59 protein-coding genes and 3 pseudogenes are annotated in these 54,363 nt (G+C 67.2%); 13 read left to right on the top strand and 49 right to left on the bottom strand.

Annotated elements, in window-relative coordinates:
- From CJ022_RS07185 to CJ022_RS07205, 5 genes are all read right to left on the bottom strand, one after another.
- The coding region (locus CJ022_RS07185; protein WP_199171442.1) for an SPOR domain-containing protein at positions 1 to 673 on the bottom strand (673 nt) is incomplete at its 3' end.
- A gap of 57 nt (positions 674 to 730) precedes the next feature.
- Positions 731 to 2,023 (bottom strand): bifunctional tetrahydrofolate synthase/dihydrofolate synthase, encoded by a 1,293-nt coding sequence (folC, locus tag CJ022_RS07190; protein WP_101925989.1) that lies wholly within the window; start codon positions 2,021 to 2,023, stop codon positions 731 to 733.
- Entirely contained in the window at positions 2,013 to 2,468 is a 456-nt protein-coding gene (locus CJ022_RS07195; RefSeq protein ID WP_101925990.1) for an energy transducer TonB, read from the bottom strand. The genes folC and CJ022_RS07195 overlap by 11 nt, the downstream gene beginning before the upstream one ends.
- Positions 2,465 to 3,109 (bottom strand): histidine phosphatase family protein, encoded by a 645-nt coding sequence (locus CJ022_RS07200; protein ID WP_101925991.1) that lies wholly within the window; start codon positions 3,107 to 3,109, stop codon positions 2,465 to 2,467. Before CJ022_RS07200 ends, CJ022_RS07195 begins: the two co-directional genes overlap by 4 nt.
- Positions 3,110 to 3,260: 151 nt before the next feature.
- The gene (locus tag CJ022_RS07205; RefSeq protein ID WP_101926041.1) at positions 3,261 to 5,351 is read right to left on the bottom strand and encodes a S46 family peptidase; all 2,091 of its coding nucleotides are present in this window, start codon (positions 5,349 to 5,351) and stop codon (positions 3,261 to 3,263) included.
- 247 nt (positions 5,352 to 5,598) lie between these two features.
- Here CJ022_RS07205 and tdh point away from each other — a divergent pair, with 247 nt between their 5' ends.
- From tdh to CJ022_RS07220, 3 genes are read left to right on the top strand one after another with little or no spacing between them, the layout of a single operon-like run.
- A complete protein-coding gene (tdh, locus tag CJ022_RS07210) occupies positions 5,599 to 6,633 on the top strand; it encodes an L-threonine 3-dehydrogenase (RefSeq protein WP_199171444.1) in 1,035 nt (344 codons plus the stop codon).
- Positions 6,624 to 7,817, top strand: coding sequence for a glycine C-acetyltransferase (gene kbl / locus CJ022_RS07215; protein ID WP_101925993.1), 1,194 nt, complete (start codon positions 6,624 to 6,626; stop codon positions 7,815 to 7,817). Before tdh ends, kbl begins: the two co-directional genes overlap by 10 nt.
- 3 nt (positions 7,818 to 7,820) lie before the next feature.
- Entirely contained in the window at positions 7,821 to 8,216 is a 396-nt protein-coding gene (locus tag CJ022_RS07220; protein WP_101925994.1) for an HNH endonuclease, read from the top strand.
- On the opposite strand, the gene CJ022_RS07225 is transcribed toward CJ022_RS07220, so the two are convergent.
- The 4 genes and pseudogenes from CJ022_RS07225 to CJ022_RS07240 form a co-directional block, all read right to left on the bottom strand.
- A complete protein-coding gene (locus CJ022_RS07225; protein ID WP_101925995.1) occupies positions 8,176 to 8,925 on the bottom strand; it encodes a pseudouridine synthase in 750 nt (249 codons plus the stop codon). The genes CJ022_RS07220 and CJ022_RS07225 overlap by 41 nt on opposite strands.
- Positions 8,926 to 9,042: 117 nt before the next feature.
- A complete protein-coding gene (locus CJ022_RS07230) occupies positions 9,043 to 9,522 on the bottom strand; it encodes a hypothetical protein (protein WP_143703905.1) in 480 nt (159 codons plus the stop codon).
- A 215-nt stretch (positions 9,523 to 9,737) separates the two neighbouring features.
- Positions 9,738 to 10,811, bottom strand: coding sequence for an OmpA family protein (locus tag CJ022_RS07235; protein ID WP_101925997.1), 1,074 nt, complete (start codon positions 10,809 to 10,811; stop codon positions 9,738 to 9,740).
- A 301-nt stretch (positions 10,812 to 11,112) separates the two neighbouring features.
- Positions 11,113 to 12,058: pseudogene (locus CJ022_RS07240) on the bottom strand (LysR family transcriptional regulator).
- 100 nt (positions 12,059 to 12,158) lie between these two features.
- Between CJ022_RS07240 and CJ022_RS07245 the strand changes: the two are divergent.
- The 5 genes from CJ022_RS07245 to CJ022_RS07265 all read left to right on the top strand — a co-directional run bounded on the left by CJ022_RS07245 (position 12,159) and on the right by CJ022_RS07265 (position 18,218).
- Positions 12,159 to 13,247, top strand: coding sequence for an MFS transporter (locus CJ022_RS07245; protein ID WP_101925998.1), 1,089 nt, complete (start codon positions 12,159 to 12,161; stop codon positions 13,245 to 13,247).
- A gap of 166 nt (positions 13,248 to 13,413) precedes the next feature.
- Positions 13,414 to 14,430, top strand: a complete 1,017-nt coding sequence (locus tag CJ022_RS07250; protein ID WP_101925999.1) for a zinc-binding alcohol dehydrogenase family protein — start codon at positions 13,414 to 13,416, stop codon at positions 14,428 to 14,430.
- A 169-nt stretch (positions 14,431 to 14,599) separates the two neighbouring features.
- Entirely contained in the window at positions 14,600 to 16,654 is a 2,055-nt protein-coding gene (locus tag CJ022_RS07255) for an NADPH-dependent 2,4-dienoyl-CoA reductase (protein WP_101926000.1), read from the top strand.
- 370 nt (positions 16,655 to 17,024) lie between these two features.
- Positions 17,025 to 17,504 carry a cell wall hydrolase gene (locus CJ022_RS07260; RefSeq protein WP_101926001.1) on the top strand — a complete coding sequence of 160 codons (480 nt, stop codon included), beginning with the start codon at positions 17,025 to 17,027 and terminating at the stop codon, positions 17,502 to 17,504.
- A gap of 102 nt (positions 17,505 to 17,606) precedes the next feature.
- A complete protein-coding gene (locus CJ022_RS07265) occupies positions 17,607 to 18,218 on the top strand; it encodes a glutathione S-transferase family protein (protein ID WP_101926002.1) in 612 nt (203 codons plus the stop codon).
- An 81-nt stretch (positions 18,219 to 18,299) separates the two neighbouring features.
- Here the strand turns inward: CJ022_RS07265 and prpF are convergent, their stop codons facing one another.
- From prpF to prpB, 5 genes are all read right to left on the bottom strand, one after another.
- Entirely contained in the window at positions 18,300 to 19,487 is a 1,188-nt protein-coding gene (gene prpF / locus CJ022_RS07270) for a 2-methylaconitate cis-trans isomerase PrpF (RefSeq protein WP_101926003.1), read from the bottom strand.
- Positions 19,488 to 19,501: 14 nt separating this feature from the next.
- A complete protein-coding gene (locus CJ022_RS07275; protein WP_101926004.1) occupies positions 19,502 to 20,077 on the bottom strand; it encodes a 2'-5' RNA ligase family protein in 576 nt (191 codons plus the stop codon).
- 1 nt (position 20,078) lies between these two features.
- Positions 20,079 to 22,676, bottom strand: coding sequence for a Fe/S-dependent 2-methylisocitrate dehydratase AcnD (gene acnD, locus CJ022_RS07280; protein WP_101926005.1), 2,598 nt, complete (start codon positions 22,674 to 22,676; stop codon positions 20,079 to 20,081).
- Between the two features lie 71 nt (positions 22,677 to 22,747).
- Positions 22,748 to 23,908, bottom strand: coding sequence for a bifunctional 2-methylcitrate synthase/citrate synthase (gene prpC, locus CJ022_RS07285; protein WP_101926006.1), 1,161 nt, complete (start codon positions 23,906 to 23,908; stop codon positions 22,748 to 22,750).
- Between the two features lie 52 nt (positions 23,909 to 23,960).
- Complete coding sequence (prpB, locus tag CJ022_RS07290; RefSeq protein WP_101926007.1) at positions 23,961 to 24,845, bottom strand: methylisocitrate lyase; 885 nt, start codon at positions 24,843 to 24,845, stop codon at positions 23,961 to 23,963.
- Between the two features lie 104 nt (positions 24,846 to 24,949).
- Between prpB and CJ022_RS07295 the strand changes: the two genes are divergently transcribed.
- Positions 24,950 to 26,167, top strand: coding sequence for a citrate synthase family protein (locus CJ022_RS07295; RefSeq protein WP_233198641.1), 1,218 nt, complete (start codon positions 24,950 to 24,952; stop codon positions 26,165 to 26,167).
- 133 nt (positions 26,168 to 26,300) lie between these two features.
- Here CJ022_RS07295 and prpE read toward each other — a convergent pair.
- Positions 26,301 to 28,174: pseudogene (gene prpE / locus CJ022_RS07300) on the bottom strand (propionate--CoA ligase).
- A gap of 137 nt (positions 28,175 to 28,311) precedes the next feature.
- On the opposite strand from prpE, the gene CJ022_RS07305 reads away from it, so the two are divergent.
- Positions 28,312 to 29,751, top strand: a complete 1,440-nt coding sequence (locus CJ022_RS07305) for a glycosyltransferase family 39 protein (protein WP_143703906.1) — start codon at positions 28,312 to 28,314, stop codon at positions 29,749 to 29,751.
- Here CJ022_RS07305 and CJ022_RS07310 read toward each other — a convergent pair.
- The 5 genes and pseudogenes from CJ022_RS07310 to CJ022_RS07330 all read right to left on the bottom strand — a co-directional run bounded on the left by CJ022_RS07310 (position 29,681) and on the right by CJ022_RS07330 (position 34,313).
- The gene (locus CJ022_RS07310) at positions 29,681 to 30,523 is read right to left on the bottom strand and encodes a glycosyltransferase (RefSeq protein WP_158238371.1); all 843 of its coding nucleotides are present in this window, start codon (positions 30,521 to 30,523) and stop codon (positions 29,681 to 29,683) included. The two genes, CJ022_RS07305 and CJ022_RS07310, sit on opposite strands and share 71 nt — an antisense overlap.
- A gap of 118 nt (positions 30,524 to 30,641) precedes the next feature.
- Positions 30,642 to 31,600 (bottom strand): annotated as a pseudogene (locus tag CJ022_RS07315) (malate dehydrogenase).
- Between the two features lie 68 nt (positions 31,601 to 31,668).
- A complete protein-coding gene (locus CJ022_RS07320) occupies positions 31,669 to 32,868 on the bottom strand; it encodes an aminotransferase class I/II-fold pyridoxal phosphate-dependent enzyme (protein WP_101926010.1) in 1,200 nt (399 codons plus the stop codon).
- Positions 32,869 to 32,983: 115 nt separating this feature from the next.
- Entirely contained in the window at positions 32,984 to 33,766 is a 783-nt protein-coding gene (locus CJ022_RS07325; RefSeq protein WP_101926011.1) for a hypothetical protein, read from the bottom strand.
- A gap of 52 nt (positions 33,767 to 33,818) precedes the next feature.
- The gene (locus CJ022_RS07330; RefSeq protein WP_101926012.1) at positions 33,819 to 34,313 is read right to left on the bottom strand and encodes a peptidylprolyl isomerase; all 495 of its coding nucleotides are present in this window, start codon (positions 34,311 to 34,313) and stop codon (positions 33,819 to 33,821) included.
- A 184-nt stretch (positions 34,314 to 34,497) separates the two neighbouring features.
- Here CJ022_RS07330 and typA point away from each other — a divergent pair, with 184 nt between their 5' ends.
- The 3 genes from typA to CJ022_RS07345 are packed head-to-tail and all read left to right on the top strand — an operon-like array spanning position 34,498 to position 37,375.
- Positions 34,498 to 36,327 carry a translational GTPase TypA gene (gene typA, locus CJ022_RS07335; RefSeq protein WP_101926013.1) on the top strand — a complete coding sequence of 610 codons (1,830 nt, stop codon included), beginning with the start codon at positions 34,498 to 34,500 and terminating at the stop codon, positions 36,325 to 36,327.
- Entirely contained in the window at positions 36,324 to 36,911 is a 588-nt protein-coding gene (locus CJ022_RS07340) for a 2'-5' RNA ligase family protein (protein WP_101926014.1), read from the top strand. The genes typA and CJ022_RS07340 overlap by 4 nt, the downstream gene beginning before the upstream one ends.
- Positions 36,908 to 37,375 (top strand): DUF2127 domain-containing protein, encoded by a 468-nt coding sequence (locus tag CJ022_RS07345; RefSeq protein ID WP_101926015.1) that lies wholly within the window; start codon positions 36,908 to 36,910, stop codon positions 37,373 to 37,375. The genes CJ022_RS07340 and CJ022_RS07345 overlap by 4 nt, the downstream gene beginning before the upstream one ends.
- A 198-nt stretch (positions 37,376 to 37,573) precedes the next feature.
- Here the strand turns inward: CJ022_RS07345 and CJ022_RS07350 are convergent, their stop codons facing one another.
- The 29 genes from CJ022_RS07350 to rpsJ all read right to left on the bottom strand — a co-directional run bounded on the left by CJ022_RS07350 (position 37,574) and on the right by rpsJ (position 53,858).
- Positions 37,574 to 38,962 (bottom strand): class II 3-deoxy-7-phosphoheptulonate synthase, encoded by a 1,389-nt coding sequence (locus tag CJ022_RS07350; protein ID WP_101926016.1) that lies wholly within the window; start codon positions 38,960 to 38,962, stop codon positions 37,574 to 37,576.
- Positions 38,963 to 39,017: 55 nt separating this feature from the next.
- On the bottom strand, positions 39,018 to 39,533 hold the full coding sequence (locus CJ022_RS07355; RefSeq protein WP_101926017.1) for a disulfide bond formation protein B: 516 nt from the start codon (positions 39,531 to 39,533) through the stop codon (positions 39,018 to 39,020).
- 124 nt (positions 39,534 to 39,657) lie between these two features.
- On the bottom strand, positions 39,658 to 40,044 hold the full coding sequence (gene rplQ / locus CJ022_RS07360; RefSeq protein ID WP_101926018.1) for a 50S ribosomal protein L17: 387 nt from the start codon (positions 40,042 to 40,044) through the stop codon (positions 39,658 to 39,660).
- Positions 40,045 to 40,224: 180 nt separating this feature from the next.
- The gene (locus CJ022_RS07365; protein WP_101926019.1) at positions 40,225 to 41,223 is read right to left on the bottom strand and encodes a DNA-directed RNA polymerase subunit alpha; all 999 of its coding nucleotides are present in this window, start codon (positions 41,221 to 41,223) and stop codon (positions 40,225 to 40,227) included.
- 53 nt (positions 41,224 to 41,276) lie between these two features.
- Complete coding sequence (rpsD, locus tag CJ022_RS07370) at positions 41,277 to 41,909, bottom strand: 30S ribosomal protein S4 (protein WP_101926020.1); 633 nt, start codon at positions 41,907 to 41,909, stop codon at positions 41,277 to 41,279.
- A 27-nt stretch (positions 41,910 to 41,936) separates the two neighbouring features.
- Complete coding sequence (rpsK, locus tag CJ022_RS07375) at positions 41,937 to 42,329, bottom strand: 30S ribosomal protein S11 (protein WP_101926021.1); 393 nt, start codon at positions 42,327 to 42,329, stop codon at positions 41,937 to 41,939.
- 12 nt (positions 42,330 to 42,341) lie between these two features.
- Positions 42,342 to 42,698 (bottom strand): 30S ribosomal protein S13, encoded by a 357-nt coding sequence (gene rpsM / locus CJ022_RS07380; protein ID WP_101926022.1) that lies wholly within the window; start codon positions 42,696 to 42,698, stop codon positions 42,342 to 42,344.
- A 379-nt stretch (positions 42,699 to 43,077) separates the two neighbouring features.
- A complete protein-coding gene (gene secY, locus CJ022_RS07385) occupies positions 43,078 to 44,436 on the bottom strand; it encodes a preprotein translocase subunit SecY (RefSeq protein WP_101926023.1) in 1,359 nt (452 codons plus the stop codon).
- A 5-nt stretch (positions 44,437 to 44,441) separates the two neighbouring features.
- Positions 44,442 to 44,876: a 50S ribosomal protein L15 gene (gene rplO, locus CJ022_RS07390; RefSeq protein ID WP_101926024.1), complete on the bottom strand. Its 435-nt coding sequence runs from the start codon at positions 44,874 to 44,876 to the stop codon at positions 44,442 to 44,444.
- Between the two features lie 4 nt (positions 44,877 to 44,880).
- Positions 44,881 to 45,078: a 50S ribosomal protein L30 gene (rpmD, locus tag CJ022_RS07395; protein ID WP_101926025.1), complete on the bottom strand. Its 198-nt coding sequence runs from the start codon at positions 45,076 to 45,078 to the stop codon at positions 44,881 to 44,883.
- Complete coding sequence (gene rpsE / locus CJ022_RS07400; protein WP_101926026.1) at positions 45,071 to 45,604, bottom strand: 30S ribosomal protein S5; 534 nt, start codon at positions 45,602 to 45,604, stop codon at positions 45,071 to 45,073. Before rpsE ends, rpmD begins: the two co-directional genes overlap by 8 nt.
- Positions 45,605 to 45,768: 164 nt before the next feature.
- Positions 45,769 to 46,128 carry a 50S ribosomal protein L18 gene (gene rplR, locus CJ022_RS07405; protein WP_101926027.1) on the bottom strand — a complete coding sequence of 120 codons (360 nt, stop codon included), beginning with the start codon at positions 46,126 to 46,128 and terminating at the stop codon, positions 45,769 to 45,771.
- A 21-nt stretch (positions 46,129 to 46,149) separates the two neighbouring features.
- A complete protein-coding gene (gene rplF / locus CJ022_RS07410) occupies positions 46,150 to 46,677 on the bottom strand; it encodes a 50S ribosomal protein L6 (RefSeq protein WP_101926028.1) in 528 nt (175 codons plus the stop codon).
- A gap of 15 nt (positions 46,678 to 46,692) precedes the next feature.
- Positions 46,693 to 47,088, bottom strand: coding sequence for a 30S ribosomal protein S8 (rpsH, locus tag CJ022_RS07415; protein WP_101926029.1), 396 nt, complete (start codon positions 47,086 to 47,088; stop codon positions 46,693 to 46,695).
- 145 nt (positions 47,089 to 47,233) lie between these two features.
- Complete coding sequence (gene rpsN / locus CJ022_RS07420) at positions 47,234 to 47,539, bottom strand: 30S ribosomal protein S14 (RefSeq protein WP_101926030.1); 306 nt, start codon at positions 47,537 to 47,539, stop codon at positions 47,234 to 47,236.
- Between the two features lie 18 nt (positions 47,540 to 47,557).
- The gene (rplE, locus tag CJ022_RS07425; RefSeq protein ID WP_101926031.1) at positions 47,558 to 48,100 is read right to left on the bottom strand and encodes a 50S ribosomal protein L5; all 543 of its coding nucleotides are present in this window, start codon (positions 48,098 to 48,100) and stop codon (positions 47,558 to 47,560) included.
- Between the two features lie 10 nt (positions 48,101 to 48,110).
- A complete protein-coding gene (gene rplX, locus CJ022_RS07430) occupies positions 48,111 to 48,428 on the bottom strand; it encodes a 50S ribosomal protein L24 (RefSeq protein ID WP_101926032.1) in 318 nt (105 codons plus the stop codon).
- 15 nt (positions 48,429 to 48,443) lie between these two features.
- Positions 48,444 to 48,812: a 50S ribosomal protein L14 gene (gene rplN / locus CJ022_RS07435; RefSeq protein WP_055246849.1), complete on the bottom strand. Its 369-nt coding sequence runs from the start codon at positions 48,810 to 48,812 to the stop codon at positions 48,444 to 48,446.
- Positions 48,813 to 48,827: 15 nt separating this feature from the next.
- Positions 48,828 to 49,091 (bottom strand): 30S ribosomal protein S17, encoded by a 264-nt coding sequence (rpsQ, locus tag CJ022_RS07440; RefSeq protein ID WP_101926033.1) that lies wholly within the window; start codon positions 49,089 to 49,091, stop codon positions 48,828 to 48,830.
- 10 nt (positions 49,092 to 49,101) lie between these two features.
- Positions 49,102 to 49,290 carry a 50S ribosomal protein L29 gene (gene rpmC / locus CJ022_RS07445; protein ID WP_101926034.1) on the bottom strand — a complete coding sequence of 63 codons (189 nt, stop codon included), beginning with the start codon at positions 49,288 to 49,290 and terminating at the stop codon, positions 49,102 to 49,104.
- On the bottom strand, positions 49,290 to 49,703 hold the full coding sequence (gene rplP / locus CJ022_RS07450) for a 50S ribosomal protein L16 (protein WP_101926035.1): 414 nt from the start codon (positions 49,701 to 49,703) through the stop codon (positions 49,290 to 49,292). The genes rpmC and rplP overlap by 1 nt, the downstream gene beginning before the upstream one ends.
- A gap of 2 nt (positions 49,704 to 49,705) precedes the next feature.
- Positions 49,706 to 50,446, bottom strand: coding sequence for a 30S ribosomal protein S3 (gene rpsC / locus CJ022_RS07455; protein ID WP_101926036.1), 741 nt, complete (start codon positions 50,444 to 50,446; stop codon positions 49,706 to 49,708).
- A 1-nt stretch (position 50,447) separates the two neighbouring features.
- Positions 50,448 to 50,840 carry a 50S ribosomal protein L22 gene (rplV, locus tag CJ022_RS07460; protein WP_233198642.1) on the bottom strand — a complete coding sequence of 131 codons (393 nt, stop codon included), beginning with the start codon at positions 50,838 to 50,840 and terminating at the stop codon, positions 50,448 to 50,450.
- Positions 50,841 to 50,850: 10 nt separating this feature from the next.
- The gene (gene rpsS / locus CJ022_RS07465; protein ID WP_101926037.1) at positions 50,851 to 51,123 is read right to left on the bottom strand and encodes a 30S ribosomal protein S19; all 273 of its coding nucleotides are present in this window, start codon (positions 51,121 to 51,123) and stop codon (positions 50,851 to 50,853) included.
- A gap of 6 nt (positions 51,124 to 51,129) precedes the next feature.
- Complete coding sequence (gene rplB / locus CJ022_RS07470; protein WP_101926038.1) at positions 51,130 to 51,957, bottom strand: 50S ribosomal protein L2; 828 nt, start codon at positions 51,955 to 51,957, stop codon at positions 51,130 to 51,132.
- A gap of 10 nt (positions 51,958 to 51,967) precedes the next feature.
- Positions 51,968 to 52,267, bottom strand: coding sequence for a 50S ribosomal protein L23 (gene rplW, locus CJ022_RS07475; RefSeq protein ID WP_096297410.1), 300 nt, complete (start codon positions 52,265 to 52,267; stop codon positions 51,968 to 51,970).
- The gene (gene rplD, locus CJ022_RS07480; protein WP_101926039.1) at positions 52,264 to 52,869 is read right to left on the bottom strand and encodes a 50S ribosomal protein L4; all 606 of its coding nucleotides are present in this window, start codon (positions 52,867 to 52,869) and stop codon (positions 52,264 to 52,266) included. Before rplD ends, rplW begins: the two co-directional genes overlap by 4 nt.
- An 11-nt stretch (positions 52,870 to 52,880) precedes the next feature.
- Complete coding sequence (gene rplC / locus CJ022_RS07485) at positions 52,881 to 53,534, bottom strand: 50S ribosomal protein L3 (protein WP_101926040.1); 654 nt, start codon at positions 53,532 to 53,534, stop codon at positions 52,881 to 52,883.
- 12 nt (positions 53,535 to 53,546) lie between these two features.
- A complete protein-coding gene (gene rpsJ / locus CJ022_RS07490) occupies positions 53,547 to 53,858 on the bottom strand; it encodes a 30S ribosomal protein S10 (protein WP_047137645.1) in 312 nt (103 codons plus the stop codon).
- Between the last annotated feature and the right edge of the window lie 505 nt (positions 53,859 to 54,363).

The following is a 54,363-nucleotide window of genomic DNA, read 5'->3' on the forward strand; positions in this document are numbered from 1 at the left end:
CCGGTCGCGGCGTCTCGGCGGGGGGCGGCGCAGGCGCAGGCGTCGCCGCGGCCTGGGTCGGCACGGCTGCCGCCGTTGCGGTGTCCGTGCGCGCCGGCGTGGCGCCGGCATCGAGCGCGACGACGCGCGGGCTCACGTCACTGCGGACCTGCGCCGCGCGCACGCGGACGGTTTCGGCTTCGGCGCGGCTGGCGTAGGGACCCAGACGCACCCGGTGCGCCGGCTTGCCGTTGAGCGTGAACGCCTCGCTGTAACCGGTCAGGCCTGCGCCGCCGAGCTGGCGCAGGATCGCCTTCGCATCCGCGTCGCTGGCGAAGGCGCCGTAGTGCACGGCGTAATCGCCGCCGGCGGTCGTCGGCGGCAACGCCTCGCGGCCCGCATTCGCTCCGGCATCGACGGTCGGCAACGCGCCGTCATCCGCCTGCGGCGCGGGGTCGGCCACGGGCGTCGGCGCTCCGCCGCCGAGCACGCTGCCCGCAGGCGCGGGCGCCGGTGCGACCAGCGGCAGATCGACGGTGCGGTAGGCCCCTTCCGGCGCGTCCGGCACGTCCATCGACATGTCGGGCAATCCGCTCGCGGGCGCCGGGCCCTTGACCAGCATCGGCAGGAAAATCACGGCGATCGCGATCAGCACCGCGGCGCCGATCAGGCGCTGTTTCAACGCAGAAGTCATGGGGATCCGGGCGGATGGAAGCCGCGCGAATTATACGCCGGCCTCCGGCCGCGCTTCTTAACGCCCACTCCGCAACTGCGCGAGTGCCGCGGCCGCGGTGTGGAATGAGCCGAACACGAGCACGCGGTCGCCGGGGACGGCCGCCGCCCGCGCCGCGGCCAGCGCGGAGGCGACGTCGCCATGCCGCCTTCCCTGCGCCGCAGCGGTGCCGGCCAGACGCGCCTGCAACGCGGCCGCGTCCTGGCCCCGCGGACCGGCGCCCTCCAGACCCGCCAGCCACCAGTGGGCGACGTGCGGCGCCAGCGCCGCGACCACGCCGGCCGCGTCCTTGTCGGCGAGCGCCGCATAGACCGCGTGCACCTGGCCCGACGCCGGCGCCGCAACCAGCCAGTCGGCCAGTGCCCGGGCCGCCTGCGGGTTGTGGGCGACATCGACCAGAACCTCGACGCCGTCGCGTTCGAAACGCTGCAGCCGGGCCCGCGGCGCGGCGGCCTGCAGGCCTGCGGCCATCGCCTCGACCGGGATGTCGCCGTCCAGTGCCCGCAGCGCCGCGATGGCGACGGCGGCATTGCGCAGCTGCACCGGCGCGGCCAGCGTCGGCACCGGCAGTTCCACCTCGTAGCCGACCTCGCGCCAGGTCCAGCGGCCTTCGTCCGCCGGTGCGTAGAGGAAATCGCTGCCGCCGCGGATCGCCACCGCGCCGATGCGGTAGGCATGCCGCAGCACGCTCGCGGGCGGGTCGGTGTCGCCGAGCACCAGCGGCTTCCAGGCGCGGGCGATGCCGGCCTTCTCCAGGCCGATCGTTTCGACATCGTCGCCGAGCCAGTCCTGGTGATCGAGATCGACGGTGGTGATGACCGCGACGTCCGGATCGACGATGTTGACCGCGTCGAGGCGCCCGCCGAGGCCGACTTCGAGGATCGCGAGGCCCAGTCCCGCACGCGCGAACAGCCACAGCGCGGCCAGCGTGCCGGTCTCGAAATAGGTCAGCGGCGTGTCGCCGCGCGCGGTCTCGACGGCCTCGAAGGCCTCGACCAGCGCGGCATCGTCGACGTCCACGCCGTCGATGCGGCCGCGCTCGTTGTAGGCCAGCAGATGCGGCGAGGTGTAGGCGCCGACCCGCCAGCCCGCGGCGCGCGCGATCGCCTCGACGAAGGCGACCGTGGAGCCCTTGCCGTTGGTGCCGCCGATGGTGACCACCTGCGCGGCCGGACGCCCGCAGCCCAGGCGCGCGTAGACCGCGCCGACGCGGTCGACACCCATCTCGATTTCGGTCGGGTGGCGCGCTTCGATGCGCGCGAGCCAGGTCTCGAGCGCGGAGCCCGCCGCATGGTGCGCGTCATGTCCCATCGCGCGACGACCCACAAATGCGTTGCGCCACTGCAACCACGTATCCGCCTGTCGGCGTCATCCATTCGGCGCGGATTGCACCCGCCTCGTCGAGGGAGAACAGATACTGTGGACGACTTGGCACGTGCTTGCCGTGATGCGAGGCTGGCGCGAATCGCCACGTCCTTACGGCGTCCAGGACGGCAGCATCGAGCACCGGGGATCCACTCGGTGTCGCGATCGCGGACTCGATGATGCGCCCGTCGGCATCGAGCGCGATCTCCACACTCGCGGATTGACCAGCCTGTGGCCCGTCCGCGCTCGATGACGCAGGGACAACCGGGAACGCGCCGCACGCGTAGGACGGGTTCACGAACTCCCCCGCTCCCGCATGACATGAGAACCCTGCGCTCATGCCCAGCAGCAAGACCACATTCCGCAGCCGATTGAGAGTCAGCGAGTTCATAACGCCCGATGCACGGCCTCGCCGAAGAACGCGGTGTGGTGCGCGCAGTCGTTGAGCCGCACCACGTCGAGATGATCGGCGTCCACGCCTTCGAGCAGGTTCAACGTGGTCGGCGCCTGGCGGAAGGTCCACAGCTTCGAGAACGGAATGCCGAGGATGCGGCACAGGATCACGCGGTTGACCGCGTCGTGGGCCACGATCAGCGCAGTGTCGTCCGGACCGAGGACGTCGAGCGCGGCGACGAAGGCGGGCCAGGCACGGTCGAACACCTGTTGCAGCGATTCACCGCCGGGCATCTGCACGCTGTCGGGCGCATCGCGCCACGCGGCCAGGCGTTCGGGATCGCGTTCGCGGATCTCGCTGGCGAGCAGGCCTTCCCAGGTGCCGTGGGCGATTTCCGCAAGGCCGGCATCGGTCCGGAGCATCGCTTCGCGATCGGCGCCGAGCGCCAGCCGCGCGGTCCGGTCGGCACGCGACAGCGGCGAGGCGACCGCGCGATCGATCCGCACCCCGGCCAGTCGCGCACCGAGCAGCGTCGCCTGCCGTTCGCCGACCGGCGACAACGGAATGTCCTCCTGCCCCTGGTAGCGGCCTTCGGCGTTCCAAGGCGTTTCGCCATGGCGGGCAAGCAGGATTCTCATGCGCGGGTTCCGGATCTCGGGGATCGACAGTCTAGCGAAGGCGGTCCGGGCGGCGCGCGGGACAGCGCGCGCGACGGGTGACCCGGCCGAACGCCCGGCGTCCTCGGACGCTCGCGCGAGCCAGACCCGCCCGCGTCGCGACCAGGACCGCTCAGCGCCGCGGCGGCACGCCCATTTCCTGCAACAGGCGCGGCGCGGGATCGACTTCCTGCATGACCCAGCGGATGTAGCGCTGGTCGACCGAGATCGTGCGCGTCATCGCCGGGTCGAACACCCAGTTCGAAACCACCGCTTCCCACGTCATGTCGAACAGCAGGCCGGTCAGCTTGCCTTCGCTGTCGAGCACCGGCGAACCCGAGTTACCGCCGGTCACGTCGAGGTCGGACAGGAAATTCACCGGCACGGTGCGCAGGCGACGATCCGCCAGGCCGCCGTGACGCTTCGCGGCGATCGCGTCGAGCTGCACCTTCGGCGCGTCGAAGGGTTCGGCGCCGGTCGCCTTCGCCGTGATCTCCTCCAGCCGGGTGAACGGAACCTGCTTCTCGCCCGCCAGGTTGGTGTAGCCCATGACGTTGCCGAAGGTGATGCGGAGCGAGGAATTCGCGTCCGGATAGACGGCGCTGCCCTGGCTCTGGCGATAGTCGGCGACCGCCTGCAGGAAGGTCGGGCGCAGCGCCAGCAGATCACCGCCGCGCGCCTTGCCGGCCAGTTCGATCTGCAACAGGCTCGGGGTCATCGCCACCGCGTACTGCAGCGCCGGATCGCGACTGCGGTCGAACGCGGTGCGATCGGCGGCGAACCAGTTCAGGCGCGCGTCGCTGTCGCCCAGTTCGCTGCGCTCCAAACGGTCGAGCGCGCGCTCCACCGCAGCCGGGTCGTTGCCGCCGAGCCAGGTGTCGAGCGCCGCGATGCGCTGCGCCTGCGGCAGCTGCAGGTACTGCAGCAGGGCGTAGCGGGTGATCTCGCGATCCATCGCCGGCACATAGCGGCGGTCCATCTGCTTGAGGCCGCCTTCGATGGTGGGCAGGTCGCGCTGCTGGAACCCCTGTTCGCGCATCGCGTCGGGCTTCTCCTTCTCCAGCGCCAGCCGGTAGAGCCGCGTCGCGGTCGACAGCAGCCCGCTGTTGTCGAGCAGGCTCATCACCAGGTCGCGATCGCGCGTGCCGCGCGCCTGCGCATCGAGCGCGGCGATCTTCGCGTGCGCATCGAGCGCGGCCTGGCCCTCGGCGCCCTGCCCGCGCAACCACGCGAGGACCGCGGCCTCTTCGCGCTGCTTGGTCTCCAGCGCGCCGATGCGGGTGAAGCCCTGCAACTGGCCATCGTAGTTCTTCAGCGTGTTCTGCCAGCCGCGCACCGCGCTGGCGTAGCGGACCTCGATCTCGGGATCCGTCTTGCCACGCGCTTCGACCAGATCGATCAGCGCGCGGTAATGCAGGCCGATCTGCGGGTAGCGCCAGCTGATGGTTTCGTTGAACTCGTCGGCGAAGGCATAGCGGCTGGTCCGGCCCGGGTAGCCCGCGACCATGACGAAATCGTCCTCGCGCAGCGGCTTGTCGGCGATGCGCAGGAAGCGCTGCGGTGTGTAGGGGATATTGGCCTCGGCGTATTCGGCCGGACGGCCGTCAGGGCCGACATAGGCGCGATAGAACGCGAAGTCGCCGGTGTGACGCGGCCACATCCAGTTGTCGACATCGCCGCCGAAGCTGCCGATGCCGCCGGCCGGCGCGTAGACCAGGCGCACGTCGCGGATTTCCAGGTTGCGGAACAGGCGGTAGCTGTTGCCGCCGAGGAAGCTGTACAGGCGGCAGCGGTAGCCGGGCGTCGCCTCGCAGCGCGCGACCAGGGTCTTCTCGATGTCGTCGAGCGCCGTCGTGCGACCCAGCGCATCGGGCGCGGCGGCGATCGCTGCCTGGACCTCGGCGGTGACGTCCTGGATGCTGTCGAGCGCGTAGATGCGCGCATTCGGGCCGGCCGAGATCTCGTCGCCGAGCGCCGCGGCATTGAACCCGTCGCGCATCAGGTTGTTCTCGGGCGTCGAGTTCAGCTGGATCGCGCCATACGCGCAGTGATGGTTGGTCAGCACCAGGCCCTGCGGGGAGACGAAACTCGCCGTGCAGCCGCCCAGCGACACCACCGCGCCCAGCGGGTCGCCGGTCAGGTCGGCCAACTGGGCCGGATCCAGCCGCAGGCCGGCCTTGCGCAGCGCCGGGGCGATGTCCGGCAGCTGTTGCGGCACCCACATGCCCTCGCCCGCGTCGGCCTGGTGTGCACTACTGAGGAAGACGCCCAGCAGCGTCGCAGCGAGAAACGGATGGCGCATCGGAAGTCCTGTCGGTGTCCGGGGACCCGCAAGTCTAGCCACTGCAGGGCGTTGCCGGCCAAACCCGGGCGCCGGCCGCGCCGTCACGCTGCAGGTGCAGCACGGGCGCGGACGGGCCGACGCGTATAATCGGCGGCTTCATTTCAGCGCGATTGCAGGCGGTTACACGATGGCTTCCACGATGAAGGCGCTGGTCAAGCGCGAAGCGGGCAAGGGCATCTGGATGGAGGAACGTCCCATCCCGACCCCCGGTCCGAACGACGTGCTGATCAAGCTCGAGAAGACCGCGATCTGCGGCACCGACCTGCACATCTACCTGTGGGACGAGTGGAGCCAGCGCACGATCAAGCCCGGCCTGGTCATCGGCCACGAGTTCGTCGGCCGGATCGTCGAGCTCGGCTCGGCGGTCACCGGCTACACCGTCGGCCAGCGCGTGTCGGCGGAAGGCCATCTGGTCTGCGGCCATTGCCGCAATTGCCGCGCCGGCAGGCCGCACCTGTGCCCGAACACCGTCGGCATCGGCGTCAGCCGCGACGGCGCGTTCGCCGAATACATCGCGATGCCGGCCAGCAACCTGTGGCCGATCCCGGACCAGATTCCGAGCGAACTCGCCGCGTTCTTCGACCCCTACGGCAACGCCGCGCACTGCGCGCTGGAGTTCGACGTCGTCGGCGAGGACGTGCTGATCACCGGCGCCGGCCCGATCGGGGTCATGGCCGCCGGCATCTGCAAGCACATCGGCGCGCGCAACGTGGTGGTCACGGACGTCAACGACTACCGTCTGAAGCTGGCCGCCGACATGGGCGCGACACGCGTGGTCAACGTGTCCAACACGTCGCTGAAGGACGTCATGAAGGACCTGCACATGGAGGGCTTCGACGTGGGCCTGGAGATGAGCGGCAATCCGCACGCCTTCAACGACATGCTCGACTGCATGTACCACGGCGGCAAGGTCGCGCTGCTCGGCATCCTCCCGAAGGGCGCCGGCATCGACTGGGACCGCATCATCTTCAAGGGACTCACCGTACAGGGCATCTACGGCCGGAAGATGTACGAGACCTGGTACAAGATGACCCAGCTCGTCCTGTCGGGCTTTCCGCTCGGCAAGGTGCTCAGCCACCAGTTGCCGATCGACGAATTCCAGAAGGGTTTCGATCTGATGGAGACGGGCAAGTCGGGCAAGGTGGTGCTGTCATGGACCTGACCCAGCGCTACGCGGACACCCTCGACGAAATCCGTGACGCGGGCCTGTTCAAGGCCGAGCGCGTGATCACTGGTCCCCAGTCGGCCGAGATCACGCTCGAAGACGGCCGCACGGTGCTGAACTTCTGCGCCAACAACTATCTGGGCCTGGCCGACCATCCGGACATCATCGCCGCAGCCAAGGACGCACTGGACACGCACGGCTTCGGCATGGCCTCGGTGCGCTTCATCTGCGGCACGCAGGATCTGCACAAGCAGCTCGAGCAGACCATCGCGGACTTCTTCGGCAAGGAGGACACCATCCTCTACGCCGCGTGCTTCGATGCGAACGGTGGCCTGTACGAGCCGCTGCTCGGCGAAGAGGACGCGATCATCTCCGACGCGCTCAACCACGCCTCGATCATCGACGGCATCCGCCTGTGCAAGGCCAAGCGCTACCGCTACGCCAACTGCGACATGGCGGATCTGGAAAAACAGCTGCAGCAGGCGCGCGCGGACGGTGCCCGCACCATCCTGATCTCGACCGACGGCGTGTTCTCGATGGACGGCTTCATCGCGCCGCTCGACGAGATCACCGCGCTGGCCGCGCAGTACGACGCGCTGGTCCACATCGACGAATGCCACGCGACCGGCTTCCTCGGCGACACCGGCCGCGGCTCAGCGGAAGTGAAGGGTGTGCTGGAAAAGATCGACATCGTCACCGGCACGCTGGGCAAGGCGATGGGGGGCGCGCTCGGCGGCTTCACGACGGCCAAGCGCGAAGTCATCGAGTTGCTGCGCCAGCGCTCGCGCCCGTATCTGTTCTCGAACTCGCTGCCGCCGCATGTGGTCGCGGCCGGCATCAAGGCGTTCGAGATGCTCGATGCCGCAGGGGATCTGCGTGCGCAGCTGGTCGAGAACACCCGCTACTTCCGCGAGAGGATGACGGCCGCCGGTTTCGACGTGCGCCCCGGCGTGCATCCGATCAGCCCGGTGATGCTCTACGACGCCAAGCTCGCGCAGCGCTTCGCCGAGCGCCTGCTCGAGGAAGGCATCTACGCGATCGGCTTCTTCTTCCCGGTCGTCGCGAAGGAGCAGGCGAGGATCCGCACCCAGATCAGCGCCGCGCACACACGCGAACACCTGGACCGCGCGATCGATGCGTTCACGCGCATCGGCCACGAGCTGGGCGTGCTGAAGGCCTGAGCCATGCGCGCCGCGCTGCGACGGCGGTTGCTGCTCGCGGCGCAGACCGATGCGCTCGCCACCCTCGCCGATGGCATCTGGACGACGCGCTGCCTGCACTGCCGCAGCGCGCTGCAGGTGCGGGATGACGGGGAGCCACTCGGGCTCGCGACGCTGGAACACGTGGTGCCCCGTGCCTGGTTCGGCAAGCGCGCAGCTGCGGGCCTGTGCGCACGGATCGGTGGCGACCCGGACGACGCACGCAATCTCGCGCTGGCGTGCGCACGATGCAATCACGGCAAGGGCACGCGCCACGATGGCCACGGCCCGGCGGATCCGAGGGCGCGGCAGGTGGTGACCGGCCTGCTGGATTTGCGGCTCAGCCGGTGGCGTGCACCGACGGTGCGGCCAGGCGACTGATCTCGGCATCGGTCAGTTCGCGCCACGCGCCTTTCGCCAGATCGCCAAGTGCGAGCCTGCCGATCGCGACCCGGACCAGTCGCACCACCTCGACATCGAACGCGGCGAGCAGCCGGCGGATCTGCCGGTTGCGGCCTTCGTCGAGCACGATTTCCAGCCACGCATTGCGATCGCCGCTGCGCAGCACGCGCGCCGAGGCGACCTGCAGGCGCTGACCGTCGTCCTCGACGCCTGCATGGAGTGCCGCGAGCAAGGTGTCGTCCGGCAAGGCGGCGATCTGCACGTGATAGGTTTTCGCCGGCCCGGATTCCGGCTCGGCGATGCGTGCCGCCCAGGCCGAGTCGCTGGTGAAGAGCAACAGGCCTTCGCTGGCCTTGTCGAGCCGACCGACCGGTGCGATCCACCCGGTGTCGATGCCTTCGAAACAGCGATAGACGGTGTCACGGCCGCGCTCGTCGCGCGCCGTCGTGACCAGGCCGCGTGGCTTGTTGAGCATCAGATAGCGATGCGCCGTCACCACCTGTTCCAGCCCGGCGACCCGGATCCGCGTCTCGTCCAGCAGCACCGGATATTCGGGATCAGTGACTAGCCGTTCGCCGAGGCGGACGCGGCCCTCGCGGACCCAGCGTTCGGCTTCGCTGCGCGAACACAATCCACGTTTCGACAGCACACGGGCGATGCCGTGGCGGGGCACACGGGACGTCGTCATCGCCGCATTCGCCCATGCTGCCCTCGGCCGGACGACGGAAGGGAAAGCAGGTGAACGCCAGGAACGCGCTGCAGCGTCGACATCGTCAACCGTCGCGAATGACCGCGCGGGCGCGCGTCACTCGGTCGGCGGCACCGCGGCGGGTTCGACCTGCGCTTCCGGCGTCGCGGGCACGGCATCGTCCACGCGTCGGCTGCCGACGTTGTAGCCGTTGGACTTGAGCCAGGCGTCGAAATCGTCCGCCGTCATACGCTTGCCGCCCTGGGTCATGTTGAAGCGGTAAGGGGTGTTGTCGAACTCGGTCTGCTTGACGTACGCAGCCGGATCATTGGGATTCACCGCGCTCTGCGCAGGCGTGGCCATCGCCACCTGCTGGCACTTCTCGATCTGCAACCGCAGCACGACCTGCTCCGCGGACTGCGCTTCATCGTATGCCCGCGACAGCACGGCGCTCGTCCCGAGGCGATAGCTCGGCGCGGCGAGTTCCGGCGACACCGGTGACAGCATCGTCGGCTGCAGCGGCGTGGCCGCGCGGGTGCTCAGACTCGCGCAATCGGCTGCATGGCCGGCGACCGGCAGGATCAACAGAGTCAACATCGTCGCCATCAAGCGCATGCGGTTTTGCCTACATCATCGAGTGGGCATGAGTGTATGCAGCGCGCGGGGTGCCCACAAGCGTTCTCGGCATGCAAATGCACGCGACGTTCGCGATTCATCGTCTGCGCGTGATTCGCTGGCGGGCGATCCACGAATTCCAGACAAAAAGAAGCCCGGCACAAGGCCGGGCTCCTTCATGACAACTGCCGCTTGGATCAGTTCTGGACGTTCAGCTCGGTGCGGCGGTTGCGCGCACGGCCTTCCGGATTGTCCGAACCATCCGAGTTGGTGTTCGGCGCGATCGGACGGCTCTCGCCGTAACCGGTCGGACCCACCAGACGGCTGGCGTCGATGCCGTTGCTGGTCATGTAGTCATACACGGCCGACGCACGACGCGCGGACAGCGACTGGTTGTAGGCGTCGGTACCGACGGAGTCGGTGTGACCGGCGACTTCAACGCGCAGCTCGGGGTAACGACGCAGGATCTCGACGGCTTCGTTCAGGATCGCAACCGCATCCGGACGCAGGGTCGAACGATCGAAGTCGAAGTTGACGCCGTTCAGATCGATGGTGATCGGAGCCGGAGCCGGAGCAGGCGCCGGAGCCGGAGCAGGCGGCGGCGGCGGAGCCGGCGGAGCCGGAGCGACCGGCGGCGGGCCGAGCGGGATCACGACACCGACCGACGCCATCGCGTCACCGAAGTAGCTCTCTTCCTGGTTGTGCGGATAGCCTTCCCAATCCGGGCCACCCGACGCGGCAACGCTGCCGTCGTCGAAGTCGGCGCGGTAGGCGATTTCGGCACGCACGGCGACGCGCTTGTCGAAGGTCGTCTGCAGACCGGCGCCGACCTTGGCGGCGAAGTTGCCTTCCTCGCGCTCACCCGGCGAGTTTGCACTCGGGAACGCATCGAACTCCTCTTCGGAACGCTGGTAGCCGACGCCGAACAGCAGGTACGGGTTCCAGCCACGACCTTCGGAGATGAAGTGGCGACGGAAATCAACCGAAACGCCGTACTGGCTCCAGTTCAGGTCGTTGTTTGCGCCTTCGATCGAGCTGTCGAAGCCCGGGTTCTGGTAGTTCAGTTCGCCGTCGATGGACCACTCGGGGCTGATGAACTTACCCATGCCAAGCGTGACAAACGGGGTGTCGTCCGTACGGCGATCACCGTCCTGGAAATTGAAGCCGGCCGAGCTGGTGAGGTACCAGCGGTCGTCGAACTCCTGCGCGCTGGCAGTGTGTGCCAGACCCAGACCGCCGAGCAGCGCGGCACAGAGGAGTTTTTTGTTCATGTTGTTTAGCTCCGTGGAAATAGGGGGAATGCGTCGAGGCATCGAAATGAGGCGTTAACGCAAACGCCTTGAGACATAGCCTAAAGTCAGCTGTGTGAAGGCGATGTTAACACTAACATAACGGTTAAAAGCTGCCAAGAAAACAATTGCTTAGCGTTTATCCGCGCGCAGGTATTGCGAGGAACTTGCTGGGCGGCAGTCTGCGGAGCCGGATCTGACGACGGCGTGAGGACTGGCCGGCGTGTGAGACCGGGGTTCCCGCCGCGGAAATTCCGGGTTTTCCACGCCGGGATCCCGGCAATTATTGAGGCGCCGAGTGCGCATTCTCCATTCCTTCCCGCAACTCCCAGACCGGCGGGTCCCCGATCCGTTCCCCTAGAAAATCGACCAGCGCGCGCACGCGTGGCGGCACCATCCGCCGTTGCGGCATCACGGCATGGATCGCACTGACGGGCAAGGCATGATCGGGCAATACGACGACGAGCCGGCCCTCCCGAAGATCCTCATGCACGTGCCACAGCGAATGCAGCGCGATGCCGAGGCCGGACACGGCGGCATCGCGCAGCGCTTCGCCGAGATTGCTTTCGAACCGTCCCTGCATGCGCACGGTGTGCACGACACCGTCGGGCGCAGTCAGATGCCAGACATCCTGCAGCCCGCGACTGCCGAACAGCAGCACGCCATCTTGCGCAGTCAGATCGGCGGGCGTCCGGGGAACGCCACGCGCGGCGAGATACGCCGGCGCCGCGCAGAGCGCGCGCAGGTTGCGGGCGATGGGACGCGCGATCAGCGACGAGTCGGCCAGTTCACCGATCCGGATCGCAAGGTCGTACCCGCGGCCGACCAGATCCGTCACCCGGTCGTCGAGATCGAGGCTGACGCGCAGTTGCGGATGCCGCGCGAGGAATTCCGGCAACAGCGGCGACACGTACTGGCGACCGAAGCCGACGTCGTTACCCGCAACGTACCCCCACTCCGCTGCCGCCGCCGGTTTCGCGCAGGCTGGCGGCCAGGGTGTCGAGTTCATCCAGAAGGGGCCGTCCCTGTTCGGCCAGCATCAGGCCTTCGGGTGTGGGATGCAGGCGCCGCGTCGTGCGGTGCAGCAGGCGCACGCCCAGATCCACCTCGAGCCGCTTCAGCCGCTGGCTGGCGACGGCGACCGACAGATCGAGACTGCGCGCGGCCGCACTGATCGATCCCAGATCGAGCACGCGCAGGAACAGCGCCATGTCGCTGATGCGTTCCATCGATTCTCAAAAAAAACTTGATAGTGATTGCGGATCATAGCGCTGTATCGAAGTCAGGCGCCGCCGCAGACTGCCGGCCTCCCACGCTCCGGCCACGCCCATGCCCCCCGCGCTTCCTGCTCCCGCCGCCACTTCCGCGCGGATGCCGCTCGCCCTGTACGCACTGACCGCCGGCGCCTTCGGCATCGGCACGACCGAGTTCGTGATCATGGGGCTGCTGACCCAGGTCGCCGCCGACCTCCAGGTCAGCATCGCGGCGGCGGGCCTGCTGATCTCGGGCTACGCGCTCGGCGTCTTCGTCGGCGCACCCCTGCTGACGATCGCGACCGGCCGCTTGCCGCGCAAGGCGGTGCTCGTCGGTCTGATGGTCGTGTTCACGCTCGGGAATCTCGCCTGTGCACTGGCGCCCGATTACGGCTGGCTGATGGCTGCGCGCGTGGCGACCTCGCTGGCGCACGGGACCTTCTTCGGCGTCGGCGCGGTGGTGGGCACCCGGCGGGGTTGGGAGGCGCGGCTGATCATCGCGACCCTGGTGCCGAACGACACCGCGACCCGTGCACCGAGCCGCGTGTCGCAGGAGATCCGGGCCGTGCTGCAGCCCCAGGTGCTGCTCGGCCTGTCGATGACGGTGCTGGGGTTCGCCGGCGTCTTTACCGTCTACACCTACATCCAGCCGATCCTGCTGCAGGTCACACGCCTGCCCGAGACCGCGGTGTCGGCCGTGCTGCTGGTGTTCGGCGTCGGCATGATCCTGGGCAACCTGCTCGGCGGACGCCTGGCGGACCGTCGTCCGGCCGGGTCGCTGGTGGTGACGCTGGGCGTGCTGGCGGTGGTGCTCGCCGCGATCGGCCTCGTCATGCGGTCGCCCGTGGCGATGGTCGCGTTCACCGGATTGCTCGGGATCGCGGCATTCGCGACCGTCGCGCCGATGCAGCTGTGGGTGCTGCAGAAAGCCGGCGCTGCCGGACGCACGCTGGCATCGAGCCTCAACATCGGCGCGTTCAACCTCGGCAACGCGCTCGGCGCCTGGCTCGGTGGCATGGTGCTGGTGCACGCCGGCGGACTCGCGAACGTCAGCTGGGCGGCGTCGCTGGTGACACTGGCCGGCGCCGGCGTCGCGCTGGTCGCGATCCGGTGGGCGCGTCCGTCGCGACGCACGCCCGATGTCGAGGTCTGCCCTGCACGATGAGCACCCGCGCCCGATTGCCCGCGCGGAGATCCCCGCGCTCCCGCGCGATACGCGGTTGCACCCATGCCGCCATCGCGCAGGGTGACCGCACCCGCACCCGCCCCCGTTTACCCTGATCACCCGGCACGACGACGCACGTCGCCGCCCCTGCACCCGAGGAATTCCCATGAAAGCCGTTGCCCTGACCCGCTACCTGCCCATCGACGATCCGCAATCGCTGCAGGACGTCGAACTCGACCTGCCCATCCCCGGCCCGCACGACCTGCGCGTGCGCGTGGAAGCGGTGTCGGTGAACCCGGTCGATACCAAGGTGAGATCGCCGAAGCCGCAGACCGAGTCGACGCCGAAAGTGCTGGGGTATGACGCGGCCGGTGTCGTCGACACGATCGGCAGCGAGGTCACCGGCTTCGAGGTCGGCGACGCGGTGTATTACGCGGGCGATATCACCCGCTCCGGCAGCAACGCGCAATTCCAGCTGATCGACGCACGCCTGGCCGCGCGCAAGCCGGAATCGCTGGACTTCGCGCAGGCCGCGGCGCTGCCGCTGACCGCGCTGACCGCATGGGAACTGCTGTTCGAACGGATGCCGTACGCGATCAATGGCGGCGGCGACGGCAAGCGTCTGCTGGTCATCGCCGGCGCCGGCGGCGTCGGCTCGATCGCGATCCAGCTCGCCAAGCGCGCCGGCTTCACCGTCATCGCCACGGCCTCGCGCATGGAAACGATCGCGTGGTGCCGCGTGATGGGCGCGGATCACGTCATTGACCATCGCGAGCCGCTGGCGCCGCAGCTGCAGGCGCTCGGTTTCGAGACCGTCGATGCCGCCGTCAACTTCGCCGACACCGACCGCTACTGGGACGTGCTGGGCCAACTGCTGGCGCCGCAGGGCCACGTGGGCCTGATCGTGGAGCCCGCGGGCGCGCTGAAGATCGGCGACCCCTACAAGCTCAAGTGCATCGGCATCCATTGGGAACTGATGTTCACGCGGTCGCGCTTCCGCACGGCCAACATGGGCGAGCAGGGCCGCATCCTCGCGGATGTCGCCGCGCTGGTCGATGCCGGCAAGCTGCGCGGCACGCTGTCGGAAATGCTCTCGCCGATCAACGCCGAGACCCTGCGCGAGGCGCACCGCCGCCTGGAGTCCGGCCGCACCATCGGCAAGCTGGTCGTCGCCGGCTGGTGATGCCACGAACCGGGAGCGCCTCTGCGCTCCCGGCTTGCGGTACGCGGCCGCGGCAGGTGCAGCGCGTCGCCGGTCATGTGCCGCGCGTCACCGGCGAAGCAGCGCCGACGTGTTGCCACGCTGCGCGATTCGCGGCAGGCTGCCGGATCCATACGCCAGCGTATCCGCCATGACGCCCGCCCAGTCCGCGCCTTCCCCCGCTGCGACCGCTCCGCCCTACCCGCACCTGTTCGCACCGCTGGACCTGGGGTTCACCACGCTGCGCAACCGTGTGCTGATGGGCTCCATGCACACGGGTCTCGAAGACCGCGCGGCGGACTTCCCGAAACTGGCGGCCTATTTTGCCGAGCGCGCTGCGGGCGGCGTCGGCCTGATCGTCACCGGCGGGTTCGCGCCGAACATCACCGGCTGGCTGAAGCCGTTCGGCGGCAAGCTGTCGTGGTCGTGGGAGGCGCGCAAGCACCGACAGGTCACGGATGCCGTGCATGCGCACGATGCGAAGATCTGCGCCCAGCTGCTGCATGCCGGACGCTACGCGTACCACCCCTTGTCGGTCGCGCCTTCGAAGCTCAAGGCGCCGATCAATCCGTTCACGCCGCGCGCGCTGTCGGCCCGCGGCGTCGAACGAACGATCGCCGCCTATGCCGATGCCGCGCGCCATGCCCGTGACGGGGGCTACGACGGCGTCGAGGTCATGGGCAGCGAAGGCTATCTGATCAACCAGTTCGCCAGCGCGCGCACCAACCGGCGCAAGGATGCGTGGGGCGGCTCGCTCGCGCAGCGCATGCGTTTCGCGACCGAGATCGTGCAGCGCATCCGCGCGGCGACCGGTCCGGATTTCATCCTCGTCTACCGGCTGTCGATGCTCGAACTCGTGCCCGACGGCTCGGACTGGTCCGACATCGTCGCCCAGGCCCGGGCCATCGAAGCCGCCGGCGCGACCCTGCTCAACACGGGAATCGGCTGGCACGAGGCGCGCGTACCGACCATCGCCACCTCGGTCCCCCGCGCCGCGTTCGCCGGCGTCACCGCGAAACTGAAGCCGCATGTGGCGCTGCCGCTGATCGCGACCAACCGCATCAACATGCCCGACATCGCCGAAGCCGTGCTCGCCTCCGGCGCCGCGGACATGGTGTCGATGGCGCGGCCGCTGCTGGCCGATCCGCAATGGGTCGCGAAGGCGCGGGCCGGCCGCGGCGAGACGATCAACACCTGCATCGCCTGCAACCAGGCCTGCCTCGACCATGTGTTCCAGAACCGCACCGCGAGTTGCCTGGTCAATCCGCGCGCGTGCGCGGAGACCGAACTGAATTACCTGCCGGTCGCTGCCGCGAAGCGGATCGCAGTGGTCGGTGCCGGCCCGGCCGGTCTGGCCTGCGCGACGATCGCCGCCCAGCGCGGCCATGCGGTCACGCTGTTCGATGCCGCGGACGAGATCGGCGGGCAGTTCAACCTCGCCAAACGCGTGCCGGGCAAGGAGGAATTCCACGAGACGCTGCGCTATTTCCAGCACCGGCTGCGCGAGACCGGCGTCGACCTGCGGCTGTCGACCGTCGCGACCGTCGACATGCTGGCGGCGTTCGATGAGATCGTGCTGGCCACCGGCGTGACGCCGCGCGTGGTCGACTTCCCCGGGCACGACCATCCCAAGGTCGTCAGCTATCTCGACGTGCTGCAGGGCCGGGTGGTGCCCGGCGCACGCGTGGCGATCATCGGCGCAGGCGGGATCGGCTTCGATGTCGGCGAATTCCTTGTCGAGGCCGGCCCGTCGCCGAGCCTCGACCCGCAGGCCTGGATGCGCGAATGGGGCGTCGACCCGAGCTTCGAGTCGGCCGGTGGTCTGACCACGCCCGCGCCCGCGCGGCCGGCGCGCGAGGTGTGGCTGCTGCAGCGCAGCCCCGGCAAGCCCGGCGCGCGCCTGGGCAAGACCACCGGCTGGATCCACCGCAGCACGCTGAAGCACAAGGGCGTGCGGATGCTGGGCGGCGTGGCGTACCTCGGCGTCGACGACGCCGGGCTGCGCATCTCGGTCGACGGCGTCGAGCAGTTGCTGCCGGTCGATCATGTCGTGGTCTGCGCCGGCCAGGAGCCGCGGCGCGACCTGTTCGATGGCGTGCGGGCCACAGATCGCGTCGTCCATCTGATCGGCGGCGCCGACGTCGCGGCGGAGCTCGATGCGAAACGCGCCATCGACCAGGCGAGCCGCCTTGCCGCGCGGCTGTAACCGCCGAGGCCACCGCATACACCACTGTGTGGGCACCCGCTGGATGCCGCGTGAAGGCTCTGAGGCGCACTGCCGCGCGCTGCAGTGAATCCGACGTGGCCGCCTGAATAGGCACACTTGCGCCGCCGGCGCCAGTGCCGCGCATTCACGTTCGATTGGGAAACGCACCGATACCGTGCCCCCACTTCGTCCCGCCCCCTTCGGCAGGACACCGGCCTCTGACCGCCCATCTGCGGATTCCGAGGCCCGGGCGAAAGCGCCATAGAGTCGCCGCCCTCCCCAATACGCCATGTCGGTTTCCGCCGCTGCCTGCGTTCCCTGTTTTCGGGGCGGTGGCGTGCGGTCCGGCGCAACGGAGCAAGGAGTTCAGATGAAACTCGAGTGGATCATGTGGCTGGCCTCCGTGCTGCCACCCCCGGCCGCGGACTCGCTCTGTCTGAGCACCACGGTCTACCTGGAAGCCCGCGACCAGTCCGTGCGCGGGCAGGAAGCGGTCGCCGAAGTGGCGCTGCGGCGCCAGGACAGCGGCCTGTGGGGCGAATCGATGTGCGAGGTCGTGACCGCGCGCAAGCAGTTCGCCCCGACGATCCTGTCGCCCAACACCCGCCTCGGCAACACCGATGCCTGGTCGCAGGCCGTCAGCGTCGCGCTGGAATCGGAGCGCAACTGGGCGCTGCCGCCGAACAAGCGGCGCGAGATCGTGCCCGGCGCCAGCCATTTCCTCGCGCACGCGATCGCCGCGCCGAGCTGGCGTCACGCCGCCCAGGTGGCGACGATCGGCGACCACACCTTCCTGCGCGTGCAGTCGCTGCGCCCGAGCACGCCGGTCGCCGTGCGCGATCGCGGCTGACGCCACCAGTCCCTGCACGTCGCATCGAAACCCGCCGAGTGGCGGGTTTCGTCGTGACGGGGCCTGCCGCATAGTGGCGCCTTCTTGTTCGGGAGACGACCGATGCAGCTCTACACCAAACCCGGCGCGTGCTCGCTGGCCGATCACATCGTGCTGCAGTGGATCGGCGCGCCGTTCGACGTGACGATCGTGGACGGCACGCAGATGAAGTCGCCCGAGTATCTGGCGCTCAATCCCGCGGGCTCGGTGCCGGTGCTGGTCGTCGACGGTTGGCCGCTGACGCAGAACGCGGCGATCCTCAACTATCTCGCCGACACGTATCCCGAGGCCGCGCTCGGCGGCGACGGATCGCCACGCGGCCGCGCCGAGGTCAATCGCTGGCTCGCGCTGGTCAATGCGGATCTGCACCCCGCATTCCACCCGCTGTTCGGCAGCACCAAGTACCTCGAGGATCCGGCTGCGATCGATCGCACGCGGCAGCATGCCATGCAGAAAGTGCGCGGCTATTTCGAGCGCATCGATGCGCAGCTCGCCGGCCGCGACTGGCTGACCGGTTCGCGGTCGATCGCCGATGCGTATCTGTTCGTCACCTTGCAGTGGGCCAAAAAGCTGAAGCTCGACCTCGGCGGCCTGGACCATCTGCAGGGCTTCGACGCCCGCATGCTCGCCGATGCCGGCGTCCGCGCCGCGATGGACGCCGAAGGCATCCTCTAGCCGTCTCGACCGGGCCAGGTATCACCACGCCGGCCTGACGCGTCGCGCGGCCCGCACGCGCGGCGTCGATGCCGCATCGCGTCAGGTCGTCGGCACCCGCACGGCGCCTTCCATCAGCACGCGCGCCGAGCGCGACATGATCGCCTTGGCGACCGTCCAGCGGCCGTCGACCTGCACCGCTTCGGCGCCGACCCGCAGCGTGCCGGAAGGGTGGCCGAACCGCACCGAGGTCCGCGCACCGCCACCGGCCGCCAGATTCACCAGCGTGCCCGGGATCGCGGCCGCGGTCGCGATCGCCACCGCCGCTGTGCCCATCATCGCGTGGTGCAGCTTGCCCATCGACAGCGCGCGCACCAGCAGATCGATGTCGCCGGCCGCGATCGCCTTGCCGCTCGACACCACGTGATCGCGCGGTGGCGCGACGAAGGCGACTTTCGGCGTGTGCTGCCGCGTCGCCGCCTCGGACACGTCGTTGATGAGCCCCATGCGCACCGCGCCGTGCGCGCGGATCGTCTCGAACATCGCAAGCGCCCTGGCGTCGCCGTTGATCGCGTCCTGCAACTCGTTGCCGGTGTAGCCGATCGAGCCGGCGTCGACGAAGATCGTCGGGATGCCGGCATCGATCAGCGTCGCGCGTAGCGTGCCGACGCCCGGCACCTCGAGATCGTCGACGAGATGGCCGGTCGGGAACATCGCGCCGCCGCCGTCACCCTCGCCTTCGTCGGCGGGATCGACGAACTCCAGCACGATCTCCGCCGCCGGGAACGTCACGCCGTCGAGTTCGAAATCGCCGGTCTCCTGCACCTGCCCGTCCGCCACCGGCACGTGCACGAGGATGGTCTTGCCGATGTTCGCCTGCCACACGCGCACCGCGACGGTGCCGTCGCGCGGAATCCGCGCCGCATCGATGAAACCGTTGGCGATCGCGAACGGGCCGACCGCGGTACTGAGGTTGCCGCAGTTGCCGCTCCAGTCGACGAAGGCGCTGTCGATCGACACCTGGCCGTAGAGATAGTCGACATCGTGATCCGGCACCGTCGCGGGCCCGATGATCACGCACTTGCTGGTCGACGAGGTTGCGCCGCCCATGCCGTCGGTGTGTTTGCCATAGGGATCGGGCGAGCCGATCACACGCAGCAGCAGGGCGTCGCGCGCCGGCCCAGGCGCCTGCGCCTCGACGGGCAGGTCGTCGAGACGGAAGAACACACCTTTCGACGTGCCGCCGCGCATGTAGCTGGCGGGAATGCGGAGCTGGGGGCGATGGGTCATGGCGTCTGCGTCTCTCAGAAAAGCGGGGGCTGTGCGGCTCCGCGATGTGTCGGAGGCAGGAGATCCCAGCCTGCAAGCGTGTCGTAGCGGTAGGGGTCACGCATGCGGCGCACCAGCTCGATCCGGGCAAGGTGCCAGGAGACGGCAGGAAAGCGAACTGTCGGGATGGCCGCGGGCGCGCCATACGCGAACGTGACATGCGGCGCGTGGCGTACCTGATCCTCGATTCCATCCACGTTCGCGAATGCCGCACGCATGGCGACCAGAAGCGCGAGAAATTCCGGTGTCTTGCCTGCCGACGACTCGAAACGCCAATCGACGCGGTCGCGGCCGCCACTGGCGATGCGATCCAGCGAGAAGTCGAAGGCGTGCGCCTGCAACCCGTCGCCGACCTGGATCATTCGCATCAGCTCGGCATGCGTGTCGTCGTGCCTGTCCGACAAGGACTGATGCGAATTGGAAGGATCGAAAAGCCTGTCGCCCAAGCGGGACACCAACCCGGCCGCCGTCGCGACCCGCAGCAGTTCCGAGATGACAGCGCCTGGTGTCCGTGCGATGAACATCAGGAACGGCTCTTTCGAGGCGTTCACGTCAGGCCGCCTGCGCCGCCGCCAGAAAATCCTGCGCGAAGCGCTGCAGCACGCCACCCGCCTCATAGATCGACAGCTCTTCCGCGGTGTCGAGTCGGCAGGTCACCGGTACCGTGAGGTCGGTGCCGTCGGTGCGGTGGATGCGCAGCGTCAGTGTGGCGCCCGGCGTGCGTTCGCCGATCACGTCGAAGGTTTCGCTGCCGTCGATGCCGAGCGTCGCGCGCGTGGTGCCGGACAGGAACTCCAGCGGCAGTACGCCCATGCCGATCAGGTTCGTACGATGGATGCGCTCGAAGCCTTCGGCGACGATCGCCTCCACGCCCGCGAGCCGCACGCCCTTGGCCGCCCAGTCGCGCGAGCTGCCCTGGCCGTAGTCGGCGCCGGCGACGATGATCAGCGGCTGCTTGCGCGCCATGTACGTCTCGATCGCTTCCCACATGCGGGTGACCTCGCCCTCCGGCTCCAGCCGTGTCAACGAGCCCTGCTTCACCTGGCCGTCGACGACCGCCATCTCGTTGATCAGCTTCGGGTTGGCGAACGTCGCGCGCTGCGCGGTCAGATGGTCGCCGCGATGGGTGGCGTAGGAATTGAAGTCCTCCTCCGGCACGCCCATCTTCGCGAGGTATTCGCCGGCCGCGCTGCTGGCCATGATCGCGTTCGACGGCGACAGGTGGTCGGTCGTGATGTTGTCGCCCAGCACCGCGAGCGGCCGCATACCGGTCAGCGTGCGCGCGCCGGCCAGCGCGCCTTCCCAGTACGGCGGACGCCGGATGTAGGTGCTCATCTCGCGCCAGTCGTACAGCGGCGCGACGCGCTCGCCGGTGTCCACGTGCAGCTTGAACATCGGCCCGTAGACCGCGCGGAACTGCTCGGGCTTGACGCTGGCCTTGACCACCGCGTCGATCTCCTCGTCGGACGGCCACAGATCCTTCAGCGTCACCGGCCTGCCGGCCTGGTCCAGACCCAGCACGTCCTTCTCGATGTCGAAGCGCACCGTGCCGGCGATCGCGTAGGCCACCACCAGCGGCGGCGACGCGAGGAACGCCTGCTTCGCATACGGATGGATACGCCCGTCGAAATTGCGGTTGCCCGACAGCACCGCGGTCGCGTACAGATCGCGGTCGATGACTTCCTTCTCGATCGCCGGATCCAGCGCGCCGCTCATGCCGTTGCAGGTCGTGCAGGCGAAGGCCACGATGCCGAAGCCGAGCTGTTCGAGTTCCGACAGCAACTGCGCTTCCTGCAGGTAGAGTTCGACCGCCTTCGAACCCGGGGCGAGCGACGACTTCACCCAGGGCTTGCGGGTCAGGCCGGCGCGGTTCGCATTGCGTGCCAGCAGACCGGCCGCGATCACGTTGCGCGGGTTGGACGTATTGGTGCAGCTGGTGATCGCGGCGATGATCACCGCGCCATCCGGCATCGCGCCGTCGGCGGGCAGTTCCCACGGGCGCGCGATGCCGCTGGCGGCGAGATCGCTGGTCGACACACGCTTGTGCGGATTCGACGGCCCCGCGACGTTGCGCACGACGCCCGACAGGTCGAACGTCAGCACGCGCTCGTACTCGGCGGTCACCAGGTCGTCGGCCCACAGGCCTGCGGTCTTCGCGTAGGTCTCGACGAGCTGGATCTGCGCATCCTCGCGGCCGGTCAGGCGCAGGTAGTCGATCGTCTGCCGGTCGATGTAGAACATCGCCGCCGTGGCGCCGAATTCCGGCGTCATGTTGGAAATAGTCGCCCGGTCGCCGATCGTCAATGCATTCGCGCCTTCGCCGTAGAACTCCAGGAACGCACCGACGACTTTCTGCGCACGCAGGAATTCGGTCAGCGCGAGAACGACATCGGTCGCGGTGATGCCCGGCGCGGGACGGCCGGTCAGCTCGACACCGATGATGTCGGGCAACCGCATCCACGAGGCGCGACCCAGCATCACGCTCTCCGCCTCCAGCCCACCGACGCCGATCGCGATCACGCCCAGCGCATCGACATGCGGCGTGTGGCTGTCGGTCCCCACGCAGGTATCCGGAAATGCCACGCCATCCTCGGTGTAGACCACCGGCGACATCTTCTCCAGATTGATCTGGTGCATGATCCCGTTGCCAGGCGGAATCACGTCGACGTTGCGGAAAGCCTGCTTCGTCCAATCGATGAAGTGGAAACGGTCCGCATTGCGCCGGTCCTCGATCGCGCGGTTCTTGACGAACGCATCGGGGTCGAAGCCGCCGCATTCGACGGCCAGCGAGTGGTCGACGATCAACTGCACCGGCACCACCGGATTGACCTTCGCCGGATCGCCGCCCTGGTCGGCGATCGCGTCGCGCAGGCCCGCCAGGTCGACGAGCGCGGTCTGGCCGAGGATGTCGTGACAGACCACGCGCGCCGGAAACCACGGAAAATCCAGGTCGCGACGCCGTTCGACCAGCTGCGTCAGCGAGGCGGTCAGCGTCGCCGGATCGCAGCGTCGCACCAGATTCTCGGCGAACACGCGCGAGCTGTACGGCAGCGTCGCGTACGCGCCTGGCCGGATGGCGTCCACGGCTTCGCGCGCGTCGAACCAGTCGAGCGTCGTGCCGGGAAGGGATTTGCGGTGCTGGCTGTTCATGGCTGGCTTCAACATTCGAAAGGAGCGGAAACGCGAGTCCCCGCGCGTGCGGTGACCGGTGCAGGAAGGCCTTACGTGCGTTCGGCGATCGGCACGAACGCCTGGTCCTCGGGGCCGGTGTAGTGCGCGCTCGGACGGATGATCTTGCCGTCGATGCGCTGCTCGATGACGTGCGCGCTCCAGCCGGCTGTGCGCGCGATGACGAACAGCGGGGTGAACATCGCCGTCGGCACGCCCATCATGTGATAGCTCACCGCACTGAACCAGTCGAGGTTGGGGAACATCTTCTTGATGTCCCACATCACCGTTTCCAGGCGCTCGGCGATGTCGTACATCTTGCGGCTGCCCACTTCGTCCGACAGTTCCTTGGCGACCTGCTTGATCACCTCGTTGCGCGGATCGCTGACGGTGTAGACCGGATGGCCGAAGCCGATGATCACTTCCTTCTTCTCCACGCGCGCCTTGATGTCGGCCTCCGCTTCGTCCGGCGTGTCGTAGCGCTTCTGCACTTCAAACGCGACCTCGTTCGCGCCGCCGTGCTTCGGGCCGCGCAGCGCGCCGATGCCACCGGTGATGCAGGAATACATGTCGCTGCCGGTGCCGGCGATGACGCGGCTGGCAAAGGTCGAGGCATTGAACTCGTGCTCCGCGTACAGGATCAGCGAGGTGTGCATCGCCTTGACCCAGGAGTCGCGCGGCGCGTGGCCGTGCAGAAGATGCAGGAAGTGCCCGCCGATCGAATCGTCATCGGTTTCGACATCGATCGCGCGGCCGTTGTGGCTCCAGTGGTACCAGTACAGCAGCATCGAACCGAGCGAGGCCATCAGCTTGTCGGCGATGTCGCGCGCGCCCGGGTGGTTGTGGTCGTCCTTCTCCGGCTGCACGCAGCCGAGCACCGACACGCCGGTGCGCATGACGTCCATCGGATGCGCCGACGGCGGCAGTTCTTCCAGCGCGGCCTTGACTGCCGCCGGGATGCCGCGCAGGGATTTCAGCTTGGCCTTGTAGCCGCGCAGCTCCGCTTCGGTCGGCAGCTTGCCGTGCACCAGCAGATAGGCGATCTCCTCGAACTCGCTGGTGCGCGCCAGATCGAGAATGTCGTAGCCGCGGTAGTGCAGATCGTTGCCGCTGCGGCCGACGGTGCACAGCGCGGTGTTGCCGGCAGCCGTGCCGCTCAGTGCAACGGACTTCTTGGGCTTGAAACCGGGGGCGGTGGTGGCGGTGTCGCTCATCTGGAATCTCCGTTGGATGCCCGCAGGCACGGATGGAATGATCGGAAGTCGCTTATTTCTTGGATGCGAACAGCGCGTCGAGGCGCTGTTCGAACGCGTGATAGCCGATGCGCTCGTAGAGTTCCTCGCGGGTCTGCATGGTCTCGACGACGGCCTGCTGCGACCCGTCGCGGCGCACTGCGGTGTACACCGCTTCGGCGGCCTTGTTCGCCGCGCGGAATGCCGACAGCGGGAACAGCTGGATCGCGACGCCCGCAGACGCCAGCTCGTCGCGCGTAAACAGCGGCGTGGCACCGAACTCGGTGATGTTGGCGAGCACCGGCACCTTCATCGCATCGACGAAGCGGCGATAGGTGTCCAAGTCATAGGCGGCCTCGGCAAAGATACCGTCGGCGCCGGCTTCGACGCAGGCGATGGCACGTTCGATCGCAGCGTCTACACCGTCGACCTGGATCGCATCGGTGCGCGCGATCAGGAAGAAATCGGGATCGGTCTTCGCATCGGCCGCCGCCTTGACCCGGTCGACCATCTCGCCCTGCGACACGATCTCCTTGCCGGGACGGTGGCCGCAGCGCTTGGCGCCAACCTGGTCTTCGATGTGGCACGCCGCCGCGCCGGCCTTGATCAGCGACTTCACGGTGCGCTCGATGTTGAACGCGCTCGCGCCGAAGCCGGTGTCGATGTCGACCAGCAGCGGCAGATCGCAGACGTCGGTGATGCGGCGCACGTCGATCAGCACGTCTTCGAGCGTGTTGATGCCCAGATCCGGCAGACCCAGCGAGCCCGCGGCCACGCCGCCGCCCGACAGATAGATCGCCTGGAAGCCGGCGCGCTTGGCCAGCAGCGCGTGGTTGGCGTTGATCGCGCCGATCACCTGCAGCGGCGATTCGGCGGCCAGGGCGGCGCGGAACCGTGCGCCTGCGGAAACGGTGGACATGGGGTCGACTCCGGGACTGCGGTGTACCGCGATGCCGTGCAATCTGGCACCATCCGACTGGTTGATCAATCTTGATCGAATCAATCAATACATCGGGATCCACTGTGAATGCGAACGAAGGCGACCTGATGTCCGCGGCGCAGGCCTGCGCCGCGCTCGGCATCAGCACCGCGACGCTCTACGCCTATGTCAGCCGGGGCCTGCTGGCGTCGCGCCCCGGCGCCGACCATCGCAGCCGCGTGTATCTGCGCCAGGACGTGGAACGCCTGACCCAGCGCAAGCGCGCAGGCCGCGGCGCGGCGCGGGGGGCGGCGCAAAGTCTCGATCGCGGCCTGCCGGTGATGGAGACGCGGATCTCGCTGATCCGGCCCGACAGCCCCTATTACCGCGGGCATTCCGCAGTCGCGATGGTCCGCAGCGGTGCGACGCTCGAAGACACCGCGCGGCTGCTGTGGGACTGCGGCGATGCCGATCCCTTCGACACTGCGACCGGCGACTGGCCAGCGCGCGTCGCCGCGATTGCCGGCGATGCCACCTTGCCGCCGATCGAACGCGCGATGGCCGCGATCCCATTGCTCGCGCCGGATCTGCGGCATTCGCTGAGCGCCGCACCGGCGGCCAAGCGCGGCGTCGCGGCGGCACTGCTGCGCCAGAACGCGGCGCTGCTGGTGGCCGGCACGCCGGATGTGCGCCCCGTGCACGTCCTGCTCGCCGATGCATGGCGTCCGGGCGACGCGGCGTTCGCCGATCTGGTCCGCGCGGCCCTGGTGCTGTGCGCGGATCACGAACTCAACGTATCGGCCTTCGCCGCGCGCGTGGTCGCGTCCACCGGCGCCCATCTGCATGCAACGGTCTGCGCAGGCCTCGCCGCGCTGTCGGGCCCACGCCATGGCGGCGCGACCGCGCGCGCGCATGCGCTGATCCGCGAAGCCTGCGATGCGCCCTCGCCCGCCACCTTCGTCGCCGAGCGCTGGCAACGTGGCGACGATCTGCCCGGCTTCCATCACGTGCTCTATCCCGACGGCGATCCGCGCGCCGCCGAAGTGCTGGCGATGCTGCGTGCACGCCACGCGGGCGATGCACGCATGCAGCAGGTCGAAGCCGTGCTCGGTTCCGCGGCCGAGACCAGCGGCCGCCATCCCAACATCGACGGCATGCTCGCGGCGATCTGTTTCGTGCACGGCCTGCCGGCCACGCCGGCGCTGTGCATGTTCGCGGCTGGCCGCCTCGCCGGCTGGCTGGCGCACGCGCTGGAGCAGCAGGAGCTCGGCATGCTGATCCGCCCGCGCGCGCACTACACCGGCGTCGCGCCAGCGGAATAGCATCACCTGCTTCGCTCGAACGTCTTGCGCGCGATCGGGCCTTCCCGGTACAGCCACATCGCGCGCACGCGCGCTCCCACAACCGCCGGGGTGGCTCGCAAAAGCTGCGACGGCTGACACCCGCAGCGGCGGCTCAGCCCGCGTCGGCACCCCGCGCCAGCACGCGGCGCACTTCCTCCAGTGCATTCGGGTCGTCGAGCGTCGACAGATCGCCGGGATCACGCGATTCGGCCAGCGCCTGCAGGGACCGCCGCAGCAGTTTGCCCGAGCGCGTCTTCGGCAGCGCGTTGACCACGTAGACCCGCGCCGGCCGCGCGACGGCGCCGAGCTGGTCGGTGACGGTGCGCATCATCTCGCCCGCGGTCGCGTGCTGCGCGTCCGCATCCGCCGATGCCTGCTTGAGCGTCACGAACACGATCGGCACCTGGCCCTTGAGCTCGTCGGCGACGCCGATCACCGCGGCCTCGGCGACGGCCGGGTGGCTGGACACCGATTCCTCGATCTCACGCGTGCCCAGGCGATGGCCGGCGACGTTGATGACGTCGTCGGTGCGGCCGAGGATGAAGGTGTAGCCGTCCTCGTCCTGGATCGCCCAGTCCAATGAGCTGTAAACGAGCTCCTTGAAGTGCGAAAAGTAGCTCGACAGGAAGCGCTGATCGTCGTTCCACACCGTGGTCATGCAGCCGGGCGGCAGCGGCGGCTGGATCACCAGCACCCCCTTGGTGCCGGGCGGTACGCGTTCGCCGGTGGCCTCGTCGATCACGCGCAGGTCATAACCCGGCGTCGGCAGTCCGGGCGAGCCGAACTTCACCGGCTTGAGTTCGACGCCCGGCATCAGCGCCAGTACCGGCCAGCCGGTTTCGGTCTGCCAGTAGTTGTCGATGATGGTCGTGCCGCCGAGGCCAGTGCTGATCCAGGTCGCAGTGGGCTCGTCCAAGGGCTCGCCAGCCAGGAACAGGTACTGCAGCTTCGACAGGTCGTACTGCTTCAGGAATTTCGGGTCCTGCTTCTTCAGCACGCGCACTGCGGTCGGCGAGGAGAACATCGTGCGCACGCCGTAGTCGGCGCAGATCTTCCACCAGATGCCGCCGTCGGGATGGATCGGCAGACCCTCATAGAGGATCACCGTCGCGCCTGCGATCAGCGGGCCGTAGACATTGTACGAATGCCCGACCGCCCAGCCCACATCGGACGTGGTGAACATCACCTGCCCGGGGCGGATGTCGTAGATCGACCACATCGACAGCGCCATCGCGACCGCATACCCGCCGACATCGCGCTGCACGCCCTTGGGCTTGCCTGTGGTGCCGGAGGTGTAGAGCAGATAGCTGGGTTCGTTGGATTCCAGCCATTCCACCGGCACGTCGTTGCCGGCGTGCTGCGCGCGGATCGTGGCGTAATCCACGTCGCGCCCTTCGACACGCGCGTAGCCGGGATCGAGTCCGCGATCGACGATCAGCACGTGCGGCGGCGGGGATGTCGTCTCCGCGCATGCGGCATCGATCAGCGGCTTGTAGGGAATCGTCTTGCCGCCGCGGCTGCCGGCATCGGCGGCGATCAACAGCTTGGGCGAAGCATCGTCGAGCCGCAGCGCGAGGTTGTGCGCGGCGAATCCGCCGAAGACCACGCCAGCATCGCGAACGCGGCCTCGGCCATGTTGGGCATGTAGATGACCACGCGATCGCCGCGGCCGACATCCAGCGCTTTGAGTACGGCGGCAAAATCGTTGACCTCGCGATACAGCTGCGCGTAGGTGATCTCGCGCGTCTCACTGGTTTCCGTGGAGATCGCGACGAGTGCGAGCTGGTCGCCGCGCGCCGCCAGGTGCCGGTCGACGGCGTTGTAGCAGAGGTTGGTCTCGCCGCCGGCAAACCACTTGCGGAACGGAGGGTTCGAATAATCGAGGATCCGATCCGGCGCCTTGTGCCAGTGGATCGCCTGCGCCTGCTCGCCCCAGAACCCTTCGGGGTCTTCGATGGAGCGGCGGTGGAAGTCCTCGTAACCCATGTCGATCTTCCAGCATGCCGGAGCATTCGAGCATACCCCCCCGGAATGGGCGCAGCCTCTCAGACCTTCGTCGGGGCGCCAACCGCTTTGACGCGGTCGCCTACAATTCTTCGACCAGACACGCCGATCGCCTCATGATGTCCGCATCCCGACCCAACCTGAGCACCTTTCATCCCCGCCAAATCGCGGGTGTCGCCGCCGTCGCCCTGCTGATCAAGGCGATCTGGCTGGTCGCGGATCCCACGCTCCGGGTCTACATGGGCGACTCCATGGTCTATCTGCAATCCGCAGCGCTGCTGACCGGAAGCGGCGGTCGCTCGTTCCTGTATGGATGGGTGTTGCACTTCGTCGCGCTGCCATTCGGTCCGCCCGTGTCGATCATCGTGGTGCAGGCGGTCTGGTCGGTCCTGATCTGCCTGGCCCTTTACGTGTTCCTGCGCTACGCACTCGGCCTGCGTTACTGGTTGGCCGCGGTGCCCGCGTGGCTGCTCGCGACCGAGCCCGCACAGGTCTTCATGGAGCGCATGGTGATGGCGGAAACGCTGGGGCTGCTCGCCTTCGTGACGACCGTGCTGGTGTTCGCCCGCTACCTCGCCACCGGACGACTCGGTTGGTATCTGCTGGCCTGCCTCGGCGGCCTTGCCGCGACGGCCTTCCGCACGAGCTTTCTTCCTGTCGCGATCGGTCTGGCGGTCGTGGCGCCCGTGCTCTATCTGTGGCTCGGCACGCGCGGGGCCGGCATCCCGGGCCGGCAACGCATCGCGCATTTTCTGCTCGCGCTGGTCATGCTGGTCGGCACGCATACCGCCTACGTACACGCCTATGGCCTGGCGACGCACTATCCCCCTGGCTACCTGGCCTACACCGGCATGATGCGCATCGGCCTCGTGGCGCCACTGATCCGGCCGGAACACTTCGAGGGGACCGGCGTCTCAGGCGAGATCCTGAAAGAGGTGAAGCGCCCCCTGCAGGATCATTGGCAGCGAGGCCATCACATCTGGGAGGACGATGGTCTGTGGCCCGCGCTGCAGAAGCACAGCGATGATCCGGAGGCGGTCGCCCGCACGATCACCCGGCGCGCGATGCTCGACGATCCGTTGGGCCTCGTGGCGATGAATCTCGACACGATGGGCGGCTATTTCGAAGAAAAGCGGGTGTACTGGCGGATGCAGGACGACAAGGGGGTCATCGCGCCGGCGGCCCACGACATCGCGCTGATCAAGACCTGGACCGGCTGGGATCCGACCGGCATCGACAAACGCGAGACGCCCGCGCGTCGTTTCTTCGCGGCCTCGACGCCCTGGCTCACGTTCTGCCTGTTTGCCCTCGCGCCGCTGGGCCTGCTGACTGCGGCTGTCGGCTGGCGGCGCCCCCAGCGCGTGTTCTACCTGCTGCTGGCACTCGCGTCGCTCGGGCTGGTCGCGAACCATGTTCTGTTCGCGCACATCGTGTCCTTCCGCTATCTGCACCCGTTCTCGTGGTTCGTGCTCGCGAACCTCGCCGTGCTCAGCAGTCTGCTGATCCGCGCTCGCCCGACAGCGCAGGCCCCGGAATCTGCAGGTAGGCCAGGCGCTTGAGTTCGAGGCGAGCGCGTGCGACCGAATCGAGCACGACGCCGATGACCGTCGACAGCGCGGCGATCACCAGAAGCGCCGCTACGAGGACCGCGGTCGGCAATCGCGGCACCAGTCCCGTCTCGAGGTAGGTCAGCAGCAGGGGCCCGGCCAAGGCGAGGGCCGCCAGCAGCAGACCGCCACCGATTGCGCCGTAGAAGGGAATGGGACGCTGCGTCGCGAACAGCGTCAGCATGGTCCGGAGAATGCGGAACCCGTCGCGCCAGGTATTGAGCTTGCTGGTCGAGCCTTCCGGGCGCTCCTTGTAGGGCGTCGGAACTTCGAGCACCTGCATCTGCAGTTCCAACGCGTGGACCGTCAGCTCGGTCTCGGTCTCGAATCCCGCGGCATGCGCCGGGAAGCTCTTGACGAAGCGCCGTGAGAACGCCCGGTAACCCGAGAGGATGTCGCGGCACGGCCGGCCGAAAAGCTTCGACAGAAAACCGGTGAGCATCCGATTGCCGAGAACGTGGCCTGCACGGTAGGCGGCTTCGCCAGTGGCCTCACGCAAGGCCACGACCATGTCGTGACCTGCGCGTACACCTGCAACCAAGCGGAGGGCATCGTCGGCCGAGTACGTATCGTCGCCGTCGACCAGCACGTAGATGTCCGCCTCGATGTCGGCGAACATCCTGCGCACAACGTTGCCCTTGCCCCGAAGCGTCACGGAGCGGGTCAGCGCGCCGGCTCGCTCCGCGAGCGCGCGCGTGTCATCCGCGGATCCGTTGTCGAACACATGGACGCGCGCGCCCGGAATCGCCGCAGAGAAATCGGCGACCTGCCTCGTTGTAACAAGGCACGAGGACGGCGATCCGGGGCGCCGTTCCGCTGCGGAATTCCAAGAGACGCGCCGATCAGCCCAGCAGATGCGCGACGCCGCTGCGCTCTTCCTCGAGCTCGGCCAGCGTTTTGTCGATGGCCTTCTGGCTGAAGTCGTCGACTTCGATGTCCTTGACCAGCGTGTACTCGCCGTTCTCGGGGGTGGCCGCGACGCGCTGCCGTCGGACGGCACGCCCATCGTCACCCACTTGCCGTTGCTGCCCAGCACCCAGTCGTGGATGTGGTCGATGGCGGCGTTGGCGGCCGACGCGGCCGAGGACAGGCCACGCGCTTCGATGATCGCCGCGCCGCGCTTGCCGACCTGCGGGATGAAGGTGTTGGCGTTCCAGTCGGCGTCGTTGACCTTGTCCTTCAGGTTCTGGCCGTTCGCGGTCGCGAAGCGGTAGTCCGGGTACATGGTCGGGCTGTGGTTGCCCCACACGATCAGGCCTTCGATGTCGCCCACGGCCACGTCGGCCTTGGTCGCCAGTTGGCTCAGTGCGCGGTTGTGGTCGAGGCGCAGCATCGCGGTGAAGTTGCGCGGGTTGAGATCCGGCGCCGACTTCATGGCGATGTAGGCATTGGTGTTGGCCGGGTTGCCGACCACCAGCACCTTGACGTCGCGCGACGCGACCTTGTTCAACGCCGCGCCCTGGGCGGTGAAGATCTTGGCGTTCTCGAGCAGCAGGTCCTTGCGCTCCATGCCCGGGCCGCGCGGACGCGCGCCGACCAGCAGGGCGATGTCGGCGTCCTTGAACGCCACTTCCGGATCGTCGGTGCCGACGACATCGGCCAGCAGCGGGAACGCACAATCCTCGAGCTCCATGATCACGCCCTTCAGCGCGGCCTGTGCCTTGTCGATCGGCAGTTCGAGCAACTGCAGGATCACCGGCTGGTCCTTGCCCAGCATTTCGCCGGAGGCGATCCGGAACAGCAGCGCATAGCCGATCTGGCCGGCAGCGCCGGTCACGGCAACACGGACGGGCTTCTTCATCGTCAATCCTCTCGTTCGTTCAAACGGTCACGTGGGTGGGTAGCATCCGGTCGGCGGGGGCCGGCCGGTCAGGTCAGCTCCGCGAAGAATTCGCGGATGCGGGCTAGCCCGGGCGCGAGCTGCGCTTCGGGACAGGTGTAACTGATGCGCAGCGCGCGCGGCTCGCCGAACGCCGAGCCCGGCACGCAGGCCACGCCCTTGGTTTCGAGCAGCGCGTTGCACAGGTCGACGTCGCTCTCGATGCGCAGGTCGCCGTGCGACTTGCCGAAGGCGACGCTGATGTCGGGAAACACGTAGAACGCGCCGGCGGGCTTCGGGCAGACCACGCCCGGAATCTCCGCCAGCGCCGCCATCACTAGGTCACGGCGCGCCTGGAATTCGGCGCACTTGGCCGTCGGCACGTCCTGCGGGCCGGACAGGGCGGCGACCGCGGCGGCAGTCACGACTTCCGGCACGTTGGTGATGTGGTTGGAGTTCATCGTCGCGAAGGCTTTTGCGACGGTCTCGGGACCTGCCAGCAGGCCGACGCGCCAGCCCGGCATGCCGTAGGTCTTGGACAGCGAGTCGACGAAGATCGTGCGCTCGCGCAGTTCGGGCCGCGCCTGCACGACGTTGTGGTAGCCGATGCCGTCGAACACCATCCGGTTGTAGATGTCGTCGGTGATGATCCAGGTGTCGGGATGGCGCGCCAGCACGTCGGCCAGCGCGGCGATCTCGTCCCGCGTGTAGACCATGCCGGTCGGGTTCGACGGATTGTTGAACAGGAAGACCTTGGGCTTAGCCGCCAATGCGGCATGGAGCTGCGCCGGGGTCAGTTTGTAGTCCTGTTCGGGCGGGCACGGCAGCAGCTGGATGTCGGCGCCGACGATCTCGGCGATGTCCAGATACGTCGTCCAGTACGGCGTGGCGAACGCGAACCCGTCGCCTTCGTCGAGCAGCACTTCGGCCAGCGTGTAGAGGATGTGCTTGGCGCCGATGCCGCTGGCGCAGTGCGCGCGGGTGTAGCCCGGCAGGCCGATGCGGTCGAGATGGCCGATGAACGCGTCGAGCAGCGCATCGCTGCCGCGGTTGCTGCCGTATTGGCCGCTGTCGTGGTCGAGCGCCTCGCGCGCGGCGGCATAGACGTGCGGGCCGGGCAGGAAGTTCGGCACGCCGATCGAGAAGCTGATGATGTCCCGGCCTTCGGCCTTCAGGCGCTTGGCCTGTTCGGCGACCTGCATGATGGCGCTGGGCTTGGCGCGGGCGGTCCGCGCGGCGAGCTGGGGCATCGGGAACTCTCGTTTCAGAGCGGCGGGAATGCGGCGGAACCGCTGATTTTCGGCGGCAGATGGTACCACGCACCCCTGTGGCGACTGCCGGGGCGGCGTGCCGTGAGACGCGGCTTCAGAGGTAATCCAGCACGTCGCCGAGGTCGTAGTTGTCGTCGAAATAGGTCTGCCACTGCGCGTAGGCGTCGCGCAGACACTCGGCGGTCTTGCAGGCATCGAGCTGCTTCACCACGGCGGCAGCGGTGCGGTCGCCATCGGGGTATCGCGCCGACAGCTCGACCAGCTGCGTCCGCAGGCTTTGATCGAGCTCGGCGAACTCGATCTCGCTGCAGGCCAGCGTCGCCCGCAGGCTGCCCGCCGGGGCGTCGCCGCCGCACGCCACTGCCTCCGGCAGCACATCGGCCTGGCGGATCGCCAGCACGAGTTCCTGGCGGTCGCGCTCGGTCAGCCGACGCACGAAGCCCAGCGTCTCGACCTGTCCCTGCGCCCAGGTGACCCGCAACGTGACGCCGGAGCCGGACATCGCGTCCTGCACCTTGCGCAAGGTCACCGTCTCATCGGGCCCGTTCTCGCGGATGACGCGGAAGGCCAGGGTCTGGTTGTCGACATCGACATCCTCGACCGCGCCCGCAAGCCAGACGCCGTCGCGCAGGATCCGCAGGCCGTACGCGTCCTGCCATTGGATGGCGTAGATCGTTTCGGCGTCGTCGCCTTGCGAGAGGCCGGTGCTCCAGATGCCGTCGAGGCTGCGCTCGAAGCCGTGCGCCGGCGGCGCCTCCTGGGGCGCATCGCCAACGGCGTCGACACCGGAATCGGGCGCGGCAGGCCCGCAACCGGACAGCACGCCGACGCCCAGCGCCAGCACCAGACCGCACCACCACGTGCCGCTCGAGGCCATTCCATTCCCCAAAAGAAAACAGGCCGGCGAGTGGCCGGCCTGTCGGTGTCGCTTACGCAGCGAGCGTCTTGTTCCACTCGGCGACGCGGTCGGCCTTGGCGGCCAGCGCGGCGTCGACGTCGCCCTCGATCTTGACGGACTTGATCGCGTCGCCCTGCTTGACCGCGTCGACGACGTCCAGGCCTTCGGTGACCTTGCCGAACACGGTGTGCTTGCCGTCCAGCCAGTCGGTCTTGATGTGGGTGATGAAGAACTGGCTACCGTTGGTGTTCGGACCGGCATTGGCCATCGACAGCACGCCACGGTCGTGCTTGACGCCGTTGTTGGTCTCGTCCTCGAACTTGTAGCCCGGACCACCGCGACCGGAACCCTCGGGGCAACCGCCCTGGATCATGAAGTCCGGGATCACGCGGTGGAAGCTCAGGCCATCGTAGAAGCCCCGCTTGGCGAGGTTGACGAAGTTGGCCACGGTCAGCGGCGCCTTGTCGGCATGCAGCTCGACCTTGATCTGGCCACGGTCGGTATCGAATACGGCGTTCAGGGACATGAGGAATCCTGTTAGGTGGGAAAGACATCGGCGCGCCGACGAACCCGCGACATGCGGCCCCGGCGCCCCGGTTTCAAGCGGGCCGGCAGGCGGTCTGCCATGCGGCAGCGCAACACGCTATAATACGGGGCTCTTTCACTGACTCTTGTGCGCCCCGGTCTTCGACTCTGGCGCAGCCTTGCCCATGTCCATCGAACGCCTGCGCAATATCGCCATCGTCGCCCACGTCGACCACGGCAAGACCACCCTCGTCGATTGTCTGCTGAAGCAGTCGGGCACCCTGTCCGAGCGCACCGTCCTCGCCGAGCGCGTGATGGACAGCAACGACCAGGAAAAGGAACGTGGCATCACGATCCTCGCCAAGAACACCGCCATCACCTGGCAGGGCAACCGCATCAACATCGTCGACACCCCCGGACACGCCGACTTCGGCGGCGAAGTGGAGCGCGTGCTGTCGATGGTCGACTCGGTGCTGATCCTGGTCGACGCGATGGACGGCCCGATGCCGCAGACGCGCTTCGTGACCCAGAAGGCGTTCGCGATGGGCTTCAAGCCGATCGTCGTCGTCAACAAGATCGACCGCCCGGGCGCGCGTCCGGACTGGGTCATCGACCAGGTGTTCGACCTGTTCGACAAGCTCGGCGCGACCAACGAGCAGCTCGACTTCCCGATCGTCTACGCCTCGGCGCTGCACGGCTATGCCAGCCTCGACGACAGCGCCCGCGACGGCGACATGACGCCGCTGTACGAGGCGATCATGCAGCACGTCTCGCCGCCGTCGGTCGATCCGGACGGCCCGTTCCAGATGCGCATCAGCCAGCTCGACTACAGCAACTTCGTCGGGCTGATCGGCATCGGCCGCATCCAGCGCGGCAAGGTGCGCACCAACATGCCGGTCAGCGTCGTCGACCGCGAAGGCAAGAAGCGCCAGGGCAAGATCCTGCAGGTGCTCGGCTTCATGGGCCTGGAGCGCGTGGAAACGCAGGAAGCCGAGGCCGGCGACATCGTCGCCATCTCCGGCATCCAGGAACTGGGCATCTCCGACACCGTCTGCGCGCTCGACGCGCCGGAAGCGCTGCCGGCGCTGACCGTCGACGAGCCGACGATCTCGATGACCTTCCAGGTCAACAACTCGCCGTTCGCGGGCAGCAAGGAGCACAGCGGCGGCAAGTTCATCACCAGCCGCCAGATCCGCGAGCGTCTCGAGCGCGAAACGCTGCACAACGTCGCGCTGAAGGTCGAGGAAGGCTCGGATCCGGACAAGTTCCTGGTCTCCGGTCGTGGCGAGCTGCACCTTTCGGTACTGATCGAAACGATGCGCCGCGAAGGCTTCGAGCTCGCCGTGTCGCGCCCCGAGGTCATCGTCAAGGAAATCGACGGCCAGCTGATGGAGCCGGTCGAGCAGCTCGTCGTCGACATCGAAGAGCAGCACCAGGGCGGCGTCATGGAGAAGCTCGGCATCCGCAAGGGCCAGCTGAAGAACATGGAAGCCGACGGCAAGGGCCGCGTGCGCCTGGACTACACGATTCCGGCCCGTGGCCTGATCGGCTTCCAGAACGAGTTCCGCACCCTGACCCAGGGTTCGGGCCTGCTGTTCCACGTGTTCGACCATTACGGCCCGAAGGAAACCGGCGCGATCGCCAAGCGCCAGAACGGCGTGCTGATCGCCAACGCCGCGGGCGCCACGCCTGCCTATTCGCTCGGACCGCTGCAGGAGCGCGGCAAGCTGTTCGCCGCGGAAGGCGACAACGTGTACGAAGGCCAGCTGATCGGGATCCACTCCAAGGACAACGACCTGACCGTCAACGCGATCAAGACCAAGCCGCTGACCAACATGCGTGCCTCCGGCAAGGACGACGCGATCCAGCTCAGCCCGGCCATCAAGTACACGCTGGAGCAGGCCCTGGACTTCATCGAGGACGACGAGCTGGTCGAAGTCACCCCGAAGGAAATCCGCCTGCGCAAGAAGGGCCTGACCGAGAACGATCGCAAGCGCGCGTCCCGCGCCGCGTGAGCCGGGCGCTGTTCCCGGCGTGGCGGCCCAGCGCCGACGCCCGGGCGGTGCTCGCGACATTGTCCCAACGATTGCAGACGGCGCGCCCTGGAGGCGCGCCGTTTTTGCAACTGCGGCGCCCGGACCAGTGGCACGTCACTCTGTGCTTCGTCGGCGAGACTCCCGGCCCGGTGGTCGCTCCGGCACTCCTGGCTGCATTCGCCGACGCGGCCACCCGGATTCCGCCACATCGCTTCACGATCGAGCGTCTCGCCTACTGGCGGCATTCCGGCGCGGTCGTCGCATTGCCCGCGTCCTGCCCGGCGCTGCAGGCGCTCTGCGATGCGAGCCATGACGCCATCCGTCGCGCGGGTGTCGCGCCGAGAGAACGGACCACCCGTCCGCACCTCACGCTCGCCTTTCTCGATCGCGGACTGCCGCCGCAACCGTGGGTCGATGGCGTGGACTGCGATGGCGACCCGCTCGCGGTCGACCGCTTCGAACTGCTGTTCAACCCTGGCGGCCGCTACGATGCGCTCGGCGCGTGGCCGCTGACCGGCGCAGCGCTGCCCGAGCCGCCCCGACAGGACGCCCTGTTCCGATGACCGACGATCGCCCCGATACGCACAAAGGCCTGCGCGCGATCGCGCTGTTCGAAGCCGCCAAGGGCGTCCTCGCCCTGCTTGTCGCCGGGGCACTCGCGGCCATCGGTCCGGACGCGCTGCAGCACGAACTCGAACGCATGCTCGCGCGCTTCGGTATGGATGGTGGACGCAGCGGCACGACGATGCTCGATGCGATCACCCCGGAACGGCTGCACATCGCGATCGGCGTCGCGGTGATCTACGCCGTCATGCGCCTGTTCGAAGGCTGGGGGCTGTGGCGCCATCGCGCCTGGGCGTCGTGGCTGGGCGTGCTCGGCGCGGCCGCGTATCTGCCGTTCGAGATCTACGCGCTGTGGCAGCACCCCGACTGGCTGACCTGGGGCGTGTTCCTGCTCAACCTCGGCATCGTGCTGGTGCTCGCACGCGACCTGTATCGACGCCGCGACCGGGGAGGCCGCGACTGACGTCACGTCGCCGACGGACGGTCACCATGTCGCGCCTGCGATCGAAACGGCGCCGCTCGAGGCCAAGCCTGCTGACCGGACAGCGGCGACATCAGGACAGTGAACCGGTCCACGCACGCGTCACGCGCCGCAGTGACGCTCGACATGGGGAGCCGGGCCTCACGACCGAGCGCCCTCAGTCCGCGCAGGAATGCCCTCTCAGCCGCGCGCGACTTGGGCCTGCTTGCGCACGATCAGCATCGCCGTCTCCAGCGCCTGCTCGTAATTGAGCCGCGGATCGACCTGGCTCTTGTAGGCACGCTCGAGATCGACCTCGGTCAGGGCGCGCGCGCCGCCCATGCACTCGGTGACGTCCTCGCCCGTCAGCTCGAGGTGCACGCCACCCAGGCGCGTGCCGGCAGCGGCATGCAGGTCGAACGCCTGTTCGATCTCGCTGCGGATGTTGTCGAAACGACGCGTCTTGAAGCCGTTGCTGGTCGATTCCGTGTTGCCGTGCATCGCATCGCAGATCCACAGCACGCGCCGGCCGGAGCGCCTGACCGCATCGAGCAACGGCGGCAGCCGGTCGGCGATCTGGGCCGCCCCCATGCGATGGATCAGCCCCAGCCGGCCGGGTTCGTCATCGGGGTTGAGCACGTCGATCAGGCGCAGCAGCTCGTCGGGCGTCGACGTCGGCCCGACCTTGACCGCGATCGGATTGCGGATGCCGCGGAAGTACTCGACATGCGCGCCCTCGAGCGCGGCAGTGCGCACGCCGATCCACGGGAAATGCGTGCTGAGGTTGAACCAGCCCGCCTGACGCGGCACCTGCCGCGTCTGCGCTTCTTCGTAAGGCAGCAGCAGCGCCTCGTGCGAGGTGTAGAAATCGACGCGGTTGAGGTTGTAGACCTGGGTGCCGGCGAGCGTCTCCATGAAGCGCACGGCATCGCCGAGGCCCGACACCATGCGCTGGTACTCCTCGGCCAGGGGCGATTCGCCGACCCAGTCCAGCCCCCAGTATTCGGGGTGATGGAGATCGGCGAAACCGCCGTCGATCAACGAGCGCACGAAGTTCATCGTCATCGCCGAGCGTGCATGCGCCTTGATCATGCGACGCGGATCCGGCACGCGCGCTTCCGCCGTGAACGCCGGCCCGTTGACGACGTCGCCGCGGTAACTCGGCAAGGTCACGCCGTCGCGCGTTTCCGTGTCCGTCGAACGCGGCTTCGCGTACTGGCCCGCGAACCTGCCGACGCGCACCACCGGCATCCGCAGGCCGTGCACGAGCACGAGGCTCATCTGCAGCAGCACCTTGAGCCGGTTGGAAATGATGTCGGACGAGCAGTCGCCGAAATTCTCCGCGCAGTCGCCGCCCTGCAGCAGGAAGCGCTTGCCCTCCTGCGCCTCGGCCAGCTGCTGCTTCAGGCTCATGATCTCCCACGACGTCACCAGCGGCGGCAACGCGCGCAGCTCCTGCTGCACCTCGGCGAGCGCGGCGGCATCGGGATAGGTCGGCAGCTGCAGCGCGGGACGATCGCGCCAGCTCTCGGGCTGCCAGTGTTCGGCCAGGGCTACAGACGGCGCAATGCGCTCGGCGGACGGGGACATCGGGACTTCCTCTTGCGGACACGCATCATCGCAGGTTGCTGCGGCGCGTCAAAATTCAGTGCAGGCGCTGGCGCGGTGTCGCGCGCAGGCCGGCGTACAGCACGACGATGGCGAGCAGCGCGAACCAGACCAGACTCCACGCCGGCATCGTCAGGCCCAGGAAACTCCAGCCGACCGTGCCGCAATCGCCGCTGCCGGTGAGCACGCGCTTGATGAGCGTCGGCGTGTCCATGGTCTCGCGCATGAAGCCGAACGGCGCGCCACAGCTCGCGAACCCCGGAGGATTCATCTGCAGCCACACGTGGCGCCCGGCGATACCGATGCCGACCGCAGCGGCGGCGAAGCCGAGCAGGCCGTAGACGCGCCGGCCCGTCACGCCGCGCGGCGCATGCAAGCCGCCGATCAACAGCACGACACCGAGGGCCGCGAATGCCAGGCGCTGGAAGATGCACAGCGGACACGGCTCGAGCCCCCACGCCAGCTGCGAATAGATCGCGAAGCCGATCAGTGCGAAGCACACGATGGCGGACGTCAGGAACAGCGCACGGAACGACCAGCGGGCAGGAGACATGGGAGTGTCGGCAGCGGATGAGCACCGATTATCGCGCCCCGGTCCACAAACAAAAACCCCGGCATCGGCCGGGGTTTTTGTCACCTTCGGCACCGGCGCACGAGGCGGCAGCGCGACCCGGGGATTACTCGACGTCGACGGCCGCGTCCTGCTGCGGGCGGTCGACCAGCTCGACATACGCCATCGGCGCATTGTCGCCGGCGCGGAAGCCGCACTTGAGGATGCGCAGGTAGCCGCCCGGGCGACCCTGGTAACGCGTGCCCAGCGTGGTGAACAGCGCGCCGACGGCTTCGGCATCGCGCAGACGCGCGAAGGCCAGGCGGCGGTTGGCGACACTGTCGATCTTGCCGAGGGTGATCAGCGGCTCTGCGACGCGGCGCAGCTCCTTGGCCTTCGGCAGGGTGGTCTTGATGAGTTCGTGCTTGATCAGCGAGGCGGCCATGTTGCGGAACATCGCTTCGCGGTGGGCACTGGTGCGGTTGAACTTGCGTCCGGCTTTCTGGTGGCGCATGGAGTGGATCCTTCTAGGGAAATGATGGGTCTGTGTGACGCGTTGTCGCCTTCGTGGCGTTGTCGCTTGGACTGCGGATGGTCCGGAACCGGCACTCCTTCACCGGCGGTCGCCGCGGGCCTCGAAGCCCGTCTGGCGATGTGCGGAAGGCGCGCCGGAGCGCGCCTTCCGCGTGTTGCATCAGCCCAGCATGCCGTGGTTGGAGACACCGACCGGCGGCCAGTTCTCCAGCTTCATGCCCAGTGCCAGGCCGCGCTGCGCGAGGACTTCCTTGATCTCGGTCAGCGACTTCTTGCCGAGGTTCGGGGTCTTCAGCAGCTCGACTTCGGTCTTCTGGATCAGATCGCCGATGTAGTAGATGCTCTCGGCCTTGAGGCAGTTGGCCGAACGCACCGTCAGCTCGAGGTCGTCGATCGGACGCAGCAGCACCGGATCCACGCCCGGCGCCTGCGGCTTCGCGGCGCCGCGGTCGCGGTGCGTGAAGTCGCCGAACACCGACAGCTGGTCGGTGAGGATGTCGGCGGCGGTGCGCACGGCTTCCTCGGCGTCGATCGTGCCGTTGGTCTCGATGTCGAGGACCAGCTTGTCGAGGTCGGTGCGCTGTTCGACGCGCGCGGCTTCGACTTCATAGGCGACGCGACGGACCGGCGAGAACGACGCGTCCAGCATCAGACGGCCGATCGCACGGGTTTCTTCGTCCGGACGACGACGCGCCGACGCGGGCTGGTAGCCGAAACCGCGCTCGATCTTCAGACGCATGTTGATCGATGCGTCCTTCGTCAGGTGGCAGATGATGTGCTCGCCGTTGAGGATCTCGACGTTGTGGTCGGTCTTGATGTCGGCCGCCGTGACGACGCCCGGACCCGACTTGCTCAGCGACAGCGTGGAGCTCTCGCCGGTGCCCATGCGGATGGCGACGTCCTTGAGGTTCAGCAGGACTTCAAGCACGTCTTCCTGCAGGCCTTCGATGGTGCTGTATTCGTGCAGCACGCCATCGATCTCGACTTCGGTGATCGCGAAGCCGGGGATCGACGACAGCAGCACGCGGCGCAGGGCATTGCCCAGCGTATGCCCGTATCCACGCTCCAGCGGCTCGATCACGACCTTCGCGCGGTTACCCGCGAGGCGCTCGATCTGCGGACCGCGTGGGCGCAGTACCTGGTTGGCGGTACCCGTCATGTTTGGTCTCTCCTGAGGATCGTCGCCGCTACCGGCGACGATGCCTGATTGAATTACTTCGAGTAGAGCTCGACGATCAGCGCTTCGTTGATGTCTGCAGGCAGGTCACCGCGATCCGGCACCGCCTTGAACACACCACTGAAGGTCTTCGAATCGACCTCGACCCACGACGGCGACAGATCCATCGTCGAGGAGACGTTGAGGGCCTCCTGGACGCGGAGCTGCTTCTGCGCCTTTTCCGACAGCGCGATCGCGTCGCCCGCCTTGACCTGGTACGACGGCAGGTTGACCGGCTGGCCGTTGACCGTGACGCCACGGTGCGAGACCAGCTGGCGCGCGGCCGGGCGGGTCACCGCGAAACCCATGCGATAGACGACGTTGTCCAGGCGGGTTTCCAGCAGCTGCAGCAGGTTCTCGCCCGTGTTGCCCTTCTTGGTCGAGGCCTTCTTGTAGTAATTGCGGAACTGGCGTTCCAGCAGACCGTAGATACGCTTGACCTTCTGCTTCTCGCGAAGCTGGGTGGCGTAGTCGGACAGCTTGCCCTTGCGGGTGTTGGTCGCACCGTGCTGGCCGGGCTTCTGCTCCAGCTTGCACTTCGAATCCAACGCACGCGTTGGGCTCTTGAGCGACAGATCTGCGCCTTCGCGACGAGCGAGTTTGCAGGTAGGACCGATATAACGAGCCATTGTTCTTTTGCTCCTCGGACGCTGCGGTTAGACGCGGCGCTTCTTCGGCGGACGGCACCCGTTGTGCGGGATCGGCGTCACGTCGATGATGTTGATGATCTTGTAGCCCACGTTGTTCAACGAACGCACGGCCGACTCACGACCCGGACCCGGGCCCTTGATGCGGACTTCCAGCGACTTCACGCCGTAGTCCAGCGCAGCCTTGCCGGCCTTTTCGGCGGCAACCTGCGCCGCGAACGGGGTCGACTTGCGCGAACCGCGGAAGCCTGCACCACCGGACGTGGCCCACGAGAGCGCGTTGCCCTGGCGGTCGGTGATCGTGATGATCGTGTTGTTGAACGAAGCGTGCACATGCGCGATACCGTCGGTGACGACGCGCTTGATCTTCTTCTTGGTCTTGCTTGCGGACGGCTTGGCCATAGTCTGAGTTCCTTACTTCCTGATGGCCTTGCGCGGACCCTTGCGGGTGCGTGCATTGGTCCGGGTGCGCTGACCGCGCAGCGGGAGGCCACGGCGATGACGCAGGCCGCGATAGCAGGACAGGTCCATCAGACGCTTGATGGCCATGCCGATCTCGCGACGCAGATCGCCTTCCACGACGTACTTGCCGACTTCCGAGCGCAGGCGCTCGACTTCCGGCTCGGACAGATCGCGGATCTTGGTGGTGAAGTCGACGCCGGCTGCTTCGCAGACCTTCTTCGACCGGGTACGGCCAATGCCGTAAATGCTTTGCAGCCCGACCCAGACGTGTTTCTGGGCAGGCAGGTTGACACCTGCAATACGCGCCATGCGCGGATCTCCAACTGGTTTGCTGCCAGGGGTTCAATCCCGGCAAAAGGGAACAAGAAATGATAGCAGGGCCTCGGCGTTTCAGGAAGCCCGCGGCACCGGAGTGCCAAAGGACCCGGCATGGGGAGTGTGCCCATGCTCCGGCGACGGCATCGGGGCGGCAGTGTCGGGGAAGCCCCTCTCCTGCCCCGCGCGCTACTCTGGCGCACGGATCACCCGGTACCACCCGCGCCCGAGACCGCCGCGCGAGTCGCCCATCTTGAACGCCGGCGTGGATGTCCGGCGTTCCGGCGACGCCCCTGGGGGCGTCAGTCACGGTTCTGGCGACGCCAGGACCGCTTGAAATCATGATCGGCGCCAAGCGCCGACCGGACCCGCCTCAGCGTGCCGGCGAACCGCCGCGCGACCCTTTGAGGTTGGCCTTCTTGAGCAGGCTCTCGTACTGGTGCGACATCAGATGCGACTGCACCTGGGCGATGAAGTCCATCACCACGACCACCACGATAAGCAACGACGTACCACCGAAGTAGAACGAGCTGCCGAACTCGGCGCGCATGAACTCGGGCAACAGGCAGATCAGCACCAGGTACGCCGCGCCTACCGCCGTCAGGCGCGTCAGCACCCCGTCGATGTAGTCCGCGGTCGCCTTGCCGGGGCGGATGCCCGGGATCAGCGCGCCCGACTTCTTGAGGTTGTCGGCGGTTTCCTGCGAGTTGAACACCAGCGCGGTGTAGAAGAACGCGAAGCCTGCGATCAATCCACCGAACAGGAGCACGTACAGCGGCTCGCCCGGGGACATGGCCTGCGCCAGGCGCTGCAGCCAGTCCGCGGAGCCCGCCTCGCCGAACCACGTCGACACGGTCGCCGGAAACATGATGATCGACGACGCGAAGATCGCCGGGATCACGCCCGCCATGTTGAGCTTCAGCGGCAGGAACGAGCTCTGGTTCATGTACGCGTTGCGGCCACCCTGACGACGGGCGTAGTTGACCGTGATCCGGCGCTGGCCCCGCTCGACGAACACGACGAAGTAGATCGCCGCGAGCACGACCAGGAGCAGCAGGATCGCCGCGATCGGGCTCATGTCGCCGTTGCGCAGCGACTCGATCGTGCCGAACACGGCGCCCGGAAGACCCGCCACGATGCCCGCGAAGATGATCAGCGAAATGCCGTTGCCGATGCCGCGCTCGGTGACCTGCTCGCCCAGCCACACCAGGAACATGGTGCCGGCGGTGAGGGCGACGATCGCCGTCAGCACGAAGCCCATGCCCGGGGCGTAGACCACGGGAATGCCATTGTTCGCGCCCGAGCTCTGCAGCGCGACCGCGATACCTGCCGACTGGAAGATCGCCAGCGGGATCGCGCCGATGCGCGACCACTGGGTGATCCGGCGACGGCCAGACTCGCCTTCCTTCTGGATGGCTTTCAGGCTGGGCACGACCTGCACCAGCAGCTGCATGACGATGGAGGCGGAGATGTAGGGAATCACGTTCAGCGCGAACAGGCTGAAACGCGACAGCGCACCACCGGAGAACATGTTGAACATGTCCACGATCGTGCCCTGCTGCTGCTCCATCAGCTGCAGCATGGCTTCCGGATTGACGCCAGGCACCGGGATGAAGCAACCGATGCGATAGACGATCAGGGCTCCGAGCACGAACAGCAGGCGCTGGCGGAGCTCGGTGAACTTACCGAGCCCGGCACCAACCCCACCCATTGCGCTGCCGCTTCGCGACATCCGGCTTACTCCTCGACCTTGCCGCCAGCGGCTTCGATCGCCGCGCGGGCACCGGCCGTGGCGAGCACGCCCTTGAGCACGAGCTTCTTGCTGATCTCGCCCTTGAGGACGATCTTCGCGCGCTTGGCGGTGCTCGGCACGAGCCGGGCGGCACGCAGCGCGGCGAAGTCGACGTCACCGTCGAGACGGTCGAGCTGGTAGAGCATCACTTCGGCCGTATCGAGCTTCAGCTTGGAGCGGAAACCGACCTTCGGCAGGCGCTTGCGCAGCGGCATCTGGCCGCCTTCGAAGCCGGCCTTGATCTTGCCCTTGCCCGAACGCGCGAACGAACCCTTGTGACCGCGACCCGCGGTCTTGCCCTTGCCGGAACCGATACCGCGACCGACGCGCGTGCGCTCGGTACGGGCGCCCTGCGCAGGCTTGAGAGAATTGAGCTTCATCTGATTACTCCTCGACCCGCACCAGGTAATGGACCTTGTTGATCAGTCCACGGACCTGCGGGCTGTCCTTCAGTTCACGCACGTCGTTGAGCTTGCCAAGGCCCAGCGCCTTGACCGACAGGCGATGCTTGGCCTGCGACCCGCGCAGGCCCTTGACCAGGCGCACCTTGACGGTGCCGCCGGTGTTCTCGTTCTTAGCCATGCGCGATGTCCTCCAGCTTCTTGCCGCGCTTGGCCGCGATCTGCGCCGGCGAATGCATCTCGCTCAGGCCGCGGATCGTGGCGCGCACGAGATTGATCGGGTTGCGCGAACCCACGGCCTTGGCCAGGACGTCCTTGACGCCGACGGCTTCGAGCACCGCGCGCATCGCGCCACCGGCGATCACGCCGGTACCCTCGGACGCAGGCTGCATGAACACGCTGGCGGCGCCGTGGCGCGACTTGACCGTGTGCCACAGGGTGCTGCCGTTGAGGTCGACTGGCTTCTGGTTCTTGCGGGCCTGCTCCATCGACTTCTGGATGGCGACCGGCACTTCGCGCGCCTTGCCGTAACCGAAACCGACCTTGCCATTGCCGTCGCCGACGACCGTCAGCGCGGTGAAGGTGAACTGGCGACCGCCCTTGACCGTCTTGCTGACACGGTTGACCGCGATCAACTTCTCGATCATGCCGTCGTCGAGTTCCTCGCGATCACGGCCACGGCCGCGATTGTCTCTTTCATTTGCCATTGCTGCTGCCTTTGAGATGGAGTGATGTACGGCTTGGCCGCTTGTCGTTGGGAAATACATCGGTGACGCACGGTGCCGCGCAGAAGGCGGCAGGTGCCCGGCACAACCCGTGCCGGCAGGTCAGGCGCGACGGAGAACGGAGTTCCCCGTCGGCAACGTCTCGATCAGAACTGCAGGCCGCCCTCGCGCGCCGCATCGGCGAGCGCCTTGATGCGACCGTGGTAGCGATAACCCGAGCGGTCGAACGCGACTTTCTCGATGCCGGCAGCCTTGGCCTTCTCGGCGATCGCGCGACCGACCTTGGCCGCGGCGTCCGCATTCTTGCCGTTCTTCAGGCCGTCGCGGACGTCCGACTGGGTCGTGCTCGCGGCCGCCAAGACCTTCGAGCCGTCCGAGTTGAACAGCTGCGCGTAGATGTGCTGGCCGGTGCGCAGCACCGACAGGCGCGGCACGCCGAGAACGCGGATGTGGGCACGGGTCGACTTGGCGCGACGCAGGCGGGCGATGTTCTTGTCCATGGTGATTCTCCGAAGCGGATCGGCCGATTAGGCCTTCTTGGCTTCTTTACGGATGATGGTTTCGTCGGAGTACTTGACGCCCTTGCCCTTGTACGGCTCCGGCTTGCGGAAGCTGCGGATCTTCGCGGCGACTTCGCCGACCAGCTGCTTGTCCGCGCCCTGGACCAGGATCTCGGTCTGCGTCGGCGTGGTGATCGTGATGCCTTCCGGCGCCTGGTACACGACGGGGTGCGAATAACCGAGCGACAGGTTCAGGTCCTTGCCCTGCACCGCGGCGCGGTAACCGACGCCGACAAGGTCGAGCTTGCGCTCGAAACCCTGCGACACGCCGTGCACCATGTTCGCGACGATCGCGCGCAGGGTGCCGGTCAGCGGGATCTGCGACGGGTCGTTGGCCGAGAGCAGCGCGTTGCCGTCCTCGATCCGGATTTCGATGTCAGCCGGCTTGGCGAGCGACAGAGTGCCCTTGGGCCCCTTGACGCTGACGTGCTCGGGCTGGATGTTGAGTTCGACGCCCTTCGGCAGGGCGATCGGCTTCTTGGCTACACGGGACATTGGATTCGGACTCCCTTAAGCCACGATGCACAGGACTTCACCACCGACGCCCTGCTGGCGCGCCTTGGAGTCGGTCATGATGCCCTTCGAGGTGGAGATGATGGCGACGCCGAGGCCGTTGAGGACCTTCGGGAGCGCGTCCTTGCCGCGGTAATGGCGCAGGCCGGAGCGCGACACGCGCTGCAGGCGCTCGATGACCGGGCGGCCTTCGAAATACTTCAGCACGATCTCGAGGTCGGTCTTGGCGCCGTTCTCGGTCACGCGGATGTCGCCGATGTAACCCTCGTCCTTCAGGACGTTGGCAATGGCGACCTTGGTCTTGGACGACGGCATCTTCACCGTCTGCTTGCCAACCGCTGCCGCATTTCGAATGCGGACCAGCATGTCGGCGATGGGATCAGTCATGCTCATGATGATTACCTTCTGAGTGCACCGATATCCGCTTTCGCGAATTCTGTTTGTGCCCGCGCCGAACGGAACGGGGTCTTGCGGGAGCGCGGTATTCTACAGGTCCGGCGCCGGAACGCCAGACCCGTGAAACCCGAGGCCGGCTGGATTACCAGCTGGCCTTGCGCAGGCCCGGCACGTCGCCACGCATGGTGGCTTCGCGCAGCTTGTTGCGGCCGAGTCCGAACTTGCTGTACACGCCACGCGGGCGGCCCGTCAGGGCGCAACGGTTGACCTGGCGCGCCGGCGACGAGTCACGCGGCAGCTTCTGCAGCTTGGTCACTGCGTCGGCCTTCTCTTCGTAGCTCGCGGTCGTGCTGCTGATGATCTTCTTGAGCGCGTCGCGCTTGGCGCCGTGCTGCTTGGCAAGCTTGGTGCGCTTGACCTCGCGGTTGATCATGGATGTCTTAGCCATAGAGTGCTCTGCCTTCGATCAGGTGCGGAACGGGAAGCGAAAGGCTTCCAGCAGGGCCTTGGCTTCTTCGTTGGTACGTGCGGTGGTGGTGATGGCGATATCCATGCCGCGGATCGCATCGACCTGGTCGAAGTCGATTTCCGGGAAGATGATCTGTTCCTTCACGCCCATGTTGTAGTTGCCGCGGCCGTCGAACGAACGAGCCGAGACACCACGGAAGTCGCGCACGCGCGGCAGCGAGACATTGATCAGGCGATCCATGAACTCGTACATGCGGTTGCGACGCAGCGTGACCTTGCAACCGATCGGCCAGCCGTCACGGATCTTGAACGAGGCGACCGACACGCGCGACTTGGTCACCAGCGGCTTCTGGCCGCTGATCTTGGCCATGTCGGCGGTGGCGTTCTCGAGGATCTTCTTGTTCGCCGCCGCTTCGCCCACGCCCATGTTGAGCGTGACCTTGGACAGGCGCGGGACCTGCATGACGTTGTCATAGCCGAACTGCTTCATCAGCTTCGGCACGACTTCATCTTTGTAGAACTGTTCGAGACGGGTGTTCATTTCTGCATCCTCAGGCGTCGAGCGCCTCACCGCTCGAGCGGAACACGCGCAGCGTGCGTCCATCCTCGAGTGTCTTGGTTCCAATGCGCTCGCCCTTGCCGGTGGCAGGGTTGAACGGCATCACGTTCGATGCGTGGATCGGCGCTTCGCGCTCGATCACGCCACCGGGCTGCCCGGCCTGCGGGTTCGGCTTGGTGTGCCGCTTGATGATGTTGATGTTCGCCACGACGACCTTGTCGCCGAGAACGCGCACCACATCACCACGCTTGCCCTTGTCCTTGCCGGCGATGACGACCACGTGGTCGCCCTTCTTGATTCGATTGCCCATTTCTGTGTCCTCCGCTCAGAGCACTTCAGGTGCGAGCGAGACGATCTTCATGAACTTCTCGGAACGCAGTTCGCGGGTCACAGGCCCGAAGATGCGGGTGCCGATCGGCTCCTGCTTGTTGTTCAGCAACACGGCGGCGTTGCCGTCGAAGCGGATCAGCGAACCGTCGGCGCGACGCACACCCTTGCGGGTACGCACCACGACGGCGTCGTAGACTTCGCCCTTCTTGACCTTGCCACGCGGAATCGCTTCCTTGATGGACACCTTGATGATGTCGCCGATGCCGGCGTAACGGCGCTTCGAGCCGCCCAGCACCTTGATGCACATCACTTCCTTGGCACCGCTATTGTCCGCCACATCGAGGTGGCTCTGCATCTGGATCATGGTATGCCCTCCTCGTTATTCGGCGGCGCGCGCGACGATTTCCGCCACGCGCCAGTTCTTGGTCTTCGACATCGGCGCGATCTCGACCACCTTCACCAGATCACCTTCCTGGCAGGCGTTCTCGGCGTCGTGGGCGTGGAGCTTGGTCGAGCGACGGATGTACTTGCCGTACAGCGCGTGCTTGACCTGACGCTCGACGAGCACCGTCACGGTCTTGTCCATCTTGTTGCTGACCACGCGGCCCTGGACCGTGCGCTGCTTTTTATCAGTATTAGTCATGGTCTGGTCCTTACTTCTTCTGACCGATCAGGGTGTTGACGCGCGCGATCTCGCGGCGCACCCGACGGGCTTCATGCGTCTTGGTCAGCTGGCCGGTGGCCTTCTGCATGCGGAGCGAAAAACGCTCCTTGTGCAGGTCGATGAGATGCGTCTGCAGCTCGTCGGCCGACTTCTCGCGGAGTTCCTTGGTCGTAGCCATCAGCGCACCGTCCGGGTAACGAAAGAGGTGGTGACCGACAGCTTGGCGGCCGCCAGGCGGAACGCCTCGCGTGCGACCGTCTCTTCCACGCCTTCGATCTCGAAAATCATGCGACCGGGCTGGATCTGTGCGACCCAGTACTCGACGCCGCCCTTACCGGAGCCCATGCGGACTTCGATCGGCTTCTTGGTGATCGGCTTGTCCGGGAACACGCGGATCCACATCTTGCCACCACGCTTGACGTGACGGCTGATGGTCCGGCGACCCGCTTCGATCTGACGTGCGGTCAGCTGGCCGGTCGCGGTGGCCTTGAGGCCGAACTCGCCGAAGCTGACTGCATTTCCGCTCCATGCCAGGCCTTCATTCCGGCCCTTGTGCATCTTGCGGTACTTGGTGCGCTTGGGTTGCAGCATGATTAGTCCCTCGACTCGCGGTCACGACGCGGGCCACGCGGACGATCGCGGTCACCGCGGTCGTTGCGATCGCCACGCGGCGTGTCGTCCTGTTTCTCCTGGCCCACCTGCGAGAAATCGAAGATCTCTCCCTTGTAGATCCAGGTCTTGATGCCGATGATCCCGTAGGTCGTCTTCGCTTCGGCAAATCCGTAATCGACGTCGGCGCGCAGCGTGTGCAGCGGCACGCGACCTTCGCGGTACCACTCCGAACGCGCGATCTCGGCGCCGTTGAGGCGACCGGCGACGTTGACCTTGATACCCAGCGCGCCGAGGCGGATCGCATTGCCGACCGCACGCTTCATCGCGCGGCGGAACATGATGCGGCGCTCGAGCTGCTGCGCGATCGACTCGGCGACCAGCTGCGCATCGAGCTCCGGCTTGCGGACTTCGGTGACGTTGATGTGCGCCGGAACGCCCATCATGTCGCTGACGTCCTTGCGCAGCTTCTCGATGTCCTCACCACGCTTGCCGATCACCACGCCCGGGCGGGCGGTGTGGATCGTCACGCGCGCGGTCTTGGCCGGTCGCTCGATCAGGATCTTGCTGATGCCGGCCTGGGCGAGGCGCTTGCGCAGCATCTCGCGGACCTTGAGGTCGGCCGCCAGGTAGTCGGCGAATTCCTTCTTGCCGGCGTACCACTTGGAGTTCCAGTCCTTGGAGATACCAAGACGGATACCGGTGGGATGAACTTTATGTCCCATATTACTTGCCCTCTCCCACGACGACGGTGATGTGGCTGGTGCGCTTGAGGATGCGGGTACCGCGTCCCTTCGCACGCGCCATGAAGCGCTTCAGCGTCGGACCTTCATCGACTGTGATCGTGGAGATCGTCAGCGCGTCGACATCGGCGCCGGCGTTGTTCTCCGCGTTCGCGATCGCCGACTCCACGACCTTCTTGATCATGTGGGCGGCTTTCTTGTCCGAGAACTTCAGCAGGCCGACGGCGCGCTCGACCGGCAGGCCACGGACCTGGTCAGCGACCAGACGTGCCTTCTGCGGGGAGATGCGGGCGGTGCGAAGAATCGCAGTGCGCTTGTTGACCTCGGTCCGCGCGCGCTTCTGCTCTTCGAGCCTGGATTTTGTTGCCTTGTCCATTGTGCGCTCCTTACCTGCCCGACTTCTTGTCGCCGCCATGACCCTTGAAGGTCCGGGTCAGCGCGAACTCGCCGAGCTTGTGGCCCACCATGTTCTCGTTGACCAGCACCGGGACGTGGTTCTTGCCGTTGTGGATGGCGATGGTGAAGCCGACCATTTCCGGCAGGACCATCGAGCGACGCGACCAGGTCTTGATCGGCTTCTTGGTGTTGGAACCCGCGGCTTCCACCTTCTTGACGAGGTGGTGGTCGACGAACGGACCCTTCTTGAGTGAACGTGCCATGGTCTATCAGCTCCTGCGATCGCGCACGATGAACTGCTGCGTCCGCTTGTTATGGCGGGTCTTGTAGCCCTTGGTCGGGACGCCCCAAGGAGTAACCGGATGCGGGTTGCCCTGACCGGCCTTGGCCTCACCACCGCCGTGCGGATGGTCGACCGGGTTCATCGCCGCACCGCGGACGGTCGGCTTGACGCCGCGCCAGCGCTTGGCACCGGCCTTGCCCAGCTTCTCGAGGCTGTGCTCGTCGTTGCTGACTTCGCCGATGGTGGCGCGGCACTCGGACGGCACGCGACGCACTTCGCCCGACCGCAGGCGGAGGGTCGCGAAGACGCCTTCGCGTGCGATCAGCTGCACGGCGGCGCCCGCGGCGCGCGCGATCTGCGCACCCTTGCCCGGCTTCATCTCGATGCAGTGGATCGTCGAACCGACCGGGATGTTGCGCAGCGGCAGCGTGTTGCCCGTCTTGATCGGCGCATCCGAACCCGCGATCACCTGATCGCCGGCCTTCAGGCCCTTCGGGGCGATGATGTAGCGACGCTCACCATCGACGTAGCACAGCAGCGCGATGTGCGCAGTGCGGTTCGGGTCGTACTCGATCCGCTCGACGCGCGCCGGAATGCCTTCCTTGTCGCGCTTGAAATCGACGATGCGGTAGTGCTGCTTGTGGCCACCACCGATGTGACGGGTGGTGATGCGGCCGTGGTGGTTGCGACCGCCGGTGTTGCTCTTCTTCTCGACCAGCGCAGCGTGCGGGGCGCCCTTGTGCAGCTCGGGGTGCACCACGCGGACCGCCGAACGGCGACCGGGAGAAGTGGGCTTGAATTTCATCAATGGCATCGGGGCTTCCTCAGACCTTCGCGTTCATGACGTCGATCGACTGGCCGTCGGCCAGCTTGACGTACGCCTTGCGCCAGTCGCCACGGCTGCCCTGGCGCTGACGGAAGGACTTGTTCTTGCCCTTCACGTTCAACACGTTGACAGCCTCGACCGTCACGCCGAACAGCTTCTCGACCGCGGCCTTGATGTCGGCCTTGGTCGCGACCGTCGACACTTCGAACGCGTACTGGTTGGAGACTTCCTGCAGGCGCGCGGTCTTTTCGGACACGCGCGGCGCACGGATCACTTCATAGAGCTTGGCGTCGTTCATGCCAGCCACTCCTCGATCTTCTTCACCGCATCGGTGGTGATCAGCACGGTGTCGGCACCGACCAGCGCGACCGGATCCAGGCCCTGGACGTCGCGGATCTCGACGTAGGGCAGGTTGCGGGCGGACAGGTACAGATGCTCGGACGCTTCTTCGGTCACGATCAGCGGGCGCTTGCCCAGATCGAATTCCTTGAGCTTGGCGACCATGCCGCTGGTCTTCGTCTCGCTCAGGTCGAACGCCTCGACCACGGTCAGGCGACCCTGGCGATTGAGTTCGGACAGGATGGCCGACATCGCCGCGCGGTACATCTTGCGGTTGACCTTCTGCGCGAAGCTGCGCGGCTTGGCCGCGAACGTCACGCCGCCGCCGACGAAGATCGGCGCCGTCAGCGCGCCGTGACGCGCGCCGCCGCCCTTCTGCTTCTTCGACTTCTTGGTCGTGCCGTTGACTTCCGAACGGGTCTTCTGCGCCTTGGTACCGGCGCGACCGGCGTTGCGGTAGGCAACGACGACCTGGTGGACCAGGTCTTCACTGAAATCGCGGCCGAAGACTTCGTCGGAAACCGACAGCTTCGTGCTGCTGTTGTTGATTGCGAGTTCCATCGTGCTACTCCTTATGCCTTGCTCGACGGACGCACGATCACGTCACCGCCCGGCGCGCCCGGGACTGCGCCCTTGACGGCGATCAGGCCGCGCTCGGCGTCGACGCGGACGATCTGCAGGCGCTGCGTGCTCTGCTGCACCGCACCCATGTGACCGGACATCTTCTTGCCCGGAAACACGCGGCCCGGCGTCTGGCGCTGACCGAGCGAACCCGGCTGGCGATGCGACAGCGAGTTACCGTGGGTCGCGTCGCCCATCTTGAAGTTCCAGCGCTTGATCGTGCCCTGGAAGCCCTTGCCCTTGGTGACGCCCTGGACGTCGACGAGCTGGCCCACTTCGAAGATGTCGGCCTTGATCTCGCCGCCGACGCTGAAGTCACCGATCTTGTCATCGGCGACACGGAGTTCCCACAGGCCGCGGCCCGCTTCCACCTTCGCCTTGGCGAGATGGCCGGTTTCCGGCTTGTTGACCAGCACGGCGCGCTTGCTGCCGACGGTCACCTGCACGGCGCTGTAGCCGTCGGATTCCTGGGTCTTGATCTGGGTGATGCGATTGGGCGTGGCCTCGATCAGCGTCACCGGCACGGACTTGCCGTCCTCGGTGAACACGCGGCTCATGCCGGCCTTGCGGCCGACGATGCCCAACGAATAAATCTTCGCGGTCATGGTGGCGGGCCTTTAGGTCAGTTTGATCTGGACGTCGACGCCAGCCGCGAGTTCGAGCTTCATCAGCGCGTCCACGGTCTTGTCGTTCGGGTCGACGATATCGAGCACGCGCTTGTGCGTGCGGGTCTCGTACTGGTCACGCGCATCCTTGTCGACGTGCGGCGACGTCAGGATGGTGTAACGCTCGATTTTGGTCGGCAGCGGGATCGGGCCGCGCACCTGCGCGCCGGTCCGCTTGGCCGTTTCGACGATCTCGCTGGCCGAGCGGTCGATCAGGCGATGATCGAATGCCTTGAGGCGGATCCGGATCTTTTGGTCCGTCATGACGGAGATTCCTTGGTTGAAAGAGCGACGGGCCCGCGGCTGGGTGCGCGGAACCCCATGAAATCCGATGACAGTCCGACGCATTCACCCGCGCGCCGGACGCATCCCTTGCAAAACGACAAGGCAGACCGGCGAACCGATCTGCCCAGACAGGAAGCTGCAGACGCAATGATCCGCTCCATCCCTTCATGCTCCGAAACATTTCGGTGCGGGTGGAGCGCAGCCTTGCGACATGTCCGTGTCTGGCGAAGACGAGGCGCATCCTGCCCCTCATTTCGCGGTTTCGCGGCAACGCCGTTTCGGGCATGCCGTGAAGAGTCGAGCATTCTAACGGGAGCATCACGTCAATTGCAACAGCCAATTGCCGGATTCAGTCCGTCATCGCGTGCCCGCCCCGAAAACAGACATACGGCGGGCTCTCGCCCGCCGCATGTGGAGTGCTTCGCTTACTTGATGATCTTGGCGACGACGCCGGCGCCGACGGTGCGGCCGCCTTCGCGGATCG

It is taken from the genome of Luteimonas rhizosphaerae, from assembly GCF_002849595.1.
Taxonomy (GTDB): domain Bacteria; phylum Pseudomonadota; class Gammaproteobacteria; order Xanthomonadales; family Xanthomonadaceae; genus Luteimonas; species Luteimonas cellulosilyticus.

What these genes read in the sequence shown, in the direction of transcription:
- folC (WP_101925989.1), bottom strand. Translation starts at nt 2,023, where the DNA reads ATGGGACATGACGCGCACCATGCGGCGGGCTCCGCGCTCGAGACCTGG.
- CJ022_RS07195 (WP_101925990.1), bottom strand. Translation starts at nt 2,468, where the DNA reads ATGAACTCGCTGACTCTCAATCGGCTGCGGAATGTGGTCTTGCTGCTG.
- CJ022_RS07200 (WP_101925991.1), bottom strand. Translation starts at nt 3,109, where the DNA reads ATGAGAATCCTGCTTGCCCGCCATGGCGAAACGCCTTGGAACGCCGAA.
- CJ022_RS07205 (WP_101926041.1), bottom strand. Translation starts at nt 5,351, where the DNA reads ATGTGGGTGCCGCAACAGCTGCCGGACATCGCCCCGGCGCTGCGCAAG.
- tdh (WP_199171444.1), top strand. Translation starts at nt 5,599, where the DNA reads ATGGCTTCCACGATGAAGGCGCTGGTCAAGCGCGAAGCGGGCAAGGGC.
- kbl (WP_101925993.1), top strand. Translation starts at nt 6,624, where the DNA reads ATGGACCTGACCCAGCGCTACGCGGACACCCTCGACGAAATCCGTGAC.
- CJ022_RS07220 (WP_101925994.1), top strand. Translation starts at nt 7,821, where the DNA reads ATGCGCGCCGCGCTGCGACGGCGGTTGCTGCTCGCGGCGCAGACCGAT.
- CJ022_RS07225 (WP_101925995.1), bottom strand. Translation starts at nt 8,925, where the DNA reads ATGACGACGTCCCGTGTGCCCCGCCACGGCATCGCCCGTGTGCTGTCG.
- CJ022_RS07230 (WP_143703905.1), bottom strand. Translation starts at nt 9,522, where the DNA reads ATGTTGACTCTGTTGATCCTGCCGGTCGCCGGCCATGCAGCCGATTGC.
- CJ022_RS07235 (WP_101925997.1), bottom strand. Translation starts at nt 10,811, where the DNA reads ATGAACAAAAAACTCCTCTGTGCCGCGCTGCTCGGCGGTCTGGGTCTG.
- CJ022_RS07245 (WP_101925998.1), top strand. Translation starts at nt 12,159, where the DNA reads ATGCCCCCCGCGCTTCCTGCTCCCGCCGCCACTTCCGCGCGGATGCCG.
- CJ022_RS07250 (WP_101925999.1), top strand. Translation starts at nt 13,414, where the DNA reads ATGAAAGCCGTTGCCCTGACCCGCTACCTGCCCATCGACGATCCGCAA.
- CJ022_RS07255 (WP_101926000.1), top strand. Translation starts at nt 14,600, where the DNA reads ATGACGCCCGCCCAGTCCGCGCCTTCCCCCGCTGCGACCGCTCCGCCC.
- CJ022_RS07260 (WP_101926001.1), top strand. Translation starts at nt 17,025, where the DNA reads ATGAAACTCGAGTGGATCATGTGGCTGGCCTCCGTGCTGCCACCCCCG.
- CJ022_RS07265 (WP_101926002.1), top strand. Translation starts at nt 17,607, where the DNA reads ATGCAGCTCTACACCAAACCCGGCGCGTGCTCGCTGGCCGATCACATC.
- prpF (WP_101926003.1), bottom strand. Translation starts at nt 19,487, where the DNA reads ATGACCCATCGCCCCCAGCTCCGCATTCCCGCCAGCTACATGCGCGGC.
- acnD (WP_101926005.1), bottom strand. Translation starts at nt 22,676, where the DNA reads ATGAACAGCCAGCACCGCAAATCCCTTCCCGGCACGACGCTCGACTGG.
- prpC (WP_101926006.1), bottom strand. Translation starts at nt 23,908, where the DNA reads ATGAGCGACACCGCCACCACCGCCCCCGGTTTCAAGCCCAAGAAGTCC.
- prpB (WP_101926007.1), bottom strand. Translation starts at nt 24,845, where the DNA reads ATGTCCACCGTTTCCGCAGGCGCACGGTTCCGCGCCGCCCTGGCCGCC.
- CJ022_RS07305 (WP_143703906.1), top strand. Translation starts at nt 28,312, where the DNA reads ATGTCCGCATCCCGACCCAACCTGAGCACCTTTCATCCCCGCCAAATC.
- CJ022_RS07320 (WP_101926010.1), bottom strand. Translation starts at nt 32,868, where the DNA reads ATGCCCCAGCTCGCCGCGCGGACCGCCCGCGCCAAGCCCAGCGCCATC.
- CJ022_RS07325 (WP_101926011.1), bottom strand. Translation starts at nt 33,766, where the DNA reads ATGGCCTCGAGCGGCACGTGGTGGTGCGGTCTGGTGCTGGCGCTGGGC.
- CJ022_RS07330 (WP_101926012.1), bottom strand. Translation starts at nt 34,313, where the DNA reads ATGTCCCTGAACGCCGTATTCGATACCGACCGTGGCCAGATCAAGGTC.
- typA (WP_101926013.1), top strand. Translation starts at nt 34,498, where the DNA reads ATGTCCATCGAACGCCTGCGCAATATCGCCATCGTCGCCCACGTCGAC.
- CJ022_RS07345 (WP_101926015.1), top strand. Translation starts at nt 36,908, where the DNA reads ATGACCGACGATCGCCCCGATACGCACAAAGGCCTGCGCGCGATCGCG.
- CJ022_RS07350 (WP_101926016.1), bottom strand. Translation starts at nt 38,962, where the DNA reads ATGTCCCCGTCCGCCGAGCGCATTGCGCCGTCTGTAGCCCTGGCCGAA.
- CJ022_RS07355 (WP_101926017.1), bottom strand. Translation starts at nt 39,533, where the DNA reads ATGTCTCCTGCCCGCTGGTCGTTCCGTGCGCTGTTCCTGACGTCCGCC.
- rplQ (WP_101926018.1), bottom strand. Translation starts at nt 40,044, where the DNA reads ATGCGCCACCAGAAAGCCGGACGCAAGTTCAACCGCACCAGTGCCCAC.
- CJ022_RS07365 (WP_101926019.1), bottom strand. Translation starts at nt 41,223, where the DNA reads ATGACGGGTACCGCCAACCAGGTACTGCGCCCACGCGGTCCGCAGATC.
- rpsD (WP_101926020.1), bottom strand. Translation starts at nt 41,909, where the DNA reads ATGGCTCGTTATATCGGTCCTACCTGCAAACTCGCTCGTCGCGAAGGC.
- rpsK (WP_101926021.1), bottom strand. Translation starts at nt 42,329, where the DNA reads ATGGCCAAGCCGTCCGCAAGCAAGACCAAGAAGAAGATCAAGCGCGTC.
- rpsM (WP_101926022.1), bottom strand. Translation starts at nt 42,698, where the DNA reads ATGGCGCGTATTGCAGGTGTCAACCTGCCTGCCCAGAAACACGTCTGG.
- secY (WP_101926023.1), bottom strand. Translation starts at nt 44,436, where the DNA reads ATGTCGCGAAGCGGCAGCGCAATGGGTGGGGTTGGTGCCGGGCTCGGT.
- rplO (WP_101926024.1), bottom strand. Translation starts at nt 44,876, where the DNA reads ATGAAGCTCAATTCTCTCAAGCCTGCGCAGGGCGCCCGTACCGAGCGC.
- rpmD (WP_101926025.1), bottom strand. Translation starts at nt 45,078, where the DNA reads ATGGCTAAGAACGAGAACACCGGCGGCACCGTCAAGGTGCGCCTGGTC.
- rpsE (WP_101926026.1), bottom strand. Translation starts at nt 45,604, where the DNA reads ATGGCAAATGAAAGAGACAATCGCGGCCGTGGCCGTGATCGCGAGGAA.
- rplF (WP_101926028.1), bottom strand. Translation starts at nt 46,677, where the DNA reads ATGTCCCGTGTAGCCAAGAAGCCGATCGCCCTGCCGAAGGGCGTCGAA.
- rpsH (WP_101926029.1), bottom strand. Translation starts at nt 47,088, where the DNA reads ATGAGCATGACTGATCCCATCGCCGACATGCTGGTCCGCATTCGAAAT.
- rpsN (WP_101926030.1), bottom strand. Translation starts at nt 47,539, where the DNA reads ATGGCTAAGACATCCATGATCAACCGCGAGGTCAAGCGCACCAAGCTT.
- rplE (WP_101926031.1), bottom strand. Translation starts at nt 48,100, where the DNA reads ATGAACACCCGTCTCGAACAGTTCTACAAAGATGAAGTCGTGCCGAAG.
- rplX (WP_101926032.1), bottom strand. Translation starts at nt 48,428, where the DNA reads ATGGGCAATCGAATCAAGAAGGGCGACCACGTGGTCGTCATCGCCGGC.
- rplN (WP_055246849.1), bottom strand. Translation starts at nt 48,812, where the DNA reads ATGATCCAGATGCAGAGCCACCTCGATGTGGCGGACAATAGCGGTGCC.
- rpsQ (WP_101926033.1), bottom strand. Translation starts at nt 49,091, where the DNA reads ATGACTAATACTGATAAAAAGCAGCGCACGGTCCAGGGCCGCGTGGTC.
- rpmC (WP_101926034.1), bottom strand. Translation starts at nt 49,290, where the DNA reads ATGGCTACGACCAAGGAACTCCGCGAGAAGTCGGCCGACGAGCTGCAG.
- rplP (WP_101926035.1), bottom strand. Translation starts at nt 49,703, where the DNA reads ATGCTGCAACCCAAGCGCACCAAGTACCGCAAGATGCACAAGGGCCGG.
- rpsC (WP_101926036.1), bottom strand. Translation starts at nt 50,446, where the DNA reads ATGGGACATAAAGTTCATCCCACCGGTATCCGTCTTGGTATCTCCAAG.
- rplV (WP_233198642.1), bottom strand. Translation starts at nt 50,840, where the DNA reads ATGGACAAGGCAACAAAATCCAGGCTCGAAGAGCAGAAGCGCGCGCGG.
- rpsS (WP_101926037.1), bottom strand. Translation starts at nt 51,123, where the DNA reads ATGGCACGTTCACTCAAGAAGGGTCCGTTCGTCGACCACCACCTCGTC.
- rplB (WP_101926038.1), bottom strand. Translation starts at nt 51,957, where the DNA reads ATGCCATTGATGAAATTCAAGCCCACTTCTCCCGGTCGCCGTTCGGCG.
- rplW (WP_096297410.1), bottom strand. Translation starts at nt 52,267, where the DNA reads ATGAACGACGCCAAGCTCTATGAAGTGATCCGTGCGCCGCGCGTGTCC.
- rplD (WP_101926039.1), bottom strand. Translation starts at nt 52,869, where the DNA reads ATGGAACTCGCAATCAACAACAGCAGCACGAAGCTGTCGGTTTCCGAC.
- rplC (WP_101926040.1), bottom strand. Translation starts at nt 53,534, where the DNA reads ATGACCGCGAAGATTTATTCGTTGGGCATCGTCGGCCGCAAGGCCGGC.
- rpsJ (WP_047137645.1), bottom strand. Translation starts at nt 53,858, where the DNA reads ATGACGGACCAAAAGATCCGGATCCGCCTCAAGGCATTCGATCATCGC.